Origin of the sequence: Pseudomonas sp. PDM25, from assembly GCF_019219045.1 — a bacterium.
In the GTDB taxonomy this organism is placed as follows: domain Bacteria; phylum Pseudomonadota; class Gammaproteobacteria; order Pseudomonadales; family Pseudomonadaceae; genus Aquipseudomonas.
This window is the reverse complement of record NZ_JAHUWL010000007.1, coordinates 230,686-288,356: the sequence shown is the minus strand read 5'-3', so window position 1 is coordinate 288,356 and position 57,671 is coordinate 230,686. Positions and strand designations below refer to the sequence as shown.

The window sequence follows — 57,671 nt, the reverse complement described above, 5'->3', positions numbered from 1 at the left end:
TGCTGCCAGCGGCCGAACGACCCTGGTCGTGAGCAGCACTGGCCAGGCTCGGCCAACCAATCACGTCACCGGCGCCGTAGATGTTCGGCTTGCAGGTACGGTAGGCCTCGTCCACTTCGATCTGGCCACGGCTGTTGACCTTCACGCCGATGTTTTCCAGGCCCAACTGATCGGTGTTGCCGGTACGGCCGTTGCACCAGAGCAAGGCATCGGCCTTGATCTTCTTGCCGGACTTGAGGTGCAGGATCACGCCGTTGTCCACGCCTTCGACGCGGTCGTAGTCTTCGTTGTGGCGAACCGTGATGTTGTTGTTGCTGAAGTGATAGCTCAGGGCCTGGGAAATTTCCGAGTCGAGGAAGCTCAGCAACTGACCGCGGTTGTCCACCAGCTCAACCAACACCCCCAGACCGCTGAAGATCGACGCGTACTCGCAACCGATCACGCCGGCGCCGTAAACGATGAGTTTGCGCGGGGTGTGGCCGAGGCTGAGGATGGTGTCGCTATCGTAGATACGCGGGTGGTGGAAATCGATGTCCGCCGGGCGATAAGGGCGCGAGCCGGTGGCGATGATGATGTGCTTGGCCACCAGTTTTTCGACCACGCCGTTGGCGCAGACCACTTCAATGGTTTGCTCGTCAGCGAAGCTGCCGGTGCCGAAGAACACGTCGACGCGGTTACGGGCGTAGTAGCCGGTGCGCGATGCGACTTGTTTGGAGATGACTTTTTCAGCGCTTTTCAACACGTCCGGGAACGAGAACCAGCGCGGCTCACCAATGGCCCGGAACATCGGGTTGGTGTTGAACTGCATGATCTGCCGGACCGAGTGACGCAGTGCCTTGGACGGGATGGTGCCCAGGTGGGTGCAGTTGCCGCCGACCTGGCGACGGCTATCGACCATCGCCACCTTGCGCCCTGCTTTGGCGGCGTTCATTGCCGCGCCTTCTCCCGCCGGGCCGGAACCCAGCACCACCACGTCGTAGTTGTAGACAGCCATGCATACTCCTCAGAACAGGCCGCGGCGCCCTCGGCACCTGCGGCTAAATCACGCCGATCTGCGGCGTGAAGGAACAATTTGGGGCCAGTGCAGAACCCGGACACAGTCTATATAAGCGTCAACGCCGCGCACATTAACCCTTGGTCGCGTCGTAGGCTAGTTTTGCCTGCACTACAACGCCAGTCTTTGCTGCTTGAATCGCCGCGATCACTCGGTTTTTCCGCCACTCAGGCGCTCAAAAGCCTGCGTGGTTCGTGTGACGAATCCTGTATCGGCACGAATGACAAAGAATGCACCGATGTCATGCGCTTCGGCATAGTCCCAGCCCCTTTCGGGACCCAGAATCAGCAACAGCGTCGATAAGCCATCGGCCATCAACGCTGAAGGATGAATCACCGTGACTGACGCCAGGGCATGTAGGACCGGCGCCCCGCTGCGGGCATCGAAGGTGTGGGAATAACGCCGACCGTCCTGCTCGAAATAGTTGCGGTAGTCGCCAGAAGTGGAAACGCCGTAGCCGTCGACGGCGATGATGCGCTCGGCCACTTGTTGGTCGTCGCGGGGTTCTTCCAGGGCGATGCGCCACGGTGAGCCGTCAAGTTTTTTGCCGGCAGCCTTGAGTTCGCCAGTGGCTTCGGCGAGGTAGTTGTGGATGCCCATTGCTTCGAGTTTTGCGGCAATTGTATCGACTGCGTAACCGGCGGCGATGCTGTTGAAGTCGACTTCGACCGCGGCATCCTTGCACAATTTATCGCCATCGATGCGCAGGTGCGCGTGACCGACACGCTGCCTGACTTCGGCGAGCGCTTCGGCAGTCGGGACTTTTTCCTTACGGCCCTGCGGGCCAAAGCCCCAGAGATTGAGCAGCGGTTCCACGGTCAGGTCGTAGGAGCCTTCGCTTTGCGAAGACAGTTGCTCGCCCACACGGATCAATTCGAGCACCGGGCCAGGCATGACCTGACAGCGGTCGGCCGGCAGTGCGTTGAAGCGTTCGATAACCGAGTCGCTGCGATAGGTCGAGAATAGTCGATCCACTTCAGCGAGGATATTTTCCACTTCGGTCTGCACCGCTTTCGGCCCGGGTGTGGAGGAATGCCTTACGTATTGAATGGAATAACGACTGCCCATGGTCGGGCCCTCGAAGCGCTCCAGGCTGTCGCCGCTGCCACAACCGGACAAAACACCGGCCAGCATCACGATCCAAGTCCACCGTCCAGTTAACAAATCTTCATCCCCCCTCAAAACCGCGCCCGCCATTATGGGCTTCAGAGCGCTCGAGAGCGAGGTCTGCCAGCGCCCGTCAGTCAAACGCAAAACCTGTGGGAACGAGCCTGCTCGCGATAGCGGTGTGTCAGCCAACATCAATGCCGATTGACCCCACGCCATCGCGAGCAGGCTCACTCCCACAGGTGCAGCGTTTCAAACAAGATTTACCAGCGTGAGTACCTACACATGTCCTCCAACACGAGCAAAGGCAAAGCGATTTTTCGCGTTGTCAGCGGTAACTTTCTCGAGATGTTCGACTTTATGGTCTACGGCTTTTACGCCACGGCCATTGCCAAGACCTTCTTCCCTGCCGATAGCGCTTTCGCCTCCCTGATGTTGTCCCTGGCCACCTTCGGGGCCGGCTTCCTGATGCGTCCATTGGGGGCGATTTTCCTCGGCGCCTATATCGACCGCCATGGTCGACGCAAAGGGCTGATCATCACCCTCGCGATGATGGCGGCCGGCACGGTACTGATTGCCTGTGTGCCGGGTTACGCCACTTTGGGCGTTGCGGCGCCGCTGATTGTGCTGTTCGGTCGTTTGCTGCAAGGGTTCTCGGCCGGGGTGGAACTGGGCGGTGTGTCGGTCTACCTCGCCGAGATTTCCACCCCGGGCCGCAAAGGCTTCTTTGTCAGTTGGCAGTCCGCCAGTCAGCAAGCGGCGGTGGTATTCGCCGGCCTGCTGGGTGTTGGCTTGAACCACTGGCTCAGCCCCGAACAAATGGGTGATTGGGGCTGGCGCGTGCCGTTCCTGATCGGCTGCATGATCGTGCCGGTGATCTTCGTGATTCGTCGTTCGCTGGAAGAAACGCCGGAATTCCAGGCGCGCAAACATCGCCCTACCCTGCGGGACATCGTTCGTTCGATTGGACAGAACTTTGGCATCGTCATCGCCGGCATGGCGTTGGTGGTGATGACCACGGTGTCGTTCTACCTGATCACCGCCTACACCCCGACCTTCGGTAAAGCCGAACTGCATCTGTCGGATCTGGATGCATTGCTGGTGACGGTGTGCATTGGCCTGTCGAACTTCTTCTGGCTGCCGGTCATGGGTTCTGTTTCCGACAGGATCGGACGCAAACCCTTACTGCTGGCGGCGACGATTCTGGCGATCCTCACCGCCTACCCTGCCCTGTCATGGCTGGTAGCAAACCCGAGCTTCAGCCACTTGCTGATCGTCGAATTGTGGCTGTCGTTCCTGTATGGCTCGTATAACGGCGCCATGGTGGTGGCGCTGACCGAGATCATGCCGGTGGAAGTTCGTACGACTGGATTCTCTTTGGCCTACAGCCTGGCGACTGCAACATTCGGGGGGTTTACGCCGGCGGCGTGTACGTACCTGATTCATGTGCTGGACAACAAGGCTGCGCCGGGGATCTGGCTCAGTGGCGCGGCGGTGTTGGGGCTGATTGCGACGCTGGTGTTGTTCCGGGGCAACAAGCATGAATTGCGTACTGCGCAGGCGGCTGTAGTAGGCGGCGCTCGATAGATCGCCTTCGCGAGCAAGCCCGCTCCCACAGTGGATCTGTGTACGCAGGACCAATGTGGGAGCGGGCTTGCTCGCGAAGAGGCCCATTCAGGCAACACACCTGTAACTGACAAACCACACAAACAAAAACGCCCCGACCAAAGTCGGGGCGTTTTCATGTGCAGCTAATGCTTAGCGCGGGAATGCAGGCGGGTTTACACCGGCCATGTCTTCCATCACGCGAACCACCTGGCAGCTGTAACCGAATTCGTTGTCGTACCAAACGTACAGAACAACGCGGTTGTCTTGGCTGATGGTTGCTTCAGCGTCCACTACGCCTGCGTGGCGCGAGCCAACGAAGTCGGTGGAAACCACTTCCTGCGAATTGACGTAGTCGATTTGCTTATGCAGATCGGAGTGCAGCGCCATGTAGCGCAGGTACTCGTTCATCTCTTCACGGGTGGCGGCTTTCTCAAGGTTCAGGTTGAGAATGGCCATCGACACGTTAGGCGTCGGAACGCGGATCGCGTTACCGGTCAGCTTGCCGGCCAGCTCAGGCAGCGCCTTGGCAGCAGCGGTGGCAGCACCGGTCTCGGTGATCACCATGTTCAACGCGGCGCTACGGCCACGGCGATCGCCTTTGTGGAAGTTGTCGATCAGGTTCTGGTCGTTGGTGTACGAGTGAACCGTTTCAACGTGACCGTTGATGATGCCGAACTTGTCGTTGACGGCTTTGAGCACCGGCACGATGGCGTTGGTGGTGCAGGAAGCCGCGGAAATGATCTTGTCATCAGCGGTGATTTCACCGTGGTTGATGCCGTGAACGATGTTCTTCAGCTTGCCTTTGCCAGGCGCGGTCAGAACAACGCGATCGATACCCGGGCAAGCCAGGTGCTGGCCCAGGCCGTCGGCGTCACGCCATACACCGGTGTTATCCACCAGCAGCGCGTCTTTGATGCCGTACTGGGTGTAGTCCACTTCAGTCGGGTTTTTCGCGTAGATAACCTGGATCAGGTTGCCGTTGGCGGTGATGGTGTTGTTGGCTTCATCAATGGTGATGGTGCCATCGAACGGACCATGAACCGAGTCACGACGCAGCAGGCTGGCACGTTTGACCAGATCGTTCTCGGCGCCCTTGCGGACAACGATGGCGCGCAGACGCAGGCCGTCGCCGCCACCGGTTTTCTCGATCAGGATGCGTGCCAGCAGACGGCCGATACGACCGAAGCCGTACAGAACAACGTCGGTGCCTTTGCGCGCGGAAACATTTTGCTGGCCAACGACGTCAGCCAGTTCTTCACGGACGAACTGCTCGGCAGTGCGGCCATTGCCTTCAGCCTTGAACTTGACTGCAAGCTTGCCCAGGTCTACCGAAGCAGCGCCGAGCTTGAGTTCGCTCATTGCCTTGAGCAGCGGGAATGTTTCGTGGACGGACAATTCGCTGTCATCGGATTGACGATGACGAGCAAAGCGGTGGGCTTTGAGAATCGCAATGACTGAACGATTGATCAGGCTGCGGCCATAGATCGAGCTCACCACGTTGTTATTGCGGTAGAGCTGACCGATAAGCGGAATCATCGCTTCTGCGAGTGCTTCACGGTCGATCCATTCACCAAGACACTGGTCGGGCTTCTGAGTCACGGGAACCTTCCACATGTAGGGGCAGAAAAAAGGGGCTACATTATGCCGCCGAGTGCCTCCCGTAGCAATGCGCGCTTGTCGCGCGGCCAGTAACAAAATCCTCTTCAAAAAAATGACGCACGGCTCAAGCCCAATAAAACCGGGGCCTGCAAAGCAGTCATTTTTTCGGAGACATCGCTGTCTTGTCTGTAACCCTCCGTAACACTCGACCGTTTTGCCACTACATATTCAGTCATTTTTACTAAAAAACGGGCCGATTTTGTCTTTACCACTACATTTCGCCCAACCTGTGTAATAGACACATCTGCAACTGACAGGCGGCACCCGGGACCGCTACAATTACCGACTTTGTCGCAACGCTTGGAGCTCAACCTTCCGTGCCCGTTCTGCGTCTACCGCTTCTCCCTGCCGCGGCAGGTAAACAGCACTGGGGCAACCTGCCCGGTGCCGCCCTGAGCCTGGCTATTGCCGAGGCCGCCAGCGCTGCCAAGCGCTTCACCCTGCTGCTGACCGCCGACAGCCAAAGTGCCGAACGGCTGGAACAGGAGCTGAGTTTCTTCGCCCCGGATTTGCCGGTGCTGCATTTCCCGGACTGGGAAACCCTGCCCTACGATCTGTTTTCACCGCACCAGGACATTATTTCCCAGCGAATCTCCGCCCTCTATCGGTTGCCGGAGCTGAGTCATGGCGTTCTGGTCGTGCCGATCACCACGGCCCTGCATCGTCTGGCGCCGACCAAATTCCTGCTCGGCAGCAGCCTGGTGCTGGACATCGGCCAGAAGCTCGATGTCGAGCAAATGCGCACCCGGCTCGAGGCCAGCGGCTATCGCTACGTCGATACCGTCTACGAGCATGGCGAATTCACCGTGCGCGGTTCGTTGATCGATCTGTTCCCGATGGGCAGCAAACTGCCTTTCCGCATCGACCTGTTCGACGACGAAATCGAGACCCTTCGTACCTTCGATCCGGAAAACCAGCGTTCCATCGACAAGGTTGAAACGGTTCGCCTCCTGCCAGCGAGAGAGTTCCCGCTGCAAAAGGATGCGGTCACCCGCTTCAAGGCGCGCTTCCGTGAACGTTTCGATGTCGACTTCCGTCGCTGCCCAATCTTTCAGGATTTGAGCAGCGGGATTACACCGGCCGGTATCGAGTACTACCTGCCGCTGTTTTTCGATGAGACTTCCACGCTGTTCGATTACCTGCCGCAGGAAACGCAAGTGTTTTCCTTGCCGGGCATCGAGCAAGCGGCGGAAAACTTCTGGAACGACGTGCGCAATCGCTATGAAGAGCGTCGCGTCGATCCGGCCCGTCCTTTATTGCCGCCGGCCGAGTTGTTCCTGCCGGTGGAAGATTGCTTTGCGCGCCTGAAAAACTGGCCGCGCGTGGTCACCAGTCAACAGGACGTGGAAGCCGGCGTCGGCCGCGAGCGCTTCCCCGCTCGGGAGCTGCCGAACCTGGCCATCGAAGCCAAGGCCACCCAACCGTTGGCGGCACTGGCGGGTTTCCTCGACGAGTTCCCCGGTCGCGTGCTGTTTACCGCCGAATCCGCGGGCCGTCGTGAAGTACTGCTGGAGTTGCTGGAACGCCTGAAGCTGCGACCGAAAACCGTCGACAGCTGGCCGGACTTCGTCGCAAGCAAAGAGCGGCTGGCGATCACCATCGCGCCGCTTGACGAAGGTCTGGTGCTCGACGACCCGGCGCTGGCCCTGGTCGCCGAAAGCCCGTTGTTCGGTCAGCGCGTGATGCAACGCCGTCGCCGCGAGAAACGCGCCGACGCCAACAACGATGCCGTGATCAAAAACCTTACCGAGCTGCGCGAAGGCGCACCGGTGGTGCATATCGATCACGGCGTCGGTCGCTATCTCGGGCTGACGATCCTGGAAATCGATAGTCAGGCCGCTGAATTCCTGACCCTCGAATACGCCGAAAACGCCAAGCTTTACGTGCCGGTGGCCAACCTGCATCTGATCGCCCGCTACACCGGCAGCGATGATGCCCTGGCCCCGCTGCACCGCCTCGGCTCCGAGACCTGGCAGAAAGCCAAACGCAAAGCTGCCGAACAGGTGCGCGATGTGGCGGCTGAATTACTCGACATCTATGCCCGCCGCGCCGCTCGCGAAGGTTATGCGTTCGCCGACCCGAAAGCCGACTACGCGACCTTCAGCGCCGGCTTCCCGTTCGAAGAAACACCGGACCAGCAAACCACCATCGAAGCCGTGCGCACCGACATGCTCGCACCGAAACCGATGGACCGGCTGGTCTGCGGCGACGTCGGTTTCGGCAAGACCGAAGTGGCGATGCGCGCCGCGTTCATCGCGGTACACGGCGGTCGCCAGGTAGCCATTCTGGTGCCGACCACCCTGCTCGCCCAACAGCATTACAACAGCTTCCGCGACCGCTTCGCCGACTGGCCGGTGAGCGTGGAAGTGATGAGCCGCTTCAAGTCGACCAAGGAAGTCAACGCTGCGGTTGCGGACCTGGCCGAAGGCAAGATCGACATCGTCATCGGCACGCACAAGCTGCTGCAGGACGATGTAAAAATCAAAAACCTGGGGCTGGTGATCATCGACGAAGAGCACCGTTTCGGTGTCCGTCAGAAGGAACAGCTCAAGGCCCTGCGCAGTGAAGTCGACATTCTCACCCTGACCGCCACGCCGATTCCGCGCACGCTGAACATGGCCGTGTCGGGCATGCGCGATCTGTCGATCATCGCCACGCCGCCGGCCCGTCGCCTGTCGGTACGGACGTTCGTCATGGAGCAGAACAAGAGCACGGTCAAAGAAGCCTTGCTCCGTGAGCTGCTGCGTGGCGGTCAGGTCTACTACCTGCACAACGATGTGAAGACCATCGAGAAATGCGCCGCCGACCTCGCTGAACTGGTGCCGGAAGCACGAATCGGCATCGGCCACGGGCAGATGCGCGAACGTGATCTCGAACAAGTGATGAGCGACTTCTACCACAAGCGCTTCAACGTGCTGATCGCCTCGACCATCATCGAGACCGGCATTGACGTGCCGAGCGCCAACACCATCATCATCGAGCGTGCCGACAAGTTCGGCCTGGCGCAGTTGCACCAGTTGCGCGGCCGGGTCGGTCGCAGCCACCACCAGGCTTACGCTTATTTGCTGACGCCGCCGCGCCAGCAAATCACGCCTGACGCCGAAAAACGTCTGGAAGCGATCGCCAATACCCAGGACCTCGGCGCGGGCTTCGTGCTCGCCACCAACGACCTGGAAATCCGTGGCGCCGGTGAATTGCTCGGCGACGGGCAGAGCGGACAGATCCAGGCTGTCGGTTTCACCCTGTACATGGAAATGCTCGAGCGCGCGGTGAAGTCGATCCGCAAGGGCGAACAACCGAACCTCGATCAGCCGCTCGGCGGTGGTCCGGAAGTCAATCTGAGGGTACCGGCGTTGATTCCCGAGGACTATCTGCCGGACGTACACGCCCGACTGATTCTCTACAAACGCATCGCCTCGGCCTCCGACGAGGAAGGCCTCAAGGATTTGCAGGTGGAGATGATCGATCGTTTCGGTCTGTTGCCGGAACCGACCAAGAACCTGATGCGCATTACCGCACTGAAATTGCAGGCCGAGCTACTGGGCATCAAGAAAGTCGACGGCGGCCCGCAAGGTGGCCGAATCGAGTTCGCGACGCAAACCCCGGTCGACCCGCTGACGCTGATCAAACTGATCCAGAGCCAGCCCAAACGCTACAAATTCGAAGGCGCCACGATGTTTAAATTCCAGGTGCCGATGGAGCGCCCGGAAGAGCGCTTTAATACTGTAGAGGCGCTGTTTGAGCACCTCATTCCGAAAACTGCTTGAAGGACGCCGCATGCGCCTGTTTCGCTCACTGATCCTGTTGATGACCCTGGTTGCGCCGACGACGTTTGCCGATGACCTCTATCAGATAGAAATGATTCTGGTCCGCCAAAACGCCGTGCCCGCTATCATCAGCCGCGCCGCACCGGAAGACTGGGCGGCCGGCGCCCAACACATCAGCCCTGACAGCCTGCGCACGCCAAGCCTTAATGACGAAGTGAAAAAACTCACCGCCAGCAGCGACTACACCGTGCTGCTGCACAAGGCATGGCAACAGATGCTCGGTGAAACAACCAGCAAAATCGCGATCAGCGACGGCGCGGAACAGTTCGGCCAGTTCCCGATCGAGGGCACCCTGAGCCTGAAACTGGGACGTTTCACTGATGTAGACGCGGATTTCTGGGTTAACCAGATCGACGCCAACGGCATGGTCACCGCCAGCGAACGCATGAACCAGGAAAGCCACACCAAGAACGGTCAGCTGAACTTCCTCGACAACGGCCACTTGGGCATGTTGATCAAGATCACCTCGCTCACCACCCCTGCGCCTCGGCCAGTCCCCGATGAAATTCCGGACTGATTGAGTCCTTATGTCAGCGACCCTGAGCAAACCCCTGGCACCTTCCTGGGTCAGCCGATTCAAGGAACAGAGCCTGGAGCGTGGCCGTCGCTACGCTTTGGAGAACCGCGTCAGGATCGTCGAGGCCGGCGACGCCACGATCATTGCCGCCTGCGAGGGCTCTGGCGGTAACGTTTACCGTCAGACCATTCGCCTGCGCGAGTCGGCCAAAGCCACTTTGCTGATGATCGATGCCTCGTGCACCTGTCCGGTCCACAGCAACTGCAAACATTGCGCAGCGGTGCTCCTGAAAGTGCAGGAAACCCTGGCTTACCCCGCCGCCGCGCAAGACGCCGAGCTACTCGAGAAACTTCAAGCCGTACTGGAAAACCGTAGCCCGAAGGCCCCGCAAGTGCTGGTGGATAACGTGCAACCGGTGCCGCGCTTGTGGCTGGCGAGCATCGAGTTCAGCGCCTTCGAACCACGCAATGGCAAGATGCAGCGTTACATTCAGCATCGCGCGGCGTTGTCATTCAGCTATCTGGATGAATACGTTTCCGGGCAGAAGAACGTCGACATTCTGATTCGTCAGGAGACGCAAACGTTACGGATAAAACGCCACCCGGAAGTCGAACAGACCTACAGGGAACAGCTGCGAATCCTCGGTTTCAAGGTTGCCACCCGGCAAAGCAAGGCCTTGCCGGAAAGCGCCGGCGAACTTTTCGAAATGGTCAACGACAGCGCCTGGCTGACCTTCACCCTCAATGAACTGCCGAAGCTGCGTACCCAGGGCTGGGAGTTGCAGATCGACGAAGACTTCGGTTTCGACCTGACTGCCGTGGACGATTGGTACGCCACCGTCGAACAAGCGCCGGAGCGCGACTGGTTCGATCTGGAGCTGGGAATCATCGTCAACGGCGAGCGGCTGAGCCTGCTGCCGATCCTGCTGAACCTGATGCGCTCTCACACCGAGATCCTCAATCCGGAACGCCTTGCACGACGTCGCGACGACGAGTTGATCCTGGTGAATATTCCCAATCGACCGAACTCCGAGCACGGGCCGTTGCAAGTCGCCCTGCCCTTTGGCCGATTGAAACCGGTACTGGCGACCCTCGGCGAGTTCTACCTGCAAGGGCCCGGCGAAACGACGCTGCGCCTGAGCAAGGCCGATGCCACGCGACTAAATCCGCTGGAAGACCTGCCGCTGCTTTGGGAGGGCGGCGAGCAAATTCGCACCTTTGCCCAGCGGCTGCGGGACATCAAGGACTTCACCGCGACCGCACCGGAAGGCTTGAACGCGACTTTGCGCCCCTATCAGCTGGAAGGCTTGAGCTGGATGCAGTCGTTGCGACAACTGGAAGTCGGCGGGATTCTCGCGGACGACATGGGTCTGGGCAAAACCCTACAGACCCTGGCGCACATTCTCAGCGAGAAGAACGCCGGACGCCTCGATCGGCCGTGCATGGTGGTGATGCCCACCAGCCTGATCCCCAACTGGCTGGATGAAGCGGCGCACTTCACACCGCAACTCAAAGTGCTGGCGCTGTACGGCGCCAGTCGCAAAAAGCATTTCGACACGCTGGCCGATTACGACCTGATCCTGACTACCTATGCACTGCTGCCCAAAGACGTCGAACGTCTCGCCGCGCAGCCTTTGCACGTGTTGGTTCTGGACGAGGCGCAATACATCAAGAACCCCAACAGCAAGGCCGCCCACGCTGCCCGCGAATTGAATGCCCGTCAGCGTCTGTGCCTGAGCGGCACGCCGCTGGAAAACCACCTGGGTGAGCTGTGGTCGCTGTTTCACTTCCTGCTGCCCGGCTGGCTGGGTGACGTAAAAAGCTTCAACCGCGATTACCGCGTGCCGATCGAAAAGCGCGCCAGTGAAGTGCGACTTCAGCACCTCAACGGTCGGATAAAACCGTTCCTGCTGCGTCGAACCAAGGAACAAGTGGCCACTGAGCTGCCGCCGAAAACTGAAATCATCCATTGGGTCGAGCTCAACGAAGCCCAGCGCGACGTGTACGAAACCATGCGCCTGGCGATGGACAAGAAAGTCCGCGACGAGATCACCCGCAAGGGTGTGGCGCGCAGCCAGATCATCATTCTTGAGGCGCTGCTGAAGCTGCGTCAGGTTTGCTGCGATTTGCGTCTGGTCAACGATGCCACCCTGCCCACTCGCGGCAGCACGTCGGGCAAGCTCGACAGCCTGATGGAAATGCTTGAGGAATTGTTCGATGAAGGTCGGCGGATTCTGCTGTTCTCGCAGTTCACTTCAATGCTGTCGTTGATTGAAGATGAGCTGAAAAAACGCGGAGTCGATTATGCGCTGTTGACCGGACAGACCCGCGACCGGCGCGCACCGGTCAAAGACTTCCAGAGCGGCAAGCGTCAGATCTTTCTGATCAGCTTGAAGGCCGGTGGCGTCGGCCTGAACCTGACCGAAGCCGACACGGTGATTCACTACGATCCGTGGTGGAACCCGGCGACAGAAAATCAGGCCACTGACCGGGCGTACCGCATTGGTCAGGAGAAACCGGTGTTCGTCTACAAGATGATTGCCAGGGGCACGGTGGAAGAGAAGATTCAGCATCTGCAGAAGGAAAAATCCGACTTGGCGGCTGGCGTGCTGGATGGACGCAAGACCGGGGACTGGAAGTTGCAGAGTGATGATATTGAAGCGTTGTTTGCGCCATTGCCGGACAAGCTGGAAAAGCGCTGAGAACCACGGCGCCAGGTAGATCGCTTTCGCGAGCAAGTCGGATCGCCGCACCGCCGCTCCCACAGGGTTAACATCAATCCTGTGGGAGCGTGGCTTGCCCGCGATGGGGTCACATCGTATTTGACTGAAGAAATCAGCTATCAGGACCTGGGTTCAGGCAACGGCGCAAACAGCGCTTCAATGTCACTCTGCTCAAGCTTCCAACCTCCGGTCGTCCCACCTTCAAGTACGGCCCCGGCCAGCGCCGCCTTCTCCTGTTGCAGTGCCTGTATTTTCTCTTCCACCGTGCCCTTGGCAATCATCTTGTAGACGAACACCGGCTTGTCCTGACCGATCCTGTAAGCACGATCGGTGGCCTGATTTTCAACAGCAGGGTTCCACCATGGATCAAAGTGAATCACCGTGTCGGCCGCTGTCAGATTAAGCCCCGTCCCACCCGCCTTCAGGCTGATCAGGAACAACGGCACCTTGCCGCTCTGGAAGTCTTTGACCGGCGTGCGCCGATCAGTCGTTTCGCCAGTCAATAACGCATAGCCAACACCACGATGCAGCAATTCTTCCTCAATCAATGCAAGCATCGAAGTGAACTGCGAAAACAATAAAATCTTGCGTCCTTCACTGAGTAACTCCTCGAGCATCTCCATCAAACCGATCAACTTGCCGCTGCCCGCACGAAGCGCTTTCGCCGTCAGGGACATTTTGACCAGCCGCAGATCGCAGCAAACCTGACGCAACTTCAGCAAAGCGTCGAGGATGATGATCTGGCTACGCGCAACACCGCTGCGGGCAATTTCGTCACGCACCTTCTTGTCCATCGCCACGCGCACGGTTTCATAAACATCCCGCTGCCCATCGCTGAGTTCGATCCAATGCACGATCTCGGTTTTTGGCGGCAACTCGGTGGCGACCTGTTCTTTCTTGCGGCGTAGCAGAAAAGGCTTTATGCGGGCTGTCAGGTGCTGCATCCGTTCGCTATTGCCGTGCTTCTCGATCGGGGTGCGGTAGTCACGATTGAAGGTTTTACTGTCGCCTAGCCAGCCGGGCAGCAGGAAGTGGAACAGTGACCAAAGCTCGCCGAGGTGATTTTCCAACGGCGTGCCGGACAGGCACAATCGCTGCCGGGCCTCCAGATCACGGGCAGCCTGAGCGGCTTTGCTGAGCGGATTTTTGATGTTCTGCGCTTCATCGAGAATCAGCACGCTCCAGACCTGTGGCTGCAAAACCTCAAGATCTCGCGGCAATAACGCATACGTGGTCAGCACCAGATCGTATTCGGCAAGGTTGATGAAGTCCTTTTGGCGAGTGGCGCCATGCAGCGCCAAGACTTTCAGCTGCGGGGTGAAGCGTGCCGCTTCGTCGAGCCAGTTGGGGATGAGGCTGGTCGGCATCACCGCAAGTGCCGGAACATCGAGTCGTCCTGCCTGTTTCTCCACGAGTAAATGAGCCAGTGTTTGCAGGGTCTTGCCCAGGCCCATGTCGTCGCCAAGAATACCGCCGACCTCAAGCTCACGAAGGGTCTGCATCCAGTTCAGACCTTCATGCTGATAAGGCCGCAATGTGGCGTTGAGGCCTTCTGGCACAGCAACGTTCGCCTGAGTCGATTCACGCAAGCGTTTGGCGAAACTGCGCAAGCGCTCACCGCCCTGCCAGACCAGAGGTAACCCCTCCAACTCACTCAATCGCGCCGCATCAGGGGCACTCAAGCGTAACGAGGCACTGCTGCTCACCCCCAAATACAACTCGCCGAGCGTTGCCATCAATGGCTTGATTCGCCCCAGGGACAGCGCAATTTTCATACCTGGCTTGGCACCCAACTGCCCACTGTTGAGATCGATCAGCACTTGATCGTCATCGTCACGCATGGCCAACTCAGTCGGGTTCAGCAGCTGCGGTTGTCTGCGCAACAGTTGCAGCAGGATGGGCAGCAAACTGTGGCGCTCGCCATTGACGACGACACCCAACTGCAGATCGAACCACTCGCGCCCCGGAGACTCCTCGACATCGGCATACCATTCATCTACGGGCTGCACATTGAAATGAAAGCCCTCATCGATACGGATCTGCCAATTTGCCTCTCTGAGCGCCGGGACTACGGACTGCACAAAAGCCAGCCAGGCCGAGTCGTCCGGCAAATCGAACATTTCGCCCGCACTGTCGGGTAGCGCATCACTTTTACGGGTGGCCTTTTTGAAGCCCTGTTTTTGCAAGGCTTGGCGCAAGGCTTTTTCAGCCGCGGGTTTGCGTTGAATGCGCAGGGTTTCGGTGCCGGACAGTATCAGTACTTCTGAGGATTTTTTATCCGCCGCCATGTGCCCGTTGTAGGTAAACGCCAATGCCGCGCGATGTTCAACTTCGTGCTTCCAGCTCCTGTAACGGTTGGTGCTTGCAAGCGTCAGGAAGGCTTTGGGTTCGACGTCATCGACGATCCGCTCGATCAATGCATGCGGTGGAGGCACGACTCGAGTCACTGCACTCATCCGATGGCTGAATTGCATGGCCTGACGTGCGGGAATGTCAGGGACCAATGACAGATGGCAGGCTAGCTTTTCGTCTAGCTCGCTAAGCAGCGGCCCAACTTCCATCCGTTCGCGATCCAGGTAGTACAGAGGTACCAGCGCCAGAATCGTTTCTTCAGGAGCATCGTCACTACACCACCGAGGACGGAAGCTGCCGCTGGCTTGCTCGATCCAGACAAACTGCGCAGACCTGCTCTTTCCAGGCACCAGCGGCTGCAATTGTTCGAAGTCGAGATACAGGCGTGAGGTTTTCAATGCCAATTGAAGAACTTCGGCACCACTGCTGCCTTGCAGGGGATAGCCGCTGTAAAACGAATGTTGGGAGTGGACGGCGACCAGCAATCTTGCGATTCGCAGATCAAGTTCCGACAGATAGCCGGGCTCTCGCATCAGTGCGTCTGACGGCGAGTACACCGATTTGATGTCCTGCAAGCGGCCATCCTTGAGCTGACGAGCCTTGTAGATTTCCAGCAACCACTTGCCTGTGGTGGACGTTGCTTTGAGTTTGTAAACCCAGCAAGTGCCAGCGCTCTGCGCAGCCCCATCGCGATCTGGAACGTCGCGGGGAATATCATTGAGCCAACGTTCCAACTCACGATTCAGGTGAACCGAGGCATTGCTTTTGAACGAGTCCACCGGAAGTTCTTGCAGGTTGTAAAGCACGGTTGCGCAGTGCTTGCAATTGATCACCACTGGACACGAACAAGAGCAAACCAGCTCAAAATCACCATTGGGGGCTTCAATGAGCTCAATGGCTTGTTCGTAGATATTCCCTTGAGAACCTTTGCAGATGGCGAGAACGAGAGCGTCCTCGATTTCGCGGATTTGTACCCGGCTTTCTACAGCGTATCTGCGAGCCTTATCCAGAGCACGATGACTGAACATCTGCGCCCACGGCAGCTCATGAAGTCGCTCAATAATTGCCAGCATCATATTTACACTTCTGAAAGTGACTGTAGTTCGCAGGTATCAAGACTCAGCCTTTAAGCACCCGGGCCAACGTCGACTTCACCTTCCCCATCCCGTCACGCAACGCTTGCTCGATCTCGACCATGGTAATCACTGCCGTCGACTTGCCCGCCGCCGGGTTTACGACCAGCGCCAGACAGGCGTAATCCAATTCCAGCTCACGAGCCAAGGCCGCTTCCGGCATCCCGGTCATGCCGACGATGTCGCATCCGTCGCGTTCCAGTCTGGCGATTTCAGCGACAGTTTCCAGCCGCGGCCCTTGAGTGCAGGCGTACACGCCATGACTGCTGTAGCCGACACCTTCGGCCGCCAGCGCCGCGATCAACTGCTGACGCAGTGGCTCGCTGTAGGGATAGCTGAAGTCGATGTGTGTGACCTGTTCGAGATCATCGGCGAAATAGGTGTGTTCGCGACCGCTGGTGTAGTCGATCAGCTGATGCGGCACGCAGAAATGTCCGGTACCCATCGCGCAATGAATCCCACCCACGGCGTTGACCGCGAGAATCGCTTCGGCGCCAGCCTGCTTCAGCGCCCAGAGGTTGGCGCGGTAGTTCACCTGATGCGGCGGGAAGCGGTGAGGATGACCGTGACGCGCGAGGAACAGCACTTCCTTGCCGGCGTACTCGCCGATCTGCACTTCAGCCGAAGGCGCGCCGTAAGGGGTGTCCACCACCAGTGACTGACGAATGCTCAGGCCTTCGAGCTGAGTCAGGCCGGTGCCGCCGATAATCGCGTAAACCGTCATCACGAAAAGTCCTCAATCTATCAGTTGAGCATCTTTGAGCGCGCCCACGGCTGTCAGCCAGCGCGGGTCTTGACGGTATTCAGTGCTGGCGTACGACTGGCCGCGCATCCGCGCGATGCGCTCGGACGGTTTGACCTTCAGGCGCTGGGCGGCACTCAGGGCCAGTTCAGCGGCCGCACGATCGTTGCACACCAGGCCCATGTCGCAACCGGCCGTCAGCGCCGCTTCGATACGGCTGGCAGCATCGCCGACCACGTGGGCACCGGCCATGGACAGGTCATCGCTGAAGATCACGCCATCGAATTGCAGCTCGCCACGCAGGATGTCCTGCAACCAGCGGCGGGAGAAGCCGGCAGGCTGGGAATCGACTTGTGGATAGATCACGTGGGCCGGCATGACCGCAGCCAGTTGCTTGCTCAGTCGGGTGAACGGCACCAGGTCATTGGCGCGAATTTCGTCGAGGCTGCGCTCATCAACAGGGATCGCAACATGGGAATCGGCCTCGGCCCAGCCGTGACCGGGAAAGTGTTTGCCGGTGGCGGCCATGCCGGCGCTGTTCATGCCGCGAATGAAGGCTCCCGCCAGCAATGCTGCACGCTCGGGATCACCTTCAAATGAACGGGTGCCAACTACGGCGCTGCGCTGGAAGTCGAGGTCCAGCACCGGAGCGAAGCTCAGATCGAGGCCGACGGCCAGCACTTCAGTCGCCATGATCCAGCCGCACTGCTCGGCGAGGTACTCGGCATTCGGATTGTCAGCAATGGCGCGCATGGCTGGCAGTCGTACAAAGCCCTGGCGCAAACGCTGAACCCGGCCGCCCTCCTGGTCGACGGCCAACAGCAGATCGGGGCGAATGGCGCGGATTGAGGCGCTCAACTCGCGCACCTGACGCGGGTGTTCGATGTTGCGGGCGAAAATGATCAGGCCGCCCACTTCGGGCTGGCGCAACAATTGGCGATCTTCAGCCGTCAGCCAGGTACCGGCGACGTCCACCATCAACGAGCCTTGCAGGCCAGCAGTCATAGAGATTCCTTGATAACGATAAACCCGGCTCGCACGCAATCGCCGCCATGGGCTATGCCCGGCAGGTCGGCGATATAAATAGGGAGCGGGTTCAGAACGAGAGTCGGCATGGGCGGCTAGCTTAGCGGATGTCAGCTGCCGCGCCCACCCGTGTGCGGTTAAACCTTGGCGGCAACCGGGGTTGATTTACTGCGCGGACGCAGCTGCGCAGTGGCCATGGCCGCGTCGGACACACCGGTTTCGGCGCGCATGCCCGCGGCCAGAAACGGCACCATCAGACGCATTACTTGCTCAATGGAGGTGTTGACGCCGAAGTCGGTCTCGGCAATTGCGCGCAGAGCCTTGATACCGGACATGCTGAACGCGGCGGCGCCGAGCATGAAGTGCACACGCCAGAACAGCTCAATCGGCGGAATACGCGGTGCAGCTTCGTTGACCAACATCATGTAGCGGCGGAACACCTTGCCGTACATGTCTTCCAGATAACGCCGCAAGTGCCCTTGGCTCTGACTGAAAGCCAGGCCCAGCAAACGCATGAAAATCGACAGATCGTTGCCGCTGCGTGGTTGCACCACCAGGGCTTGCTCGACGAGGATTTCCAGCAGCTCTTCAAGCGTCGGCTTGTTCTCCGGCTTGGCTTGACGCCGCTCGAGTTCTTTATCAAGGCTTAAGCAGAACGGCCCGAGAAAGCGCGAAAAAACTGCCTGGATCAGCGCCTTCTTAGAACCGAAGTGATAGTTCACCGCCGCCAGATTGACACCCGCCTTGCTGGTGATCAGACGCAATGAGGTTTCAGCAAAACCTTTTTCCGCGAACAATTGCTCGGCAGCATCAAGAATGCGTTCAACGGTTTCCGACTGGGCCATGGCTACTCCGCCTGACAAACACTTGTTTGAAACATACGTTTCAGCCCAGGCCTTGTCAAGCCTGACGGTTCGTTTTGGGAATGGTCGGTCAGCTATTTAACCATACAACTCGCAAGCGTGAATCAGCAGGCTCATCGACCGTCTGGCGGTCGGCAAAAAAAGGAGCATTGCCAAGATCGTTCCACTGTATATAATCCCAGTCACTGTATAAAAAGACAGAGCGATCAATATGCTAAAGCTGACGCCACGCCAAGCAGAGATTCTGGCCTTCATCAAACGCTGCCTCGAAGACAACGGCTACCCACCCACCCGCGCGGAAATCGCTCAGGAACTGGGTTTCAAGTCGCCCAATGCGGCGGAAGAACACCTCAAGGCGCTGGCCCGCAAGGGTGCGATCGAGATGACGCCCGGTGCTTCCCGTGGTATTCGCATCCCCGGCTTCGAAGCCAAGGCCGACGAGTCCACCCTGCCGATCATTGGCCGAGTGGCTGCCGGTGCCCCGATCCTCGCCCAGCAGCACATCGAAGAGTCCTGCAACATCAACCCGTCGTTCTTCCATCCTCGCGCCGACTATCTACTTCGGGTTCATGGCATGAGCATGAAGGATGTGGGGATTTTCGACGGTGACCTGCTGGCAGTGCACACCACCCGCGAAGCCCGCAACGGCCAGATCGTAGTGGCGCGGATCGGCGACGAAGTGACCGTCAAGCGTTTCAAGCGCGATGGCAGCAAGGTCTGGTTGATTGCCGAAAACCCTGAATTCGCCCCTATCGAAGTGAACCTGAAAGATCAGGAACTGGTGATCGAAGGCTTGAGTGTCGGCGTCATTCGCCGCTAAAGGAGGCTTTATGCAGTTCCCACACACATCACAGCAAGCCCAACTGCCGTTGTTCGAGGCTTTCATGGTGCAGCCATTGGCGCCGATCCTGAAAGACGTGGTCGAGTCACCCTGGAGCACCGAGCCCGAAGTCTTCAGTGAGCTGTCGCTGCGTGGTGCAGCCGGGAATTGCCTGAACCTTCTTGCACCGATTCTCAGGGAGCTGAGCCAGGACCAGGACGCGCGCTGGCTGACGCTGATCGCTCCGCCCGCCAGCCTGACCCAGGCCTGGTTGCGGGACGCCGGCCTTAACCGCGAACGCATCCTGCTTCTGCAACCGCGCGGCACTCAGAGCGCTCAGCAGTTGACCTGCGAGGCCTTGCGCCTGGGCCGTAGCCACACGGTGGTCAGCTGGCTCAACCCATTGAGCACAACTTCACGGCAACAGTTGATCAGCGCCGCCCGGATCGGGGACGCACAAAGCCTGAATATTCGACTGGGTTAACTGACAAATAGTGCGCGCGCTGAACAGCGCGGGGCTTCTCCAAGGATAGAGAAGCCAACCTGTAGCGAAATCACAAAAAACCGACGGACGGGATCAATGAAGAACCCGAGACGCCTCGTCCGTATTGAAATCGCCTTCAACCAAGCGTCCGGCCATCTGAACGCCGACGCTCAACATCGCCTTGGCGACTTCCACGTGCTGGCCCTGCAGGAACGCTTTGGCATCCTCGGAGAAATCCAAAGTAACCAGAGAACCCTCGTCCTCAGCCCTGCGCAGCTCGATACGGCCGTCTGGTAACTCGACAATTTCTAGAAAGGACGTTGGCATAAAGGTCTGTTCTCCACGAAAGGCGGGGATTATATAGGCATCGGCCAGGCTTCGCTCGGGATCTTGAGGAACGGTAATCAGCCAGCCGCTACAAAAAACCTTTTTGCGAACATTCCAGACTGACCGAGCCTGTCATCCTCCACCTTTAAAAATTCGGCTTGTACTCAAATGCTGCGGAAGCCTGGGAGTCGGAAAATGGAGTGATTATCGATTTTTTATTGAGGCAGCCATTCACAAAGGAGTTAGGAAACATCTGGATCGAGTTATTGAACACCTCTACCGCGCCATTGAAGATGGTAATGGCCGCACCGATGTTTTCTTGCTGCTCAGTGATTTCCCGCATGAAGTTGTTAACCAACTCATTGGACTTGAGCTCTGGATAAGCTTCAAATGCCACGGTCAATCCCGTCAGCAATTCCCGCGTTCCCTTTTGCACCGGCTGTAGAGCATCCCCGTTCGCCTCTTGTGGCAGTTTGCCGATGGCCGAGCGCAGACTCGTGATCTTTTCCAGCAGCGCACCTTCGTACTCCTTAAAACCTGCAACCTGCTGCTCAAGCAAATCGAGCACCCGGGTTTTCTGCCGCTCATAAACCAGGACATCGGCCCAGGCACGCTGAGCCCGATTATGTCGCCCAATGATTCGGTTGTAACAGGTCCAGAAGGTAATCCCGACTACCACCGCGATAATCAATAACAACCCCATCGTCTAATACTCCATGTTTTTTAAAGGTTTCGGGGAAAGCGCAAAGTTATCGTCATGCAATTCGGCCAATCGATGGACCCACGACAGCAAGAGGTCCAGACGAGGCAAGCGAATACCCGCCTCAACTAACTGCTCAAAGGCCTGCAGATTTTGGAGCCCTTCGGTTGCGCTGGGCGCAAGCAATCCAGGATCGCTGAAACTCAGACACAGCCGCCCATGTTCCGAGAACTCCAGATTGATGTCGCTCAATTGCTGATGGAGCTGCAGTAGGTGAAGCACCGTCACGGGCTTGGCAAAAACGGCACAGGCCATCTGGGTACTGCCTGTCAGGTGAAATGCGCTATTGAATTCGCTGGAAGCTGTATCCAGAGCCTCCTCAAGATCCACTTCCCAATGCCTGTCACCGCGCACGACCACATTCTCGACCCACGGAAAATCCAGTACCAGGCTGTACCGGTCAAACTCGCGGTCAACCGTCTTGGTTTCAACCTTGGTACCGCCTGCCCCATCTGGCACGGTGGTCTTGTAACTTTCGCGATCAACGTACTGCAAGTGCTGGCAAGTGAAAGGCAACTCATGAACCGCGCCAAGGTAAGTACCTTGAACCGATTTCAAAATCTGTCGGCTGTAGGAGCCTCGATGGAAGTCCTTGAACTCCCCACCCAAAGTCTTCAGCACTTGTACATCCGGGTTGAACGACTCCCTTAACCCATAGGTGAGCAATGAAGATTTATGGGTGATTTTTTTAGAAAGAGCGTCGATCACCCCGGACCTGTGGTCCATCACAAGCCAGCCGCCCAATAGAAAAGCGATGCCCAGCACGATAAAAGGCATGAAAAGAAGGGTGGCAGCGATCAATCCCAAACCGATATAACGGAACAGCTTGGGTGTGGCGTTATCGAACGCCAGCGGCGCACCAAAAGCCCTGAGCTGCTTTATCACCTCGAGCAGATCTGCGTTACTGGTTGCCGCTTCGACACGGGCGTCCGACTGCTCAAATAACTGACGCAGTTTTTTGTTGTGCAAAATGGAAGACATACTTCATCCCTGAAGAGACCAACGTAACGCAGTGTCCGATGCAATTATGCGCTCAGCACTCGTTCAGGCCTTCGCGAAACCGAATCGCCAGCCCCTTGAGGTTCTGACGCCAGCTCTCCAGCTCTTCCCGGCTCAGCTCTTGAGGAGCCTCTTCTTCATCCAGGTTAACGGCCAGGATCAGCGGCTGCGTCACGTCACCCTTAGGCTTGTGCGGCGCCCGTGGCGGCTGAAACAGCGCAGCGTGGGCTGCCAGCAGTTTGGCCAGCCAAGTTTCCGAATTATTGGCCAACTCGACCATCTCGGCCATTTCCGGAATCGCGATGGCTTCAAGCACTTCGCGAGTCAGCAGCAACTCGGCCCGAGGCGCATTGGCCTGAGGCAAGCGATAGAAACCGGCGATTTCATGGCACAGCCCCAGCAACGCACCGTACAGGTGAAACAAGGCCGACTCGCGTCCGGCCTGGATCAGCGCCAGGGAGTTCATCGCCCGCCCCTCTTCAGCTCTGGCGAGCGCTTCGAGCGACAGGCCGGCGAAGTAAATCTTCTGGTTGGTACGGGTATAGAGTTCGTGGGCCATGACGGCAGCCTCCACAACGAAATAATTGCTTAACGCAGGTCAGACAGTGTCGTGGATCAGCTCCGCTTCCCGCAAGCACAAAACAAAAAGGCCGCATGAAAACCCGAGGGTTGTCATGCGGCCTTTTGTGTACAGCGCCTTTTAAGCCTTGGCAGTCTTAGCCGGGCGCTTGTCTTCAACCGTCCACTTGCCGCCGTCGTAGTACGCTTTCCAACCAGTCGGCTTACCGTCGACTTCAGTCTGTACGTATTGCTCTTTGGTTTTACGGCTGTAACGGATCACAGCAGGCAGGCCGTCTGGATCTTTCTTCGGCGCTTCGCAGAGGAAGTGGTACTTCGGATCGATCTCATCCTTGTGCGGCACAATTTCCATGACCAGCGGAGCACGCGTCTCGCGGTTTTTCGGGAATTGACTGGCCGCCAGGAACAGGCCGGAAGCACCGTCGCGCAGGATGTAGGTGTCGTTGACCTTTTCGCATTTCAACTCAGGCATCTTCACCGGGTCCATCTTCGGCGGTGCGGCATCACCACTTTTCAGCAGTTTGCGGGTGTTCTTGCACGTCGCATTGGTGCAGCCGAAGAACTTACCGAAACGGCCGGTCTTGAGCTGCATCTCGCTGCCGCACTTGTCGCATTCCAGGCTCGGACCTTCGTAGCCTTTGATGCGATAAGTGCCCTCTTCGATTTCGTAGCCAGAGCAATCCGGGTTGTTACCGCAGATGTGCAGCTTGCGCTTCTCATCCAGCAGGTAAGCGTCCATCGCCGTGCTGCAGATCGGGCAGCGGTGCTTGCCACGCAGCACCAGCGATTCCGATTCACCCTCGTCGTCCGCCGCGATTTCGTCGCCCGGCACCAGGTTGACGGTGGCCTTGCAGCGCTCTTTCGGCGGCAGGCTGTAGCCCGAGCAACCAAGGAACACGCCAGTCGATGCCGTACGAATCTGCATCGGACGCCCGCACAATACGCACGGAATGTCAGTCATCACTGGTTGGTTGGCGCGCATGCCGCCTTCGGCGCTTTCGGCTACTTCGAGTTTCTTCTTGAAGTCGCCGTAGAACTCGTCGAGTACGTTTTTCCAGTCGCGCTCGCCCTGGGCCACGTCATCGAGGTTCTCTTCCATGCCGGCGGTGAAGCCGTAGTCCATGAGATTGGAGAAACTCTCGGCCAGACGTTCGGTAACGATGTCGCCCATCTTTTCCGAGTAGAAACGACGGTTGTGCAGCGCTACGTAGCCACGATCCTGGATGGTCGAAATGATCGCCGCGTAGGTCGAAGGACGACCAATGCCGCGTTTTTCCATTTCTTTAACCAGGCTCGCTTCCGAGTAGCGCGCCGGCGGCTTGGTGAAATGCTGGGTCGGATCAAGCTTGATCAGCTTCATCGCGTCGCCCTGAGCCATGTCCGGCAGCACGTCGTCATCGCCAGGCTTGGCGATTTGCGGCATGACGCGGGTATAACCGTCGAACTTCAGAATGCGGCCCTTGGCGCGCAACTCGAAGTCACCGGCACCGACGGTGACAGTGGTCGACAGGTACTGGGCCGGCAGCATCTGGCAAGCGAGGAACTGGCGCCAGATCAGCTCGTAGAGCCGCTCAGCATCGCGCTCCATGCCCGACAGTTTGCTTGGCTCGGTATTGGCGTCGGAGGGACGAATCGCTTCGTGAGCCTCTTGTGCGCCTTCCTTGCTGCTGTAGACATTCGGGTTTTCCGGCAGGTACTTCTTGCCGAACTCGCCTTCAATATAAGTACGCGCCATCGTCACGGCATCAACCGAAAGGTTGGTGGAGTCGGTACGCATGTAAGTGATGTAGCCGGCTTCATAAAGACGCTGGGCCATCATCATGGTTTTCTTCACGCCGAAGCCCAGGCGGTTACTCGCAGCCTGTTGCAGGGTGGACGTAATGAACGGTGCCGACGGCTTGCTGCTGGTCGGTTTGTCTTCGCGCTTGACGATGCTGTAGCTGGAAGCCTTGAGCTTCTCCAGCGCGGCCATGGCCTGAGCTTCGTTGAGCGGCTTGAAGGCTTCGCCTTTCTCGCGAGCCACGTCAAAGCGCACGGTTGCGCCCTTGGCGGTGCCGAGGTCGGCGTGAACTTCCCAGTACTCTTCCGGGTTGAACGCGCGGATTTCACGCTCACGCTCAACGACCAGCTTCACGGCAACCGATTGCACACGACCGGCGGACAGGCCACGGGCGACCTTGGCCCACAGCAACGGCGAAACCATGTAACCCACCACGCGGTCGAGGAAACGACGCGCCTGCTGGGCGTTTACACGGTCGATGTCCAGCTCGCCCGGCTTGGAGAAGGCTTCCTGAATCGCCTTCTTGGTGATTTCGTTGAACACCACACGCTTGTAGCGGCTGTCATCACCACCGATGGCTTCGCGCAGGTGCCAGGCAATGGCTTCCCCCTCGCGATCCAAGTCGGTTGCGAGATAGATGGTGTCAGCATCTTTGGCGAGCCGGCGCAGCTCTTCGATGACCTTTTCCTTGCCCGGGAGGATCTCGTACTTGGCTTTCCAGCCATGATCGGGATCGACACCCATGCGCGAGACCAGCTGCTTGCGCGCTTTCTCTTTCGGCGTGAGCACCGGACCTTCACCCGCGGCGGCCTTGCCGCGCTTGGCGGCTGGCTCTTTGCTGGCGCTAGCCGAACCGCTGGTGGGCAGGTCTCGGATATGGCCGATACTCGACTTCACCACGTATTGGTTACCCAGATACTTGTTGATGGTCTTGGCCTTAGCCGGGGATTCCACAATGACCAGCGATTTGCCCATGGATCAGAAAATTCCTGAATTCTAGAAGTGAAAGGCGGTTGGCGCCTGACGCGGCACCGCTATATATAGTGGCTACAAGGTGAGGTCAAGCGCAGGGTCTTGCGCGAACTCAGCTTATGGCTTGGAAAAAAGGCTCGGTTCGGCTTGCACCAAAGCAAAGCGTGGCACCTGTTCGCCGTCAACCTCGACCGACTCAAGGAACATGCTCAAGGGACGCACCCAAAAGCCGTAATCGCCATACAGGGCTTGGTAGAAGACCACTTCTTCTTCGGTTTCCGAATGCCGCGCAACACTGAATACGCGGTACTGCGGACCTTTGTAATGTTGGTAGAGCCCAGGTTGTATCGGCATGGTTTGGCCCTCGCTCAAATCTTTTCAAAATAAAAACAAAAATAAATTCAGAAAAACAAAAACCGGGGCACTTGGCCCCGGCTTCCTTCGACGAAACGCTTAAACGCGTTCGAAGACGGTGGAGATGCCTTGGCCGAGACCAATGCACATGGTGGCTACCCCGAAGGTGCCGCCATTTTGCTTCATCACGTTCAGCAGAGTGCCGGAGATACGCGCACCGGAGCAACCGAATGGGTGACCCAGGGCAATCGCACCGCCGTGCAGGTTAACCTTCTCGTTCATCTTGTCGAGTACTTTCAAATCTTTCAGCACTGGCAGGGCCTGTGCGGCGAAAGCTTCGTTGAGCTCGAAGAAGTCGATATCGTTAATGCCAAGACCCGCGCGCTTCAGTGCTTTTTGTGTCGCCGGTACTGGACCATAGCCCATGATTGCCGGGTCCACACCTGCCACCGCCATCGAACGAATCACCGCCATAGGCTGAATGCCCAGGTCTTGTGCACGCTGCGCCGACATCACGATCATGCACGAAGCACCATCAGTGATTTGCGACGAAGTACCGGCTGTCACGGTGCCGCCCTTAGGGTTGAACGCTGGCTTGAGAGCCGCCAGGCTTTCCAGGGTAGTTTCCGGACGAATGGTTTCGTCGTAGTCGAACAGCTTCAGGAAACCGTTCTCGTCATAGCCCTGCATCGGGATGATTTCGTCTTTGAACTTGCCTTCCAGTGTCGCCTTGTGAGCGAGCTGGTGGGAGCGCACGCCGAAAGCGTCCTGCTGTTCGCGACTAATGCCGTGCATTTTACCCAGCATTTCAGCGGTCAAACCCATCATGCCCGAGGCTTTCGCCGCATACAGGGACATGTGCGGGTTCGGATCGACACCATGCATCATGCTCACGTGACCCATATGCTCGACGCCGCCAACCACGAACACGTCACCGTTGCCGGTCATGATCGCTTGCGCGGCAGTGTGCAGAGCGCTCATCGACGAACCACACAGACGGCTGACGGTCTGGCCGGCAGCGGTGTGCGGGATCTGAGTCATCAGGGACGCCATGCGGGCGATGTTCCAGCCCTGCTCCAGGGTCTGGTTCACACAGCCCCAGATCACGTCTTCGACTTCGCTCGGATCAACCTTGACGTTGCGTTCCAGCAACTTGCTGATCAGGTGCGCCGACATGTCTTCAGCGCGGGTATTGCGGTGCATGCCGCCCTTGGAGCGGCCCATCGGAGTACGACCGAAGTCGACAATCACGACGTCTCTAGGATTCAAGCTCATATATTCACTCTCACTCTAGTTGGGGGCGCTTAACCGAAGAACCGCTGGCCGGTTTTGGCCATTTGGCGCAGTTTTGCGGTCGGGTGGTACAGCGCGCCCAAATCAGCGTACTGGTCAGCCAGGGCAACGAACTCTGCAACACCGATCGAATCGATGTAGCGCAGCGCACCGCCACGGAATGGAGGGAAACCAATACCGTAGACCAGACCCATGTCGGCTTCGGCAGCGGTTTCGACAATGCCGTCTTCCAGGCAACGCACGGTTTCCAGGCACAGCGGGATCATCATCCAGTTGATGATGTCTTCGTCGGTGACTTCAAGCTGTTCGAAGACAATCGGCTTGAGCACTTCCAGTACCGACGGATCGGCGACTTTCTTCTGCTTGCCGCGCTTGTCGGTCTCGTAGGCATAGAAGCCCTTGCCGTTCTTCTGGCCCAGGCGCTTGGCTTCGTAGAGCACGTCGATGGCCGAACGACGGTCGTCTTTCATGCGGTCCGGGAAGCCTTCAGCCATCACGTCGCGACCGTGGTGGCCGGTGTCGATGCCGACTACGTCCATCAGGTACGCCGGGCCCATTGGCCAGCCGAATTTTTCCATGATCTTGTCGATGCGGACGAAGTCCACACCGGCGCTGACCAGCTTGGCGAAACCGCCGAAGTACGGGAACAGCACGCGGTTGACCAGGAAGCCCGGGCAGTCGTTGACGACGATCGGGTTCTTGCCCATTTTCTTGGCGTAGGCAACGGTGGTGGCAACGGCCACTTCGCTGGACTTCTCGCCACGGATCACTTCAACCAGCGGCATCATGTGCACCGGGTTGAAGAAGTGCATGCCGACGAAGTTTTCCGGACGCTTGAGGGCTTTGGCCAGCAAGGTGATGGAAATGGTCGAGGTGTTGGACGCGAGGATGGTGTCCTCTTTGACCTTGCCTTCGACTTCGGCCAGAACGGCTTGCTTGACCTTTGGGTTCTCGACAACGGCTTCGACGACCAGGTCGACGTGCCCGAAATCACCGTAGGAAAGGGTCGGACGAATGCCATTGAGCACTTCGGCCATTTTCGCCGGGGTCATGCGACCTTTATCAACGCGGCCCACCAGCAATTTGGCAGCTTCGGCCAGACCTTGCTCGATGCCGTGCTCGTTGATGTCTTTCATCAGGATCGGCGTACCTTTGGAGGCCGACTGATAAGCGATACCGCCACCCATGATGCCAGCGCCCAATACGGCAGCCTGCTTCACGTCTTTGGCGATTTCGTCGTAGGCCTTGGCCTTTTTCTTCAGCTCCTGATCGTTCAGGAACAGACCGATCAAGCTCTGTGCGGCAGAGGTCTTGGCCAGTTTGACGAAACCATTGGCTTCGACTTCCAGCGCCTTGTCGCGACCGAAGTTCGCGGCTTTCTGGATCGTTTTGATCGCTTCGACCGGTGCTGGGTAGTTCGGGCCCGCTTGACCGGCCACGAAACCCTTGGCGGTTTCGAACGACATCATTTGCTCGATGGCGTTGAGCTTGAGCTTTTCGAGCTTCGGCTGACGCTTGGCCTTGTAGTCGAACTCGCCGGAGATGGCGCGCTTGATCAGCTCCAGAGCAGCTTCCTGCAGTTTCTCCGGGGCAACCACTGCGTCGACTGCGCCGACTTTCAGTGCGTCTTCAGGACGGTTTTCCTTGCCGGCGGCAATCCACTCGATGGCGTTGTCGGCACCGATGATGCGCGGCAGGCGCACGGTACCGCCGAAGCCCGGGTAGATGCCCAGTTTGACTTCCGGCAGACCGATCTTGGCCTTGGTGGACATGACGCGGTAGTCCGCCGCCAGGCACATTTCCAGACCGCCACCCAGGGCGATGCCGTTGATCGCGGCGACAGTCGGGACGTTGAGGTCTTCGAAATCGCTGAAAATCTTGTTGGCTTCCAGGTTGCCAGCAACAAGCTCTGCATCAGGCAGCTTGAAGTTCTCGACAAATTCGGTGATGTCGGCGCCGACGATGAACACGTCCTTGCCACTGCTGACGATCACACCCTTGATCGAAGCATCTGCCTTGATGGTGTCTACGGCCTGACGCAGTTCGTTCAGGGTTAGACGGTTGAACTTGTTGACGGACTCACCCTTGAGGTCGAATTTCAATTCGACGATGCCACTTTCAAGAGCCTTAACCGTGATGGCTTTACCTTCGTAAATCATCAACTGATCTCCACGATATGGAAGCTGAACAGTACACGTCGGACGCAAGTGAATGGTTCGGCAGGGACGTTTAACGTCAATGCTACGCCCATTCACCCGGCACACCCGCCAACGCGATAGTCGGGATTCTGTAGGAGCGGTCTGTAATACAAACGCTCAATTCATACGCCCGTTTGATTTGGGTACGTCACCTTCACGGAATTTCCGACAATTGTCAATCGCCCAAAATATGGGTTGAAACGCGACTTTCCGGTCATTTCCGTACCGCGAAGCCCTGCAACACGCGGCTGCATGTGAGGCCATTCATAGGATCAATAGTTAGAAAAGTCGCCCTAATTCGCTGCAGCCTTTGTTTAACAAGCTACGCTGGCGGGACCTTGAGGGAAAAAACATCAACGCTTTTGGCGAACGCCCAGCGTAATATCAGCGCCACACAGAATTACCGGCCTGCCTGGCCAACTCCAGCCCGATGATGATGTCGGGCTTTTTATTGCCTGTCTGCCAGACGTTTCGCGCCATTGCGGCGCGAAATTTCCGTGATTTATGCCAGAGCCTTCAGCACCGCATCAATATCCTGCAAAACCGTCGCCTCGCCCTTCTCGCCCCAATACAACGTGATCATCTGCTTGTCTGCTTCGACCTTGTAAACGTTGTCTGGCAACTTTTCGAAATGAATCAGCAACGCAGGTTCCTCGCAGACCTCCTGCCACTGATTGACCCAGACACCCGGCGTTTTTTGCCAGTAACACCAGCACGCCGGCCGATTGCCCCGCCGTGGTCGATGGTATTGGGCACAAGGGCTCGGCGGCTCCTTGCTCAGCCAGTGCGGCCAGTCCTGAGGCGCCAGCTGCATCGCCAACCCAATGCGTCGCGCCTCCATGCGCAGGGCCATGCGGCCGCTCTGGTGGCGCGACGGGCGCAACCATGCCAGCGGACTCAGTACCACCAACAGGATTGACACCACTATCCAGACCGTCATATCTGTACTCCCGATTCTTGATGAGCGCATTGGGTCACTTCGAAAACAATGCGCTTGAAACCAGCCATACTTACCAATATTGCAACCCTCAGGAGGAGCACCTCATGCCCTACAACCACATTCTGGTCGCTGTAGATCTAACCGAAGAGTGCGATCCTGTAATCCACCGCGCTCGCGAACTGTCGGTGAGCAACGGGGCAAAACTGTCCCTGGTGCACATTGTCGAGCCAATGGCCATGGCCTTTGGCGGCGACGTCCCCATGGACCTGTCACAACTGCAACAACAGCAGTTCGATCAGGCCAAGGAGCGCCTGGACCGGCTGATCGTGAAGTATCCGGAACTCTCCAAGGAATACAGCCACCTGACCTACGGCCAGCCACGCCAGGAGATCCACCACCTGGCCAAGGAACAAACCTGCGACCTGATCGTGGTGGGCAGCCATGGCCGACACGGCCTGGCATTGCTGCTGGGCTCGACTGCCAATGACGTCCTGCATGGTGCGCCCTGTGATGTGCTCGCGGTGCGCCTGATCAAAAGCTGATAACACGGAACGATGTGGGAGCGGGCTTGCTCGCGAAAGCGGCGTGACAGTCGACATCTTTATTGAATGTTAAGCAGCTTTCGCGAGCAAGCCCGCTCCCACAGTGAATCCATGTCGGCCAGTAGATCGCCTTCCATACGAAAAGCCCGGCGTTCATCACTGAACGCCGGGCTTTTTTATAGCAGGATCAATCAGGCATCCAGCTCGGCCCAGCGCTCGACCATTACGTCGTGCTCAGCCTGCAACTGCTCCAACTGAGCGATCACTGCAGTGGTCTCGGCAGCAGGACGCTGATAGAAACCGGCATCGGCCATTTGCGCCTCAACGGTAGCGATCTGCTGCTCCATGGCTTCGATCTGGCCCGGCAACATTTCCAGCTCACGCTGCAACTTGTAGCTGAGTTTCTTCTTTGCCACCGGCGCTTCGACGACAGCAGCAACTGGCGCAGCTTCAGCCGTCACGACAGCGGAGGTCAGGTCGGCTTTGCCGGACTTGCTCTCGGTCACGCCCAGCAGGCGCGGCGAGCCGCCCTGACGCAGCCAGTCCTGATAACCACCAACGTATTCGCGAACCTTGCCTTCACCTTCGAAGACCAGGGTGCTGGTGACCACGTTGTCGAGGAATGCCCGGTCGTGGCTGACCATCAGCACGGTGCCGTTGAAGGTCAGCAAGACCTCTTCCAGCAACTCGAGGGTTTCAACGTCGAGGTCGTTGGTCGGTTCATCGAGGACCAGCAGGTTCGCCGGCTTGCTGAACAGTTTCGCCAGCAACAGACGCGCGCGCTCACCACCTGACAGCGCCTTCACCGGCGTGCGGGCACGCTGCGGGCTGAACAGGAAGTCGCCGAGGTAGCTCAGCACGTGACGGCTCTGACCATCGATATCGATGAAGTCGCGACCTTCCGCAACGTTGTCAATTACGGTCTTTTCCAGGTCCAGCTGATGGCGCAACTGGTCGAAGTAGGCCACATCGATGCGCGTCCCCTCTTCCACGGTGCCGCTGGTTGGCTGCAGACCGTTGAGCATCAGCTTCAACAGTGTGGTTTTGCCGGTACCGTTGGCGCCCAGCAGACCGATACGGTCGCCGCGCGTCAGGACCATCGAGAAATCCTTGATCAGGAACGGGCCACCCGGGTGAGCGAAGCTCACGTTCTCGAGGACCATCACCTGCTTGCCGGACTTGTCTGCAGTGTCCAGCTGGATGTTGGCCTTGCCGGTGCGTTCACGACGCTCGCTACGCTCAACGCGCAGGGCTTTCAGGGCGCGGACGCGGCCTTCGTTACGGGTGCGACGTGCCTTGATGCCCTGGCGGATCCAGACTTCTTCCTGGGCCAGTTTCTTGTCGAACAGCGCATTGGCAGTTTCTTCAGCAGCCAGAGTCGCCTCTTTGTGCACGAGGAAACTGGCGTAGTCGCCGTTCCAGTCGATCAAGCCACCGCGATCCAGTTCGAGAATGCGGGTCGCGAGGTTCTGCAGGAATGAACGGTCGTGCGTAATGAACAGCACGGCGCCCTGGAAATCCTTCAGCGCTTCTTCGAGCCAGGCAATTGCACCGATGTCCAGGTGGTTGGTCGGTTCGTCGAGCAGCAGCAGATCGGGTTCGGAAACCAGAGCCTGAGCCAGCAGGACGCGACGACGCCAGCCGCCGGACAATTCGGCGAGGGTCTTGTCGGCTGGCAACTGCAGACGGCTCAACGTGCTGTCGACCAATTGCTGCAAACGCCAGCCGTCACGGGCTTCGAGGTCGTGCTGGACGTGCATCAGTTTGTCCAGGTCGGCGTCGGTGACGATGTTCTGGCTCAGGTGGTGATACTGCGCGAGCAGCTCGCCGACACCGTCCAGGCCTTCGGCCACCACGTCGAACACGGTCCGCTCGTCGGCTACCGGCAACTCTTGCGGCAATTCGCCAATCTTGAGGCCGGGTGCGCGCCAAACGGAGCCGTCATCGGGCTTCTGGTCGCCCTTGACGAGCTTCATCATGCTGGACTTGCCAGTGCCATTGCGGCCGATGATGCACACCCGCTCACCACGGGCGATCTGCCAGGACACCTTGTCCAACAACGGCGTAGAGCCGAAAGCAAGGGACACATCGCTGAATTTGAGCAGGGTCATGAGCTTCTCCAAAAACCGGGCGCGCATTCTACCTGACTTGAGGCTTCAGAAGGCCGGCAATTTCACCTTCGCGACACTCTGCATGACAAATGTTGCGAACTGATGCTGACAGGCCGGCAAAGCTTTCGCCCGCTGCTGGCAAAAGGCTAAGCTACAGTTAATTCAGTGTTGGCATCGTCAACGCTTGTCATGATTTCTCTGTTCGGACGTCTCATGCGCAGTCGCCTTTTTGGTCTTTTATCCTGTTTTCTTCTTTCTGCCACTGCCATCCAAACAGCACAGGCGGTGGACCTGTCTACCCAGCGTCAATACTACGATGAAGCCAAGCGTGCCCTGGCCAAGGGTGATACAGGTCCTTACTTCCGTTACAGCCAGGCTCTTAGGGATTACCCGTTGGAGCCTTATCTTGCGTACGACGAACTGACCGCACGTCTGAAAACCGCGAGCAATGCCGAAATCGAGAAATTTCTCGCCGAACACGGCGACCTGCCGCAAGCCAACTGGATGAAACTGCGCTGGTTGCGCTGGCTGGCCGATCGCGGCGACTGGGAAACCTTCGTCAAGTACTACGACCCCAAACTCAATTTCACCGAACTGGACTGCCTGAACGCGCAGAATCAGATCGCGCGCAAACAGAAGACCGAAGGTTATGCCAACGCCGAAAAACTCTGGCTGACCGGTAAATCGCTGCCTGGGGCGTGTGATGGCTTGTTCGGGATCTGGGCCGCAGAAGGTCAACTGACCGAACAGAAACGCTGGGAGCGCACCAAGCTTGCCGCCCAGGCGCGCAACTACCCGCTAGCCAACAGCCTGGTGAGCGGCCTGACCACCCTCGGCCCGCGCGGCCGCTTGCTGGTGGATGTGGCGCAGAAACCCGAGCTGCTCAATCAACCGTCGCGGTTTACCCCGGCCGACGAGCCGATGTCCGACATCGTCAGCCTCGGCCTGCGCCGCCTGGCCAAACAGGATCCGGACAAGGCCATGGCCTTGCTCGACGGCTATGCCAGCAGCATGCACTTCTCGCGCGACGAAAAAGTGGCCATTGCCCGGGAAATCGGCCTGACCCTCGCCCGACGTTTCGACCCGCGCGCACTGGACGTGATGACCAAGTACGACCCGGAACTGCGCGACAACACCGTGTCGGAATGGCGCCTGCGCCTACTGCTGCGCCTGGCTCGCTGGGACGATGCCTATCAACTGACTCGCCGTCTGCCGCAGGATCTGGCGACCACCAATCGCTGGCGCTATTGGCAGGCCCGCAGTCTGGAACTGGCGCAGCCGCAGAACCCGGAAGCGCAGACGCTGTATAAGGGCCTCGCCCGCGAGCGTGATTTTTACGGCTTCCTCGCAGCGGATCGCTCACAGTCGCCCTACTCGTTGAACAACAAACCGCTGGTGCTCAGTCAAGCGCTGATGAACAAGGTCCGCAATACCCCCGGCATACGACGCGCCCTGGAATTCCATGCTCGCGGACAGATCGTCGATGGTCGCCGCGAGTGGTACCACGTCAGCCGCCACTTCAGCCGCGACGAAATGGTCGCCCAGGCGAAACTGGCCTACGACCTGAAATGGTATTTCCCGGCGATCCGCACCATCAGTCAGGCGCAGTACTGGGACGACCTGGACATCCGTTTCCCGATGGCCCACCGCGAAACCCTGGTGCGCGAAGCCAAGGTTCGTGGCCTGCATTCGAGCTGGGTGTTCGCTATCACCCGCCAGGAAAGTGCTTTCATGGACGACGCCCGTTCCGGCGTCGGCGCCAGCGGCCTGATGCAACTGATGCCCGGCACCGCCAAGGAAACCGCGCGCAAGTTCAGCATTCCCCTGGCCTCGCCGCAGCAAGTGCTCGACCCGGACAAGAACATCCAGCTAGGCGCGGCTTACTTGAGCCAGGTCCACAGCCAGTTCAACGGTAACCGCGTCCTCGCTTCCGCCGCCTACAACGCCGGGCCCGGTCGCGTGCGCCAGTGGTTGCGCGGTGCGGACCACCTGAGCTTCGACGTCTGGGTGGAAAGCATCCCGTTCGACGAAACCCGTCAGTACGTGCAAAACGTGTTGTCGTACTCGGTGATCTACGGCCAGAAGCTCAACTCACCGCAACCATTGGTGGATTGGCATGAGCGCTACTTTGACGATCAATAATCCACGTCTGTAGGAGCCGAGCTTGCTCGCGATGGCGATCTCAAAAACGCCATCGCCGGCAAGCCGTGCTCCTACTGGAGTTAGCGCATCGTCCAAAAAGGGGCGCGGTAGTGCCTACGGGTGTATGTCGAGTTCAGCCCTGCCATCACTGAACTGCAACGACGCCAACCGCGCATACAGCGCGTTACTCGCAATCAATTCCTGATGCGTCCCCACCGCCACCAGTTTCCCTTGGTCCATCACCGCGATCCGGTCAGCGTTTTTCACGGTGGCCAGTCGGTGGGCGATGACCAGCGTGGTGCGATTTTTCATCAGGCTCGGCAGGGCTTGCTGGATCAGGTGTTCGCTCTGGGCGTCGAGGGCGCTGGTGGCTTCGTCCAGCAGCAGGATCGGCGCGTCCACCAGCAGCGCCCGGGCGATGGCCAGACGCTGGCGTTGACCGCCGGACAAACCGAGGCCACCGTCGCCAAGGTGGGTCTGGTAGCCGTTGGGCATTTGTTCGATGAAGTCGTGGGCGTAGGCGATTTTCGCCGCTTCCTGAACCTGGGCCAGGGTGGCCGTCGGGTTGCCGTAACGGAGGTTCTCTTCGATGCTGCCAAAGAACAGCGCCGGGGATTGCGAGACCAGGGCGAAGCAGCGACGCAGGTCCAACGGATCGAGTTGAGTCAGCGGCACGCCGTCGAGCAGGATGCGTCCTTCAGCCGGGTCGTAAAAGCGCAGCAGCAAGTCATACACCGTCGACTTGCCGGCACCGGACGGCCCAACCAACGCGAGGGTTTCGCCAGCATTGATCGTCAGATTCAAACCATCGACCGCATAGCTTTCGGGACGCGATGGGTAGGAAAAGCGCACGTCTTGCAGCACCAGGTCACCCCTTACCCGTTCAGGCAAAGTCACCAGGTTAGTGGTCGGTGGCCGAATGATATTTTCCGAGCGCAGCAACTCGCCAATCCGCTCGGCGGCGCCGGCGGCACGCTGCAGTTCGCCGATCACTTCGCTCAACGTGCCGAATGCGCTGCCGACAATCAGGCTGTAAAACACAAACGCCGCCAGCTCGCCCGCAGAAATCCTCCCGGCGATGACATCCATGCCGCCGACCCAGAGCATCACCCCGACTGCGCCAAGCACCAGCACGATCACCAGGGTAATCAGCCAGGCCCGCTGGAAGATCCGCTTGCGAGCGGTGTTGAAGGCCTCCTCCACCGTTGCGGCGAAGCGCTGCTCATCCTGGACCTGATGGTTGTAGGCCTGCACGGTTTTGATCTGGCCCAGGGTTTCGGAAACATAGCTGCCGATATCGGCAATCCGGTCCTGGCTCAGGCGCGACAGGCTACGCACCCGACGGCCGAAGATCAGGATCGGCGCGATCACCAACGGCAACGCGACGACCACGATGCTGGTGAGTTTGGGGTTGGTGATAAACAACAGGACGATCCCGCCGATCACCATCAACAGATTGCGCAAAAACAGCGACAGCGAAGAGCCGATCACCGATTGCAGCAGCGTGGTGTCAGCGGTCAACCGCGACTGGATCTCGGAGCTGCGGTTGTCTTCGTAGAATCCCGGGTGCAGATAAATCAGATGATTGAACACCTGACGACGGATGTCCGCGACAACACGTTCGCCGATCCATGAGACCAGGTAGAAACGCGCGAAGGTGCCAATCGCCAGCCCGACCACCAGCAACATAAACAAGCCGATGGACTGGTTGAGCAAATGCGGCGATTGGGTCATGAAGCCCTGATCCACCAGCAGGCGAATCCCCTGCCCCATGGATAAGGTGATGCCCGCCGTGACGATCAATGCGAGCAAGGCACCGACGGCCGGCCAGCGATAAGGCGCAATGAAACGCAGGGCCAGACGCATGGCGCGCCGTTGACGGGATGAGAGGATGGAGATCATTCGATGGCGCAACCAGTAGGCTTTGACGCGATCAAGCCTACACCGGTCGATGGGCTTGAACGCTGTAAATCATAATGAGTCAGGTTAAATATGACCGCAAAGACTAGGTCCTAGACGGTATTGGTCTAAAGTTCGGGTGGCAACGCAGCCATATTTCTGGTGGACTGATGTTTCAGCCGCAAAGATCGCAGGGAGTTGTCACAGCCCGGTCACGTGGCGGTTCTATAGTAAGCACACAACCTGATGAGGAGACAGGCCATGTCCTTGCAAAACAGCAGCGAAGACAAGATTGAAGTGATCCGTACACAGCCAGACCAGTCTCTGGGTTGCTCGATTATCGATAAGGATGGGCGCGAAGTACCGATCACTGAAGACATGATCCAGGACGCTTGCCGCGAACTGGAAAAGCGATTGGTCAAGCCTGCCGAACAAAAGTGATATAGCCACCGTCTTCTTGACCCGGCCTCTGATGGCCGGGTTTTTTATGGGTGCTGATCCAGAATTGAGGGGCAGCCTGCTCGCGAAGGGGCCAACTCGATGCTCAGACAGCCGAAGCGCCCAACGCCGCCACGATCTTCTGCAACGCAGGCGAATCCCCCTCGATCCGCACCTGCAACCCATCAATCTCACGCCGCAACGGATAATGTTTGCGCAGTGAATCGAACGCCGCACGCTGTTCGTTCACATTGCCTACAAGGCTGCGGCGGAAATCCGCATCGTCGCGACGCGGGTCGTACACGCCGCGGCACAACATCGCCAGCGACCAGGCCGGATCGCTGTTAGCGTTCAAGGTCACTTGCGACAACCAGGGCGCGGGCAGCAAATCGTTCAAGCTGATCTGGGCGGCTTGCCCGAGAAAATCGCAATACGCCTGATAGATCTGCGCGGTGCCACGCTGTCTGCCGTCGAGGCTGTAACCGGCAATGTGCGGCGTCGCCAGCACGCAGAGTTCGGCCAGGGCCACATCGACCTCAGGCTCACCTTCCCAGACATCCAGCACTGCTTGCAGGTCTTCGCGCTGCAGCAGCACCTGACGCAGCGCGGCGTTGTCGACCACCGGGCCACGACTGGCGTTGATCAGCCAGGAGCCGGATTTGAGCTGGTTCAATCGGTTTTTATCGAACAGATGCCAGGTCGACTGGGCGCCGTGTTTCTTCAATGGCGTGTGCAGACTGATGACATCGCACTGCTCGATGATCTGCTCGAGGCTGACGTAATCGCCACCTTCTGCAGCTTGTCTTGGCGGATCGCAGACCAGCACGTTCCAGCCCAGACCTTGCAGCACCTTGACCAACCGGCCGCCCACTTCACCGGCACCGACGATGCCGTAGGTGCGTTGAGCCAGGTCGACGCCTTCGATTTCGGCCAGGGTCAGCAGACTGCCGAGCACGTAGTCGACCACGCCGCGGGCGTTGCAGCCGGGTGCACTGGACCAGGTGATGCCGGCCCGCTCAAAGTAATCCAGATCCAGGTGATCCGTGCCGATGGTGCAGGTGCCGACAAAGCGTACCTTGCTGCCTTCGAGCAACCCGCGGTTAACGTTGGTCACCGAGCGCACCAGCAGTACATCGGCCTGTTCGACGGTGGCGCGGTCAATGGAACGTCCCGGCACCCGGCGGATTTCACCGAAACCTTCGAAGAAGGCATCGAGCAGCGGGATATTTTCGTCGGCAACAATCAGCATGGCAGGCTCCTTTGGCGGATCGGCAGTGTAGGCGCAGATGGCCGTAGTGGGCCAGCAGGCATTAAGTATCACCACGCCCCCTGTGGCGAGGGGACTTGTCCCCTCACCACAGGGGATCTCGAACAACGTCGATTACAAATCCCTAACACAGCACTTTTCCTGACCACTGCGTCAGGGCGTAGAATGCGCCGCCTTGCGCATCAACATCTCTGGACGTTTCGCCCTTGAATTCCGTGACTGACCCCCCCGCCGCTATTTCCCTCACCCGTCCGGCCCGGGTTCGCCTGGAGCTGAAAAACCTGCTCGGCCTGGCCTTGCCGATCATGATCGCGCAACTGGCGACCACCGCCATGGGCTTCGTCGATGCGGTGATGGCGGGCCGGGTCGGGCCACGGGATCTGGCGGCGGTCGCGCTGGGCAACTCGATCTGGGTGCCGGTATTTCTGTTAATGACCGGCACGCTGCTGGCGACTACCCCGAAAGTCGCCCAGCGTTTCGGCGCCGGCACCCACCGCGAGATCGGCCCGATCGTGCGCCAGGCACTGTGGCTGGCATTGGTCGTGGGCTTGATGGCGACCGGCATGTTGTTCAGCGCCGAACCGATTCTGCACATCATGAAGGTCGATCCCGAACTGATCGGCCCGTGCATGCAATACCTGCACGGCATCGCCAGCGGTTTGCCTGCCGTCGCGTTCTACCATGTGCTGCGCTGCTTCAGTGACGGCCTGGGGCGTACCCGTCCGGCCATGGTGTTGGGTCTGTGCGGGCTGGCGCTGAACATTCCGCTGAACTACGTCTTCATCTATGGCCACTTCGGTGTGCCGGCCATGGGCGGTGTCGGTTGCGGCTGGGCCACGGCGATCGTGATGTGGGTGATGGCCCTGGGCATGGCCGGGTGGGAACGCTGGGCTCCGGCGTATCTGTCGAGTGAGTTGTTCAGCCGTTTCGACTGGCCACAGTGGTCGGTGATCAAACGCCTGCTGGGCATCGGCCTGCCGATCGGCATCGCGGTGTTCGCCGAGTCGAGCATCTTCGCGGTGATTGCGCTGCTGATCGGCAGCCTCGGCGCGACGGTAGTGGCCGGGCATCAGATCGCGCTGAATTTCAGCTCCCTGGTGTTCATGATTCCTTACTCCCTTGGCATGGCCGTGACCGTACGGGTCGGCCAGGCGCTCGGCCGTCAGGAGCCGCGCGAGGCCCGCTTCGCCGCCGGTGTCGGCATGGGCACGGCGCTGGCCTATGCGTGCATTTCCGCGAGCATGATGCTGTTGCTGCGTGAACACATCGCAACGATCTACACCGCCGACCCGACGGTGATTCATGTTGCGGCCATGCTGATTGTGTATTCGGCGCTGTTCCAGTTTTCCGATGCGATCCAGGTGACGGCTGCCGGCGCGTTGCGCGGCTATCAGGACACTCGGGTGACGATGATACTGACGCTGTTCGCTTACTGGGGGATTGGTTTGCCGGTGGGTTACGCGCTGGGCCTGACTGATTGGTTCGGCACGCCGAGCGGCCCGAGCGGGCTGTGGCAGGGATTGATCGTGGGCTTGAGTTGCGCGGCGCTGATGCTGTCGATCCGCCTGACGCGCAGTGCACGCAAGCGGATCCGCATCAGCCATTCGGCGGGTTAAACGAGTTTCTTGCGGATCCAGTAGAGGTAGGTGCCTGCCTCTTCGTGCTGCGCCACCAGTTCGTGGTCGAGAAACACACAGAACTTGGGAATGTCGCGACGGGTCGACGGGTCGGTGGCGATCACCTTGAGCAGGCCGCCAGGCACCAGATCACGGATGTGCTGGTGCAGCATCATCACCGGTTCCGGGCAGTTGAGGCCGGTGGCGTCGAGGGTGCCGTCAACCGGCGTATCAATCATTTCACTCATGATTCACTCCTGAAACTTGCCGGCATTGTCGCGCATTGCCGGGTGTTCGGTCATCTGTGGCGTTGCACTGCACCTGTGGGAGCGGGCTTGCTCGCGAAGGCGGACTGACATTCAACATTGATGTCGACTGACCCACCGCATTCGCGAGCAAGCCCGCTCCCACATGGTCCGCGTCAATCAGCGGGATTTCGGTTTCTTTACGTCCAGCCGGCGCAAATGGCAGGTCACTTCTTCACGGTCGTGGTACAGCTGTTTGCAGCCGATCTCGACCCGAATCCCGCGTTCCTTGAACCCGTCAGCAATGCGCTCCAGCAAGCGCTTCACTTCGGCGTAACGCTGTTTCATCGGCAGCTTGAGGTTGACCACCGCTTCGCGGCAATGCCCCTCGCCAATCCATTCTTCCAGCATCGCGGCGTTGCGCGCCGGTTTCTCGACGATGTCGCAGACCATCCAGTCCACCGGTTGCTTGGGCTTGAAGGTGAAACCGTCGGCCATCAAGTGTTGCACTAAACCAGTGTCCATCAGGCTTTCGGCCATCGGGCCGTTGTCGATCGCAGTCACCAGCATGCCGCGATTGACCAGTTGCCAGGTCCAGCCGCCAGGAGCGGCGCCAAGGTCGACGCCGGTCATGTCGCTGTGCAGGCGCTCGTCCCATTGATCGCGCGGGATGAAATGGTGCCACGCCTCTTCCAGCTTCAGCGTCGAACGGCTCGGCGCTTCACGTGGAAACTTCAGCCGCGGAATGCCCATCGGCCACATCGCCGAGTTGTTCGACTCAGCCAGGCCCATGAACACTTCCCGGCCACTTTTGAAGGTCAGCAGCAGGCGCGGCTTGTGGGCGTCTTCCACCAGTTTGCCAGCGGCCATCAGCGCCTTGCGCAGGTGGCCTTCGAACTTCTTGCAGAAGTTCGACAGCTCCTTGCCATCATTGGTGTCGACCATTTCCAGCCACAGGCTGCCGCACAGCGGGAAGTCCGCCATGTGCGCGAGGATCACGCTGATGCGGTCGGTTTCCGGCAGATCGATGAAGATCCCGCGAGCCCACTGGCGCGGGAAGATCAGATCGGCGAAACGCTGGCCACGCATCAGGCGCTCGGCGCCGTCTTCTTCGGTGCAGATGAATTCGGCGCAGGCGCTGGCGGTCTTGGCCTTGGCATAACCGGCCACGTTCAGCCGCGCGGCGTGTTCGGAAATCTCGGAACAGACTTCGCCTTCGAAGCCCGGCCGGCAATGCATAAAGAGGGTGTTCATTCTTACTCCTGGGCAGATGGCGAGAAATTCAGCCACTGCGCGATGCCCAGACTTGCGTTGAAGCAAAGCCTGTCACGAAAACCGGCGCATGATAGCCGAGTTCGGAACCTTGGACTTATTCATAGAGTCCAGTTATTAGCTTTAGCGCAGGAACAGGGCTAGGTTAAAGGCTCTGTCTGTCCCGTCAGTCCGTAGCCGTGCGGACCCAAAGGAGTCATTTCAATGCCGTCCCTCGATAGCCTGAAAACCCTTAAAACCTTACAAGTCGACGACAAGACCTATCACTATTTCAGCTTGCCGGATGCTGCCAAAAGCCTGGGCGACCTGGACAAGCTGCCCATGTCGTTGAAAGTGCTGCTGGAAAACCTGCTGCGCTGGGAAGATGAAAAAACCGTCACCGGCGCCGACCTCAAGGCGATTGCCGCCTGGCTCAAGGAACGTCGCTCCGACCGCGAAATTCAATACCGGCCCGCGCGGGTATTGATGCAGGACTTTACCGGTGTTCCTGCCGTGGTCGACCTGGCCGCCATGCGCGCCGCGATGGCCAAGGCCGGCGGCGACCCGCAGCGTATCAATCCGCTCTCCCCCGTGGATCTGGTGATCGACCACTCGGTGATGGTCGATAAATTCGCCAGCGCCAGCGCCTTCGAACAAAACGTCGACATCGAAATGCAGCGCAATGGCGAACGTTATGCGTTCCTGCGCTGGGGCCAAAGCGCCTTCAACAATTTCAGCGTGGTGCCGCCGGGCACCGGGATCTGCCACCAGGTGAACCTGGAATACCTGGGGCGCACGGTCTGGACCAAGGACGAGGACGGCCGCACCTACGCCTTCCCCGACACGCTGGTCGGTACCGACTCCCACACCACCATGATCAATGGCCTCGGCGTGCTCGGCTGGGGCGTCGGCGGGATTGAAGCGGAAGCGGCGATGCTCGGCCAACCGGTGTCGATGCTGATCCCGGAAGTGATCGGCTTCAAACTCACCGGCAAACTCAAGGAAGGCATCACCGCCACCGACCTGGTGCTGACCGTCACCCAGATGCTGCGCAAGAAAGGCGTGGTCGGCAAATTCGTCGAATTCTACGGTGACGGCCTCGCCGACCTGCCGCTGGCCGACCGCGCGACCATCGCCAACATGGCCCCGGAATACGGTGCCACCTGCGGCTTTTTCCCGGTGGATGACATCACCCTGGAATACCTGCGTTTATCCGGTCGCACCAGCGAAACCGTGAAACTGGTCGAGGCCTACAGCAAAGTCCAGGGCCTGTGGCGCCTGCCGGGCCAGGAACCGGAGTTCACCGACACGCTGGCGCTGGACATGAGCCGCGTCGAAGCCAGCCTTGCCGGGCCGAAACGCCCACAAGACCGGGTATCGCTGCCGCATGTCGCGCAAGCATTCAGTGACTTCGTCGACCTGCAATTCAAACCCACCAGCAAGGAAATCGGCCGCCTCGAAAGTGAAGGCGGCGGTGGCGTCGCGGTGGGCAATGCCGACCTGGCCGGAGAAGCCGACTACGAATACGAAGGTCAGACCTATCGATTGAAAAACGGCGCGGTAGTGATCGCGGCGATTACCTCCTGTACCAACACCTCCAACCCGAGCGTGATGATGGCCGCCGGCCTGGTGGCGAAGAAAGCCGTGGAAAAAGGCCTCAAGCGCAAACCGTGGGTCAAGAGCTCGCTGGCCCCAGGCTCGAAAGTGGTCACTGACTACTACAAGGCTGCCGGCCTGACTCACTACCTTGATGAACTGGGTTTTGCCCTGGTCGGCTACGGCTGCACCACCTGCATCGGCAACTCCGGGCCATTGTCGGAGCCGATCGAAAAAGCCATTCAGGCCGCCGACCTGACCGTCGCCTCGGTGCTGTCGGGCAACCGCAACTTCGAAGGCCGCGTGCATCCGCTGGTGAAAACCAACTGGCTGGCCTCCCCACCGCTGGTCGTCGCCTATGCGCTGGCCGGGACGGTGCGCATCGACATCAGCAGCGAGCCTTTGGGGACCGACAAAGAGGGCAATCTGGTGTACCTGCGGGACATCTGGCCAAGCACCAAAGAGATCGCCGACGCGGTGAACCAGGTCAACACTGCAATGTTCCACAAGGAGTACGCCGAGGTGTTTGCCGGCGATGAGCAATGGCAGGCAATCGAAGTGCCGCAAGCGGCGACCTATGTCTGGCAGGACGATTCAACTTACATCCAGCATCCACCGTTCTTCGACGACATCGGCGGGCCGCCGCCGGTGGTCAAGGACGTCGCCGGTGCCAGAATCCTCGCGCTGCTGGGTGATTCGGTGACCACCGACCACATCTCTCCCGCCGGCAACATCAAGGCAGACAGCCCGGCAGGCCATTACTTGCGCGACAAAGGCGTAGAACCACGGGACTTCAACTCCTACGGCTCGCGACGCGGCAACCACGAAGTGATGATGCGCGGCACCTTTGCCAACATCCGCATCCGTAACGAGATGCTCGGCGGCGAAGAAGGCGGCAATACGATCTACATTCCCACCGGGGAGAGGATGCCGATCTACGATGCGGCGATGCGTTATCAAGCCTCGGGCACGCCGCTGGTGGTGATAGCCGGGCAAGAATACGGCACCGGTTCGAGTCGCGATTGGGCGGCCAAGGGCACCAATCTATTGGGGGTCAAAGCGGTCATTGCGGAAAGTTTCGAACGGATTCACCGCTCCAATCTGGTGGGCATGGGCGTGTTGCCGTTGCAGTTCAAGCTGGATCAAAACCGCAAGAGCCTGAACCTGACCGGCAAGGAGACACTGGATATTCTCGGTTTGACTGGCGTCGAACTGACGCCGCGGATGAACCTGACGCTGGTGATCACCCGTGAAGACGGCAGCCACGAGAAGGTCGAGGTGTTGTGCCGGATCGATACCTTGAATGAGGTGGAGTACTTCAAATCGGGGGGGATTTTGCATTACGTGTTGCGGCAGTTGATTGCCTCGTAACAGCCTGCTGACACAGACACCGCCTTCGGGCGGTGTTTTTGTTTGAGTTGCGTTCGTCCTTATAATCGCGCCTCAAAAAATATGAACAACACCGATCAAATGTGGGAGCGGGCTTGCTCGCGAAGAGGCCATAACATTTAGCATCATCGTCGACTGTTACACCGCTTTCGCGAGCAAGCCCGCTCCCACATTGACCGGGGCAACCCGCAGAATCCCGACACAAGGACTTCAAATGATCGCCCTGCCATGGAACTACCTGGCCCTCCTCTCCCTCGGCTATGGTCTGGCACTGATTTACGGTCACCTCGGCTGGCTGGCCGTAATCTCCTTCGCATTGTTGCTGTTCACAGGCTTCGCCGTCCGTCAGCAAAAGCTCCCCATCGCGCGCTACCTCGGTCATGGAGTGTTCTTCGTCCTGGTCCTGGCACTGGCGATGCACTGGCTTCCCGGTTTCTACAACGGTCGTGGTTTCGCCTCTCAACGATTCACCGACGATGCCGCGCCGTTTTTCATGTACCTGAATCAGGACAAACCGCTGATCGGATTCTGGCTTTTGCTGGCCTGCCCGTGGATTGTCGGCCGACATCCGCTGCGCGCTTCCATCTATGCCACCGCGCTGGCGCTGACGTTGAGTGCCGTGCTGGCCTTGGGTGGCGCGCTGTTGCTGGGCGTGATCAGTTGGGCACCGAAGTGGCCCGATCAAGCCTGGTTGTGGCTATTGAACAATCTGCTGCTGGTGACCTTGGTCGAGGAAGCACTCTTTCGCGGCTACATCCAGGGCGGTCTGACCCGGTGCTTCAAAAACCTGCCCCATGGTGAAAACCTCGCCCTGCTCCTCGCCACGCTGCTGTTCGGCCTGGTGCATGTGGGCTCCGGCTGGCAATGGGTGTTGCTGGCGAGCCTGGCAGGTGTCGGCTATGGTCTGGCCTACCGTTTTGGTGGCTTGGGTGCGGCCATCGCCACCCATTTCGGCCTGAACCTGCTGCATTTCGGACTGTTCACCTATCCGATGCTTGCCGGCTGACGCAAGGGTCGTTTTGCGACGCGCCACTGATTACTGAAAAATAATCTCAATAAATGGCTGACGATGCCGACAACCCGTCAAAGCCTTGCGGATTGAAAAAGCCATGCGTAACAACCAGCCTATTACACAACGCGAACGGACCTTCCCGGCTCAGCAACGGTTGATTTCCACCACCGATGCCAAGGGCGTGATCACCTACTGCAACGACGCTTTCGTCGAGATCAGTGGGTTTTCTCGTGAAGAGCTGATCCGTGCTCCGCATAACCTGGTCCGTCACCCTGACGTCCCGGCCGCTGTGTTCGCGCACATGTGGGGCACACTGAAACAAGGCTTGCCATGGATGGGCATTGTCAAGAATCGCTGCAAGACCGGTGATCACTACTGGGTTAACGCCTATGTCACGCCGGTTTTCGAAGGCAATCAGGTGGTCGGTTATGAATCGGTGCGGGTCAAGCCCACCGCCGAGCAGATCCGCCGTGCCGAAGCGCTCTACCAACGCATCAACCAGGGCAAGTCGGCGATTCCTTCAACGGACAAATGGCTGCCGGTGCTGCAGGACTGGCTGCCGTTCATTCTGGTCAGCCAGCTGAGCTTCATGATCGGTGCTTCGCTCAATTCCCAATGGGGTTTTGCGCTGGCCGCCGGCCTGTCGGTGCCATTGGGTCTGTTGGGGTTGAGCTGGCAACAGCGCGGTCTCAAGCGTCTGCTGCACCTGGCGGGGCAAACGACCTCCGACCCGCTGATCGCGCAAATGTACACCGACAGCCGCGGTGCCCAGGCGCGCCTGGAGATGTCGATCCTCAGCCAGGAAGCCCGCCTGAAAACCTGCCTGACCCGCCTGCAGGACACCGCCGAGCATCTGAGCGACCAAGCGAAACAGTCCGACACCCTGGCTCACAGCAGCTCCACCGGCCTGGAACGTCAGCGTGTCGAAACCGAGCAAGTGGCCACCGCTGTCAATCAGATGGCCGCCACCACGCAGGAAGTCGCCAGCCACGTGCAGCGCACGGCCGACGCGACTCAGGAAGCCAATCGCCTGACCGGTCGCGGTCGCGACATCGCCGGGGAAACCCGCGAAGCCATCCAGCGCCTGTCGGTGGTGGTGGGTGAAACCGGACTGACCGTGACTCAACTGGCCAAGGACAGCGACGAAATCGGTGGTGTGGTCGATGTGATCAAAGGCATCGCCGACCAGACCAACCTGCTGGCTTTGAACGCCGCCATCGAAGCGGCCCGTGCCGGCGAAATGGGTCGTGGCTTTGCGGTAGTTGCCGACGAAGTCCGTCAACTGGCGCAACGCACCAGTGAATCCACCGGGCAGATCCACGCCCTGATCGCCAAGCTCCAGCAAACCGCCAGCACCGCGGTGCAAACCATGGAGGCTGGTCATCGCCAGGCTGAAGAAGGTGTGGCGCGGGTACTGGAAGCGGATCAGGCACTGGTGGGGATCAGCGAAGCGGTGGCCAACATCACCGACATGACCACCCAGATCGCTGCGGCGACCGAAGAGCAAAGTGCAGTGGCCGAAGAAATCAGCCGTAACATCAGCAACATCTCGCACCTGGCTGATCAGACTTCGGAACAGGCGCAACACTCGGCGTTGTTGAGTGAAGAGCTGACGAAGACGGCGAATACCCAGTATTCGTTGGTGGAGCGGTTTAACCGCTGATTGATGCTGGAAACGAAGAACCCGGACGGCGAAAGCTTCCGGGTTTTTTATTGCCAATCTGAAAATGATGGCGCCTGGAAGGGCCTCTTCGCGGGCAAGCCCGCTCCCACAGTGATTGGTGGTGTTCCAAACCCTGTGGGAGCGGGCTTGCCCGCGAAGAGGCCCTGACAGGCACCACAAATATCAGAGAAGAAACTCAGCCACCTTGTTCGCCGCAGCCGCCAAATGCTGCTCATGGGTAAACCCCGAAGCCTTCAACGGCTTCAAATCATGATCCCCCGCCGCCAGCCAGAACACCTCGATACTCGGTGCCAACGTGTAAGCCTCGACGGCCTCGCGATTCCCCAATGCATCCCGCTCGCCCTGAACAATCAGCGTCGGTGTCTTGAGCGCAGCCAAATGCTCGACCCGCGGCTTCTCAGGTTTCCCCACCGCATAAAACGGATATCCGAGGCATACCAACGCATCGGCCTCTAGTTCATCCGCCAACAAACTCGCCATCCGCCCGCCCATGGATTTGCCACCAATGGCCAGACGACCAGCGACATGGCGTCGCACCAGGGCATAGACCTCACGCCAGCATTCCAGCAATTTGGGGGCCGGATTGGGTGGGCGTTTACCGCCATCAACACGCCGTTGCGCCATGTAGGGAAACTCGAAGCGCAGCACATTGATCCCAGATGCAGCAAGGCGCTCAGCCATGTCGCTCATCCAGCCACTGTCCATTGGCGCACCGGCACCGTGAGCGAGAATCAGCGTCGCCGATACCGACGTCGTGGCGGCATTCCACAACCATCCATGCTCCCGCACACACCGCGCCCATTGATCCCCGTCAATACTGGCCTTGTGCTCTTTGTCCATGCTTGCCTCGCTTTTAGTCTGCCTATAACTCCAGGCGAAGGGAGCGTCTGCCGTGCGGCTTACTCGCAAAGGCAGGCCTTCACTTCGGCTGAACCGTGGATGGGGAACCATGAACACTTCTATCAGTACCGCCTACAACTACAAGGTGGTCCGCCAATTCGCCATTATGACGGTGGTGTGGGGCATCGTCGGCATGGGGCTCGGGGTTTTTCTCGCGGCTCAATTGGTCTGGCCTGAACTCAACTTCAATCTGCCGTGGACCAGCTTCGGACGCCTGCGCCCGTTGCACACCAACGCAGTGATCTTCGCCTTCGGCGGTTGCGCCCTGTTCGCCAGTTCGTTCTATTCGGTGCAACGCACCTGCCAGACTCAACTGTTTGCGCCGAAAATCGCCGCGTTCTGCTTCTGGGGCTGGCAAGTCGTGATTCTGCTGGCCGCTATCAGCCTGCCGCTGGGTTACACCAGTTCCAAGGAATACGCCGAACTGGAATGGCCGATCGACATCCTGATCACCATCGTCTGGGTCGCCTACGCCGTGGTGTTCTTCGGCACGCTGGCCAAGCGCAAGACCAAGCACATCTACGTCGGCAACTGGTTCTTCGGTGCGTTCATCATCACCGTGGCGATTCTGCACATCGTCAACAACCTTGAACTGCCGGTGAGTTTCACCAAGTCCTACTCGGTGTACGCCGGTGCGACCGATGCCATGGTTCAGTGGTGGTACGGCCACAACGCCGTAGGCTTTTTCCTCACCGCCGGTTTCCTCGGGATGATGTACTACTTCGTGCCGAAACAGGCCGAGCGTCCGGTGTATTCCTATCGCTTGTCGATCGTGCACTTCTGGGCGCTGATCACTCTGTACATCTGGGCCGGCCCGCACCATTTGCACTACACCGCGCTGCCGGACTGGGCACAGTCGCTGGGCATGGTGATGTCGCTGATCCTGCTGGCGCCGAGCTGGGGCGGGATGATCAACGGGATGATGACGCTCTCGGGCGCCTGGCATAAGTTGCGCAGCGACCCGATCCTGCGCTTCCTCGTGGTCTCGCTGGCGTTCTACGGCATGTCGACCTTCGAAGGGCCGATGATGGCCATCAAGACGGTCAACGCCCTCTCCCACTACACCGACTGGACCATCGGCCACGTTCACGCCGGCGCCCTCGGTTGGGTCGCGATGATCTCCATCGGCGCGCTGTACCACATGATCCCGAAAATCTTCGGTCGCACGCAGATGCACAGCATCGGGCTGATCAACGCGCACTTCTGGCTCGCCACCATCGGCACCGTGCTGTACATCGCTTCGATGTGGGTCAACGGCATCGCCCAGGGCCTCATGTGGCGCGCTGTCAATGAAGACGGCACGCTGACCTACTCCTTCGTCGAAACCCTGGTGGCCAGCCACCCAGGCTTCGTCGTGCGCCTGGTAGGTGGTGCGATCTTCTTCAGCGGCATGTTGCTGATGGCCTACAACACCTGGCGCACCGTGCGGGCCTCGCAGCCTGCCGAAGCCGCCGCTGCCGCGCAGATCGCCTGAGGAGGCCGCCATGAAACACGAAACAATCGAGAAAAACGTCGGCCTGCTGATGTTGCTGATGGTGTTGGCCGTGAGCATCGGCGGTCTGACCCAGATCGTCCCGCTGTTCTTCCAGGACGTGACCAATAAACCGGTGGAAGGCATGAAGCCCTACACCGCGCTGCAACTGGAAGGTCGCGACATCTACATCCGCGAAGGCTGCGTCGGTTGCCATTCGCAGATGATCCGTCCGTTCCGCGCCGAGACCGAACGCTACGGCCACTACTCGGTGGCCGGTGAAAGCGTCTGGGATCACCCGTTCCTGTGGGGCTCGAAACGTACCGGTCCGGACCTGGCCCGGGTCGGCGGTCGCTACTCCGAAGACTGGCACCGCGCGCACTTGTACAACCCGCGCAACGTGGTGCCGGAATCGAAAATGCCCGGCTATCCGTGGCTGGTGGCCAATCAACTCGACAGCAGCCACACCGAAACCAAGATCAAGGCGATGCGCACCCTCGGCGTGCCGTATACCGATGACGACATCGCCGGCTCAGTGGCTTCGCTCAAGGGCAAGACCGAAATGGACGCGCTGGTCGCTTACCTGCAAGTGCTCGGCACATCCATCAAGAGCAAGAGGTGAGCCATGTCCATGCCCTTTGAAATCGTAAGCGTAATGAGCAGTGGAATGATCCGCGGCCTGGGCACGGTCGTGGTGTTCGTGGCCTTCGTCGGCCTGACGCTGTGGGTGTTCAACAGCAAGCGTAATTCGCAATTCGCCGAAGCGCGTTTGCTGCCGTTCGCCGATGAACCGCTGCCCGATGACGCCACCCAAGAACCTGAAACAAGGAGTACCCGGCCATGACCACCTTCTGGAGTACGTGGATCTGCGTACTGACCATCGGCAGCCTGATCGGCCTGACCTGGCTGCTGATCGGCACCCGCAAGGGCGAAACCAAGGGCAGCGTCGACCAGACCATGGGCCACAGCTTCGACGGCATCGAGGAGTACGACAACCCGCTGCCGCAGTGGTGGTTCATGCTGTTCGCCGGCACGCTGGTGTTCGCCGTGGGCTATCTGGTGCTTTACCCGGGCCTGGGCAACTGGAAAGGCATCCTGCCGGGTTACGAGGACGGCTGGACCGGCGTCCACGAGTGGGAAAAGGAGATGAACAAGGCCGATGCGAAGTTCGGGCCGATCTTCGCCAAATTCGCGGCGATGCCCGTGGAAGAAGTGGCCACGGACCCGCTAGCGTTGAAAATGGGCGGTCGCCTGTTTGCCTCCAATTGCGCGGTCTGCCACGGCTCGGATGCCAAGGGCGCCTTTGGCTTTCCGAACCTGGCGGACACCAGCTGGCGCTGGGGCGGCAACGCCGACACGATCAAAACCACGATCATGGGTGGTCGCATGGCCGCGATGCCGGCCTGGGGTGAAATCCTTGGTGATGCCGGCGTGAAGAACGTCGCGGCTTATGTGCGCCATGACCTGGCCGGTCTGCCAGTGCCTGACGACAGCGGTGCCGACCTGCACGCCGGACAGCAAGCGTTCAGCACGATGTGCGTAGCCTGTCATGGGGCAAACGGCCATGGGACTGAAGCCATGGGCGCGCCGAATCTGACGCAACCGGCCGGTTTTATCTACGGTACAAGCCTGGCGCAGCTGCAACAGACTATTCGTCATGGCCGCCAGGGCCATATGCCGGCGCAGAACGAAATGCTCGGCAACGATAAGGTGCAATTGCTGGCCGCTTATGTGTACAGCCTGTCACACGGCCTGAATACAGAGCGTTTGCAGGCTGAAGGCAAACACGAATAAATCTCGACCGCTCTGCTGCCGCATTCTCCCGGATGCGGCAGTTCCCTGCCCCTTTGCGACCAAGTGTCGCACCCCTCCGTTGGTCCTCCTTTCGGTTCATCAGATTCGGGTCTAAGCTTCCCCCGATGCGGACTGGCATGAGCCGGTTCCAGGTCGACCCGACCCGATGTGTTCGACGAATCTGCTCGATGACAGGCCGCAAAGGCTGGTAGATACCGGCTGTCGTGCCAATTGCCATCTGTCACCCGATCGTTGTGTTTGAACACACCCCGTTACATCCGACCTGACCCCCTCACCATTTTCGTCTGCTGCGACATTTTGCCCTTGGGCAATTTTGTCCTTACGCGGCGCATGGAAAGGCCGCAGAATCAGCTTTTGAAAGCATTGACCCAGGTCATGGCGCGTTGCAATGACCCCCCGCTTTCTCCATACTTGCGGCCGATTTTTACTCCTAATAAAACACCCAAACCGTGGAACCTTAGAATGAGCACAGCAATCAGTCCGACTGCTTATAACTATAAGGTAGTCCGCCAGTTCGCCATCATGACGGTGGTCTGGGGGATCCTTGGCATGGGGCTTGGTGTCTTCATCGCCTCACAGCTTGTATGGCCGGAATTGAACTTCGGTCTGCCGTGGACGACTTTTGGACGCTTACGCCCGTTGCACACCAACCTGGTGATTTTCGCCTTCGGTGGTTGTGCACTGTTTGCCACTTCTTATTACGTCGTGCAGCGAACCTGCCAAACGCGACTGATTTCCGACAGCCTCGCCGCCTTCACCTTCTGGGGTTGGCAAGCGGTGATCGTCGGCGCGATCGTTACCTTGCCGCTGGGTTACACCACGACCAAGGAATACGCGGAACTGGAATGGCCCCTGGCTATTCTGCTGGCCATCGTCTGGGTTACTTACGGTCTGGTGTTCTTCGGCACCATCACCAAGCGCAAAACCAAGCACATCTATGTGGGTAACTGGTTCTACGGTGCCTTCATCGTTGTGACGGCGATGCTGCACATCGTCAACCACGCTTCCCTGCCGGTCAGTTTCTTCAAGTCCTACTCGGCCTACGCCGGTGCGACTGATGCGATGATCCAGTGGTGGTACGGCCACAACGCGGTGGGTTTCTTCCTGACCACCGGCTTCCTGGGGATGATGTACTACTTCGTTCCGAAGCAGGCCGAGCGTCCGATCTACTCCTATCGTCTGTCGATCGTGCACTTCTGGGCGCTGATCACCCTGTACATCTGGGCCGGTCCGCACCACCTGCACTACACCGCGCTGCCGGACTGGGCTCAGTCCCTGGGCATGGCAATGTCGATCATCCTGCTGGCACCCAGCTGGGGCGGCATGATCAACGGCATGATGACCCTGTCGGGCGCCTGGCATAAGCTGCGCACCGACCCGATCCTGCGCTTCCTCGTTGTGTCGCTGGCCTTCTACGGCATGTCGACCTTCGAAGGCCCGATGATGGCCATCAAGACCGTCAACTCGCTGTCTCACTACACCGACTGGACCATCGGCCACGTACACGCCGGTGCCTTGGGCTGGGTAGCGATGATCTCGATCGGCGCCATCTACCACATGATCCCGAAACTGTTCGGTCGTGCGCAGATGCACAGCATCGGCCTGATCAACACGCACTTCTGGCTCGCGACCATCGGTACCGTTCTGTACATCGCTTCGATGTGGGTCAACGGCATCACCCAGGGTCTGATGTGGCGTGCAATCAACGACGACGGCACCCTCACCTATTCGTTCGTCGAAGCGCTGCAAGCCAGCCATCCTGGTTTCATCGTTCGCGCCCTGGGCGGTGCGTTCTTCGCCAGCGGCATGCTGTTCATGGCCTACAACGTATGGCGTACCGTACGTGCCTCGAACCCGGCTGAAGCCAAAGCTGCTGAACAGATTGCTGTAGTTGGAGCTCACTGATGAAGCATGAAGCAGTCGAGAAGAATATTGGCCTGCTGGCCTTCTTCATGGTTATCGCCGTCAGCATCGGCGGCCTGACCCAGATCGTTCCGCTGTTTTTCCAGGACGTCACCAACAAGCCGGTCGAAGGCATGAAGCCTCGCACCGCCCTTGAACTGGAAGGCCGCGACATCTACATCGCCAACGGTTGTGTCGGCTGCCACTCGCAGATGATCCGCCCGTTCCGTGCCGAAACCGAACGTTACGGCCACTACTCGGTCGCCGGTGAAAGCGTCTGGGACCACCCGTTCCTGTGGGGTTCCAAGCGTACCGGTCCGGACCTGGCCCGTGTTGGCGGTCGTTACTCCGATGACTGGCAGCGTGCGCATTTGTACAACCCGCGCAACGTCGTGCCTGAGTCGAAAATGCCGGCCTACCCGTTCCTCGTGGAAAACAAGCTCGACGGCAAAGACACCGCCAAGAAAATGGAAGTCTTGCGCACGCTCGGCGTCCCTTACACCGACGAAGACATCGCCGGCGCCAAGGATGCTGTGAAGGGCAAAACCGAAATGGACGCGCTGGTGGCCTATCTGCAAGGCCTGGGCACCATCATCAAAAGCAAACGGTGATTTAGATGGATATCGGGATGATTCGTGGCCTGGGCACCGTTGTTGTGATGGTGGCCTTCATCGGTCTGGCGTTGTGGGTATTCAGCCCCAAGCGCAAGTCGGAGTTTGAAGACGCGACCTTGCTGCCTTTCGCGGATGATCCCGAAGCCATCAAGCACGTCGAGCAAGCTTCTAGGAGTAACAAAGAATGACTACGTTCTGGAGTCTGTACGTCACAGTCCTCAGTCTCGGCACGATCTTCGCCCTGACCTGGCTGCTGCTGTCCACCCGCAAGGGCCAGCGCAGCGAAGCCACCGAAGAAACGGTTGGCCACTCCTTCGACGGGATCGAGGAGTATGACAACCCACTGCCAAAATGGTGGTTCATGCTGTTCGTGGGCACCATCATCTTCGCCCTGGGCTACCTGGTGCTGTACCCGGGCCTGGGTAACTGGAAAGGCCTGCTGCCGGGGTACAACTACCTCGATAACGAGAAGCAGACCGCGTTCGCCAACGGCCAGAGCGGCTGGACCGGCGTTCACGAGTGGGAAAAGGAAATGGCCAAGTCGGACGCCAAGTTCGGCCCGATCTTCGCCAAGTTCGCTTCCATGCCGATTGAGGAAGTCGCCAAGGACCCGCAAGCCCTGAAGATGGGTGGCCGCCTGTTCGCCTCCAACTGCTCGGTCTGCCACGGTTCCGATGCCAAGGGCGCCTACGGTTTTCCTAACCTGACCGACGCCGACTGGCGCTGGGGCGGCGAAGCGCAAACCATCAAGACCACCATCATGGGCGGTCGTCACGCGGTCATGCCGGCCTGGGCAGAAGTGATCGGCGAGCAAGGCGTTGCGAACGTTGCTGCGTTCGTACTGACCAACCTCGATGGCCGCAAACTGCCGGAAGGCACCAAGGCTGACCCGGTAGCCGGGCAGAAGCTGTTCGCTGCCAACTGCGTGGCGTGCCACGGTCCGGAAGGCAAAGGTACGCCAGCCATGGGCGCGCCTGACCTGACCCACCCGGCAGCGTTCATCTACGGTTCGAGCTTCGCTCAACTGCAGCAGACCATCCGTTACGGCCGTCAGGGCCAGATGCCTGCGCAAGAACAGCTGCAAGGCAACGACAAGGTTCACCTGCTGGCCGCTTACGTCTACAGCCTCTCTCACGGTGAGAAAGCGCCAGTGGCAGACGCCCAGTAAGGCAAACGCCTGACTGCAACACTAAACGGCCCCGCCAATGAGAATTGACGGGGCCGTTTTCATTTCACGACCGGTTCGACTTAACGCTTGACCGGAATAGTTGCCTCAAGCTTTCGGCTAGGCCAGTTGTTGCCCGTCACGCGGTAGACCATCAACTTGTCCCTTTCCTTGGTGAAGCTCGCAATCAGGTACGTCTGCTGCGAAGCCGCCCCGCTCAGAAACACTGGCACGTCGCCAAACTCGCTGGAGGCGCTTGTGTATTGGCCATGAAACCAGTGGTAGTGCCCGGCAAACACCGCGGTCACCTTGTAATCCTTGATCATCTTTCTGAAGCGACTCAATTGCTCGTCACTGCCACCCCACCTGGGTTTATGCATATTCAGGATTATGATCTGGCCTTTTTCACGTGCGCCCTTCAAATCCTTTTCCAACCAATCAAGTGCGTCCGTCAGGTAATAGCCCTTCGGCACAAGCCAGTCATAAGCGGTAAAACTGACCGAGTAAGTAGGCTCATTATTCAGCTGCACCAAATGAACATCTCCAAAGTTCTTGGAATAAGCCAGACTACCATCAACACGTTTCTTTACGGTGCCGTCCTCCACGAGTTGAATATCAATACTGTCAGCCCTGCCCTCTTGACCGGTATAGCGAGCCAAAAAGTCTTCAACACTCCCTGCGGCACAAGTGTTAAAAAGACAGTCATCAATATTATTTTCATAGTCGTGATTACCCAACCCATAGTCATACTGACCGAGCAACTTGCTGTCCAGAATCGGCTTGACCACTGAACGCTGCCAACCATGACCATAGGCAGTGATATCACCATTGATCATCACCGGCACTCGCGCGGCGCCGCCAAAGTTCTGCCTGAAATTGGCAATATCATTGTATTGAGTTTCAATCAGCCACTTGGAACGCGAATCCCGCTCCGAGTCGGTCTGGGCTTCACCGGCATCGGTTTTCTCAGTCCACGGATATTGCGGATCAGAGGTAAACACCATGTCATCTGGAGATACTGCTGTTGCATGTGTAAAAGGCGTCATAACCGCAAAGGCCAGGCACGCAAAAAGTCTACTTGAAGTTGATACGTTCATAGAATTCCATTTCCGATAATATTATTAATTTAGCGATAGACAAGCTATCCGACTGCAAACATATAGAAGACTTCAAACTCACACAAACATCCAGCACCCGACAATTAATTAACCATGTTTCAAACCAGCAACTAACACACCTACAAACCCTTTCAAGCTCGGCTATATAAGCGCTGCGGAAGATAATAATAAAAAGATTAAAACACCAGATTCCCAACAGCCATCGAATCACCAGCTTACCCTCAGGCAAGCCGAAACAGCCGGACAGTGTGTAGAAGGCAGGATGCGAAAAACCGTCCATACTTCACAAGTCAATTGACCTGCATCACGTTTTGTTACATCTGCTACACCATTCGTGATTTTTCCCCAACGCGACCAAAGGTCGCACCCTCGAGCTAGAGCTACAGGCGTATCATTGCGCCACTGCAACACCTCTTTTTGACCGCGGTCGGCATGTACTGACCGGGGCATTTTTCCACTGCCGTGGGATGCAATGATGAGCAATCAGATTCCGGTACACGACGTCACACCGCCTGCCAAGAACGCAAACAACAGCGTCGACCTTTACGCCTCTCGAGAAAAAATCTACACGCGCGCCTTCACCGGTCTGTTCCGCAACCTGCGGATGATGGGCGGTGCCGGGCTGTTTCTGCTGTATTTCGGTACGGTCTGGCTGAGCTGGGGCGGCCATCAGGCCGTCTGGTGGAACCTGCCGGAACGCAAATTCTTCATCTTTGGTGCAACCTTTTGGCCGCAGGACTTCATCCTGCTCTCGGGAATCCTGATCGTCAGCGCCTTCGGCCTGTTCTTCATTACCGTGTACGCCGGGCGGGTCTGGTGCGGCTATACCTGCCCGCAAAGTGTCTGGACGTGGATTTTCATGTGGTGCGAGAAGGTCACCGAAGGCGACCGCAACCAGCGCATCAAGCTCGACAAAGCGCCGATGAGCGCCAACAAATTCCTACGCAAATTCAGCAAACACACGATGTGGCTGTTGATCGGCTTTGTGACCGGCATGACCTTCGTCGGCTACTTCTCGCCGATCCGCGAGCTGACCATCGACTTCTTCACCGGCGAAGCCGACGGCTGGTCGTATTTCTGGGTCGGCTTTTTCACCCTCGCCACCTACGGCAATGCCGGCTGGTTGCGCGAGCAGGTGTGCATTTACATGTGTCCGTACGCACGCTTCCAGAGCGTGATGTTCGATAAAGACACCCTGATCGTTTCCTACGACCCGCGTCGTGGTGAAGGCCGTGGCCCGCGCAAGAAAGGCGCCGACTACAAGGCCATGGGCCTGGGTGACTGCATCGACTGCACCATGTGCGTCCAGGTCTGCCCGACCGGTATCGACATCCGCGACGGCCTGCAAATCGAATGCATCGGCTGTGCGGCCTGCATC

General features: G+C 58.8%; 45 protein-coding genes (2 of these 45 only partly in view). 22 read left to right on the top strand and 23 right to left on the bottom strand.

Going from position 1 to position 57,671, the window contains the following annotated elements:
• A protein-coding gene (gene sthA, locus KW848_RS15560) for a Si-specific NAD(P)(+) transhydrogenase (RefSeq protein WP_074875140.1) crosses the window boundary here: on the bottom strand, positions 1-994 show its 5' portion. 401 nt of this gene lie to the left of the window's left edge; only the first 994 of its 1,395 coding nucleotides appear in the window; it begins with the start codon at positions 992-994; its stop codon lies off the left edge, out of view.
• Between the two features lie 207 nt (positions 995-1,201).
• Complete coding sequence (locus KW848_RS15555) at positions 1,202-2,188, bottom strand: FAD:protein FMN transferase (RefSeq protein WP_218537373.1); 987 nt, start codon at positions 2,186-2,188, stop codon at positions 1,202-1,204.
• 258 nt (positions 2,189-2,446) lie between these two features.
• On the opposite strand from KW848_RS15555, the gene KW848_RS15550 reads away from it, so the two are divergent.
• A complete protein-coding gene (locus tag KW848_RS15550; RefSeq protein ID WP_218537372.1) occupies positions 2,447-3,748 on the top strand; it encodes an MFS transporter in 1,302 nt (433 codons plus the stop codon).
• A 171-nt stretch (positions 3,749-3,919) separates the two neighbouring features.
• Here the strand turns inward: KW848_RS15550 and KW848_RS15545 are convergent, their stop codons facing one another.
• Positions 3,920-5,383 carry a glyceraldehyde-3-phosphate dehydrogenase gene (locus KW848_RS15545; RefSeq protein ID WP_218537371.1) on the bottom strand — a complete coding sequence of 488 codons (1,464 nt, stop codon included), beginning with the start codon at positions 5,381-5,383 and terminating at the stop codon, positions 3,920-3,922.
• A 362-nt stretch (positions 5,384-5,745) separates the two neighbouring features.
• On the opposite strand from KW848_RS15545, the gene mfd reads away from it, so the two are divergent.
• Genes mfd through KW848_RS15530 form a run of 3 tightly spaced genes read left to right on the top strand, consistent with a single transcriptional unit; the run spans position 5,746 to position 12,473 of the window.
• Complete coding sequence (gene mfd, locus KW848_RS15540) at positions 5,746-9,195, top strand: transcription-repair coupling factor (protein ID WP_218537370.1); 3,450 nt, start codon at positions 5,746-5,748, stop codon at positions 9,193-9,195.
• A gap of 10 nt (positions 9,196-9,205) precedes the next feature.
• Positions 9,206-9,772 (top strand): CsiV family protein, encoded by a 567-nt coding sequence (locus KW848_RS15535; protein ID WP_218537369.1) that lies wholly within the window; start codon positions 9,206-9,208, stop codon positions 9,770-9,772.
• Positions 9,773-9,782: 10 nt separating this feature from the next.
• Positions 9,783-12,473 carry a DEAD/DEAH box helicase gene (locus KW848_RS15530; protein ID WP_218537368.1) on the top strand — a complete coding sequence of 897 codons (2,691 nt, stop codon included), beginning with the start codon at positions 9,783-9,785 and terminating at the stop codon, positions 12,471-12,473.
• Positions 12,474-12,613: 140 nt separating this feature from the next.
• Here KW848_RS15530 and KW848_RS15525 read toward each other — a convergent pair whose 3' ends face one another.
• From KW848_RS15525 to KW848_RS15510, 4 genes are all read right to left on the bottom strand, one after another.
• Entirely contained in the window at positions 12,614-15,919 is a 3,306-nt protein-coding gene (locus tag KW848_RS15525) for a DEAD/DEAH box helicase (RefSeq protein ID WP_218537467.1), read from the bottom strand.
• A gap of 46 nt (positions 15,920-15,965) precedes the next feature.
• Positions 15,966-16,703 (bottom strand): S-methyl-5'-thioinosine phosphorylase, encoded by a 738-nt coding sequence (locus KW848_RS15520; protein WP_218537367.1) that lies wholly within the window; start codon positions 16,701-16,703, stop codon positions 15,966-15,968.
• A 12-nt stretch (positions 16,704-16,715) separates the two neighbouring features.
• The gene (gene nagZ / locus KW848_RS15515; RefSeq protein WP_218537466.1) at positions 16,716-17,714 is read right to left on the bottom strand and encodes a beta-N-acetylhexosaminidase; all 999 of its coding nucleotides are present in this window, start codon (positions 17,712-17,714) and stop codon (positions 16,716-16,718) included.
• A 170-nt stretch (positions 17,715-17,884) separates the two neighbouring features.
• Positions 17,885-18,592, bottom strand: coding sequence for a TetR/AcrR family transcriptional regulator (locus KW848_RS15510; RefSeq protein WP_008151407.1), 708 nt, complete (start codon positions 18,590-18,592; stop codon positions 17,885-17,887).
• 229 nt (positions 18,593-18,821) lie between these two features.
• Between KW848_RS15510 and lexA the strand changes: the two genes are divergently transcribed.
• Positions 18,822-19,430: a transcriptional repressor LexA gene (gene lexA, locus KW848_RS15505; RefSeq protein WP_007933171.1), complete on the top strand. Its 609-nt coding sequence runs from the start codon at positions 18,822-18,824 to the stop codon at positions 19,428-19,430.
• Between the two features lie 10 nt (positions 19,431-19,440).
• On the top strand, positions 19,441-19,914 hold the full coding sequence (gene sulA / locus KW848_RS15500; protein ID WP_076030379.1) for an SOS-induced cell division inhibitor SulA: 474 nt from the start codon (positions 19,441-19,443) through the stop codon (positions 19,912-19,914).
• Positions 19,915-20,007: 93 nt separating this feature from the next.
• Here the strand turns inward: sulA and KW848_RS15495 are convergent, their stop codons facing one another.
• The 9 genes from KW848_RS15495 to KW848_RS15455 form a co-directional block, all read right to left on the bottom strand.
• On the bottom strand, positions 20,008-20,241 hold the full coding sequence (locus KW848_RS15495; RefSeq protein ID WP_008151412.1) for a hypothetical protein: 234 nt from the start codon (positions 20,239-20,241) through the stop codon (positions 20,008-20,010).
• 145 nt (positions 20,242-20,386) lie between these two features.
• On the bottom strand, positions 20,387-20,944 hold the full coding sequence (locus tag KW848_RS15490; protein WP_218537366.1) for a LemA family protein: 558 nt from the start codon (positions 20,942-20,944) through the stop codon (positions 20,387-20,389).
• 3 nt (positions 20,945-20,947) lie between these two features.
• Positions 20,948-21,982, bottom strand: a complete 1,035-nt coding sequence (locus tag KW848_RS15485; protein WP_218537365.1) for a hypothetical protein — start codon at positions 21,980-21,982, stop codon at positions 20,948-20,950.
• A gap of 52 nt (positions 21,983-22,034) precedes the next feature.
• Entirely contained in the window at positions 22,035-22,559 is a 525-nt protein-coding gene (locus KW848_RS15480) for a DUF6586 family protein (protein ID WP_046047843.1), read from the bottom strand.
• Positions 22,560-22,700: 141 nt separating this feature from the next.
• Positions 22,701-25,334 (bottom strand): type I DNA topoisomerase, encoded by a 2,634-nt coding sequence (gene topA, locus KW848_RS15475; protein WP_008151419.1) that lies wholly within the window; start codon positions 25,332-25,334, stop codon positions 22,701-22,703.
• Positions 25,335-25,448: 114 nt separating this feature from the next.
• Positions 25,449-25,685, bottom strand: a complete 237-nt coding sequence (locus tag KW848_RS15470; protein ID WP_007953059.1) for a DUF1653 domain-containing protein — start codon at positions 25,683-25,685, stop codon at positions 25,449-25,451.
• A gap of 99 nt (positions 25,686-25,784) precedes the next feature.
• The gene (fadA, locus tag KW848_RS15465) at positions 25,785-26,960 is read right to left on the bottom strand and encodes an acetyl-CoA C-acyltransferase FadA (protein WP_076030378.1); all 1,176 of its coding nucleotides are present in this window, start codon (positions 26,958-26,960) and stop codon (positions 25,785-25,787) included.
• Between the two features lie 29 nt (positions 26,961-26,989).
• The gene (gene fadB, locus KW848_RS15460) at positions 26,990-29,137 is read right to left on the bottom strand and encodes a fatty acid oxidation complex subunit alpha FadB (RefSeq protein WP_111450593.1); all 2,148 of its coding nucleotides are present in this window, start codon (positions 29,135-29,137) and stop codon (positions 26,990-26,992) included.
• A 541-nt stretch (positions 29,138-29,678) separates the two neighbouring features.
• Positions 29,679-30,116, bottom strand: a complete 438-nt coding sequence (locus tag KW848_RS15455) for a hypothetical protein (RefSeq protein ID WP_192407166.1) — start codon at positions 30,114-30,116, stop codon at positions 29,679-29,681.
• Between the two features lie 104 nt (positions 30,117-30,220).
• Between KW848_RS15455 and KW848_RS15450 the strand changes: the two genes are divergently transcribed.
• A complete protein-coding gene (locus tag KW848_RS15450) occupies positions 30,221-30,658 on the top strand; it encodes a universal stress protein (RefSeq protein ID WP_008151425.1) in 438 nt (145 codons plus the stop codon).
• Positions 30,659-30,849: 191 nt separating this feature from the next.
• On the opposite strand, the gene KW848_RS15445 is transcribed toward KW848_RS15450, so the two are convergent.
• Complete coding sequence (locus KW848_RS15445) at positions 30,850-32,769, bottom strand: ATP-binding cassette domain-containing protein (RefSeq protein WP_218537364.1); 1,920 nt, start codon at positions 32,767-32,769, stop codon at positions 30,850-30,852.
• Positions 32,770-32,982: 213 nt separating this feature from the next.
• Here KW848_RS15445 and KW848_RS15440 point away from each other — a divergent pair, with 213 nt between their 5' ends.
• Positions 32,983-34,911, top strand: a complete 1,929-nt coding sequence (locus KW848_RS15440; RefSeq protein ID WP_218537363.1) for a transglycosylase SLT domain-containing protein — start codon at positions 32,983-32,985, stop codon at positions 34,909-34,911.
• A 114-nt stretch (positions 34,912-35,025) separates the two neighbouring features.
• Here the strand turns inward: KW848_RS15440 and KW848_RS15435 are convergent, their stop codons facing one another.
• Positions 35,026-36,813, bottom strand: coding sequence for an ABC transporter transmembrane domain-containing protein (locus KW848_RS15435; RefSeq protein WP_218537362.1), 1,788 nt, complete (start codon positions 36,811-36,813; stop codon positions 35,026-35,028).
• Positions 36,814-37,071: 258 nt separating this feature from the next.
• On the opposite strand from KW848_RS15435, the gene KW848_RS15430 reads away from it, so the two are divergent.
• Positions 37,072-37,251 carry a PA1571 family protein gene (locus tag KW848_RS15430; RefSeq protein ID WP_008151434.1) on the top strand — a complete coding sequence of 60 codons (180 nt, stop codon included), beginning with the start codon at positions 37,072-37,074 and terminating at the stop codon, positions 37,249-37,251.
• Between the two features lie 103 nt (positions 37,252-37,354).
• Here KW848_RS15430 and pdxB read toward each other — a convergent pair whose 3' ends face one another.
• A complete protein-coding gene (gene pdxB, locus KW848_RS15425; protein ID WP_218537361.1) occupies positions 37,355-38,497 on the bottom strand; it encodes a 4-phosphoerythronate dehydrogenase PdxB in 1,143 nt (380 codons plus the stop codon).
• A 224-nt stretch (positions 38,498-38,721) separates the two neighbouring features.
• On the opposite strand from pdxB, the gene KW848_RS15420 reads away from it, so the two are divergent.
• Positions 38,722-40,131: an MATE family efflux transporter gene (locus KW848_RS15420; RefSeq protein WP_218537360.1), complete on the top strand. Its 1,410-nt coding sequence runs from the start codon at positions 38,722-38,724 to the stop codon at positions 40,129-40,131.
• On the opposite strand, the gene tusA is transcribed toward KW848_RS15420, so the two are convergent.
• The gene (tusA, locus tag KW848_RS15415; RefSeq protein WP_111450598.1) at positions 40,128-40,379 is read right to left on the bottom strand and encodes a sulfurtransferase TusA; all 252 of its coding nucleotides are present in this window, start codon (positions 40,377-40,379) and stop codon (positions 40,128-40,130) included. The genes KW848_RS15420 and tusA overlap by 4 nt on opposite strands.
• A gap of 177 nt (positions 40,380-40,556) precedes the next feature.
• A complete protein-coding gene (gene rlmM, locus KW848_RS15410; RefSeq protein WP_008157308.1) occupies positions 40,557-41,630 on the bottom strand; it encodes a 23S rRNA (cytidine(2498)-2'-O)-methyltransferase RlmM in 1,074 nt (357 codons plus the stop codon).
• Positions 41,631-41,852: 222 nt separating this feature from the next.
• On the opposite strand from rlmM, the gene acnA reads away from it, so the two are divergent.
• The 3 genes from acnA to KW848_RS15395 all read left to right on the top strand — a co-directional run bounded on the left by acnA (position 41,853) and on the right by KW848_RS15395 (position 47,287).
• Positions 41,853-44,594 carry an aconitate hydratase AcnA gene (acnA, locus tag KW848_RS15405; protein WP_218537359.1) on the top strand — a complete coding sequence of 914 codons (2,742 nt, stop codon included), beginning with the start codon at positions 41,853-41,855 and terminating at the stop codon, positions 44,592-44,594.
• A gap of 232 nt (positions 44,595-44,826) precedes the next feature.
• Positions 44,827-45,618, top strand: a complete 792-nt coding sequence (locus tag KW848_RS15400; protein WP_218537358.1) for a CPBP family intramembrane glutamic endopeptidase — start codon at positions 44,827-44,829, stop codon at positions 45,616-45,618.
• A gap of 103 nt (positions 45,619-45,721) precedes the next feature.
• Complete coding sequence (locus KW848_RS15395) at positions 45,722-47,287, top strand: PAS domain-containing methyl-accepting chemotaxis protein (RefSeq protein ID WP_008157303.1); 1,566 nt, start codon at positions 45,722-45,724, stop codon at positions 47,285-47,287.
• A gap of 183 nt (positions 47,288-47,470) precedes the next feature.
• Here KW848_RS15395 and KW848_RS15390 read toward each other — a convergent pair whose 3' ends face one another.
• On the bottom strand, positions 47,471-48,148 hold the full coding sequence (locus KW848_RS15390) for an alpha/beta family hydrolase (protein ID WP_256365178.1): 678 nt from the start codon (positions 48,146-48,148) through the stop codon (positions 47,471-47,473).
• A 109-nt stretch (positions 48,149-48,257) separates the two neighbouring features.
• Here KW848_RS15390 and ccoN (KW848_RS15385) point away from each other — a divergent pair, with 109 nt between their 5' ends.
• The 8 genes from ccoN (KW848_RS15385) to ccoP (KW848_RS15350) all read left to right on the top strand — a co-directional run bounded on the left by ccoN (KW848_RS15385) (position 48,258) and on the right by ccoP (KW848_RS15350) (position 55,178).
• On the top strand, positions 48,258-49,682 hold the full coding sequence (ccoN, locus tag KW848_RS15385) for a cytochrome-c oxidase, cbb3-type subunit I (protein ID WP_111450606.1): 1,425 nt from the start codon (positions 48,258-48,260) through the stop codon (positions 49,680-49,682).
• A gap of 10 nt (positions 49,683-49,692) precedes the next feature.
• Positions 49,693-50,301 carry a cytochrome-c oxidase, cbb3-type subunit II gene (gene ccoO / locus KW848_RS15380; RefSeq protein ID WP_008157297.1) on the top strand — a complete coding sequence of 203 codons (609 nt, stop codon included), beginning with the start codon at positions 49,693-49,695 and terminating at the stop codon, positions 50,299-50,301.
• Between the two features lie 21 nt (positions 50,302-50,322).
• Positions 50,323-50,523 (top strand): cbb3-type cytochrome c oxidase subunit 3, encoded by a 201-nt coding sequence (locus KW848_RS15375; RefSeq protein WP_165934007.1) that lies wholly within the window; start codon positions 50,323-50,325, stop codon positions 50,521-50,523.
• Positions 50,520-51,473, top strand: a complete 954-nt coding sequence (ccoP, locus tag KW848_RS15370) for a cytochrome-c oxidase, cbb3-type subunit III (RefSeq protein WP_111450608.1) — start codon at positions 50,520-50,522, stop codon at positions 51,471-51,473. Before KW848_RS15375 ends, ccoP (KW848_RS15370) begins: the two co-directional genes overlap by 4 nt.
• A gap of 483 nt (positions 51,474-51,956) precedes the next feature.
• Positions 51,957-53,399 carry a cytochrome-c oxidase, cbb3-type subunit I gene (ccoN, locus tag KW848_RS15365; RefSeq protein WP_123360008.1) on the top strand — a complete coding sequence of 481 codons (1,443 nt, stop codon included), beginning with the start codon at positions 51,957-51,959 and terminating at the stop codon, positions 53,397-53,399.
• Positions 53,399-54,007: a cytochrome-c oxidase, cbb3-type subunit II gene (ccoO, locus tag KW848_RS15360; RefSeq protein ID WP_018925301.1), complete on the top strand. Its 609-nt coding sequence runs from the start codon at positions 53,399-53,401 to the stop codon at positions 54,005-54,007. The genes ccoN (KW848_RS15365) and ccoO (KW848_RS15360) overlap by 1 nt, the downstream gene beginning before the upstream one ends.
• 5 nt (positions 54,008-54,012) lie before the next feature.
• Entirely contained in the window at positions 54,013-54,198 is a 186-nt protein-coding gene (locus KW848_RS15355) for a CcoQ/FixQ family Cbb3-type cytochrome c oxidase assembly chaperone (RefSeq protein ID WP_003175465.1), read from the top strand.
• On the top strand, positions 54,195-55,178 hold the full coding sequence (gene ccoP, locus KW848_RS15350) for a cytochrome-c oxidase, cbb3-type subunit III (RefSeq protein ID WP_218537357.1): 984 nt from the start codon (positions 54,195-54,197) through the stop codon (positions 55,176-55,178). The genes KW848_RS15355 and ccoP (KW848_RS15350) overlap by 4 nt, the downstream gene beginning before the upstream one ends.
• 80 nt (positions 55,179-55,258) lie before the next feature.
• On the opposite strand, the gene KW848_RS15345 is transcribed toward ccoP (KW848_RS15350), so the two are convergent.
• The gene (locus KW848_RS15345; RefSeq protein WP_218537356.1) at positions 55,259-56,272 is read right to left on the bottom strand and encodes a metallophosphoesterase; all 1,014 of its coding nucleotides are present in this window, start codon (positions 56,270-56,272) and stop codon (positions 55,259-55,261) included.
• 496 nt (positions 56,273-56,768) lie between these two features.
• On the opposite strand from KW848_RS15345, the gene ccoG reads away from it, so the two are divergent.
• On the top strand, positions 56,769-57,671 hold the 5' portion of the coding sequence (gene ccoG / locus KW848_RS15340) for a cytochrome c oxidase accessory protein CcoG (RefSeq protein ID WP_218537355.1). Its footprint extends 513 nt past the window's final position; the window shows 903 of its 1,416 coding nt (coding positions 1-903); it begins with the start codon at positions 56,769-56,771; the stop codon falls past the right edge of the window.

Coding starts and splice junctions, on each gene's coding strand:
- KW848_RS15550 (WP_218537372.1), top strand. CDS start 2,447: ATGTCCTCCAACACGAGCAAAGGCAAAGCGATTTTTCGCGTTGTCAGC.
- fadA (WP_076030378.1), bottom strand. CDS start 26,960: ATGAGCTTGAATCCTAGAGACGTCGTGATTGTCGACTTCGGTCGTACT.
- pdxB (WP_218537361.1), bottom strand. CDS start 38,497: ATGCTGATTGTTGCCGACGAAAATATCCCGCTGCTCGATGCCTTCTTC.
- KW848_RS15440 (WP_218537363.1), top strand. CDS start 32,983: ATGCGCAGTCGCCTTTTTGGTCTTTTATCCTGTTTTCTTCTTTCTGCC.
- fadB (WP_111450593.1), bottom strand. CDS start 29,137: ATGATTTACGAAGGTAAAGCCATCACGGTTAAGGCTCTTGAAAGTGGC.
- KW848_RS15520 (WP_218537367.1), bottom strand. CDS start 16,703: ATGACGGTTTACGCGATTATCGGCGGCACCGGCCTGACTCAGCTCGAA.
- acnA (WP_218537359.1), top strand. CDS start 41,853: ATGCCGTCCCTCGATAGCCTGAAAACCCTTAAAACCTTACAAGTCGAC.
- sulA (WP_076030379.1), top strand. CDS start 19,441: ATGCAGTTCCCACACACATCACAGCAAGCCCAACTGCCGTTGTTCGAG.
- KW848_RS15485 (WP_218537365.1), bottom strand. CDS start 21,982: ATGTCTTCCATTTTGCACAACAAAAAACTGCGTCAGTTATTTGAGCAG.
- KW848_RS15470 (WP_007953059.1), bottom strand. CDS start 25,685: ATGCCGATACAACCTGGGCTCTACCAACATTACAAAGGTCCGCAGTAC.
- ccoO (WP_018925301.1), top strand. CDS start 53,399: ATGAAGCATGAAGCAGTCGAGAAGAATATTGGCCTGCTGGCCTTCTTC.
- KW848_RS15445 (WP_218537364.1), bottom strand. CDS start 32,769: ATGACCCTGCTCAAATTCAGCGATGTGTCCCTTGCTTTCGGCTCTACG.
- ccoP (WP_218537357.1), top strand. CDS start 54,195: ATGACTACGTTCTGGAGTCTGTACGTCACAGTCCTCAGTCTCGGCACG.
- KW848_RS15355 (WP_003175465.1), top strand. CDS start 54,013: ATGGATATCGGGATGATTCGTGGCCTGGGCACCGTTGTTGTGATGGTG.
- KW848_RS15510 (WP_008151407.1), bottom strand. CDS start 18,592: ATGGCCCAGTCGGAAACCGTTGAACGCATTCTTGATGCTGCCGAGCAA.
- rlmM (WP_008157308.1), bottom strand. CDS start 41,630: ATGAACACCCTCTTTATGCATTGCCGGCCGGGCTTCGAAGGCGAAGTC.
- tusA (WP_111450598.1), bottom strand. CDS start 40,379: ATGAGTGAAATGATTGATACGCCGGTTGACGGCACCCTCGACGCCACC.
- ccoN (WP_123360008.1), top strand. CDS start 51,957: ATGAGCACAGCAATCAGTCCGACTGCTTATAACTATAAGGTAGTCCGC.
- KW848_RS15345 (WP_218537356.1), bottom strand. CDS start 56,272: ATGAACGTATCAACTTCAAGTAGACTTTTTGCGTGCCTGGCCTTTGCG.
- ccoO (WP_008157297.1), top strand. CDS start 49,693: ATGAAACACGAAACAATCGAGAAAAACGTCGGCCTGCTGATGTTGCTG.
- KW848_RS15525 (WP_218537467.1), bottom strand. CDS start 15,919: ATGCTGGCAATTATTGAGCGACTTCATGAGCTGCCGTGGGCGCAGATG.
- KW848_RS15530 (WP_218537368.1), top strand. CDS start 9,783: ATGTCAGCGACCCTGAGCAAACCCCTGGCACCTTCCTGGGTCAGCCGA.
- KW848_RS15395 (WP_008157303.1), top strand. CDS start 45,722: ATGCGTAACAACCAGCCTATTACACAACGCGAACGGACCTTCCCGGCT.
- KW848_RS15450 (WP_008151425.1), top strand. CDS start 30,221: ATGCCCTACAACCACATTCTGGTCGCTGTAGATCTAACCGAAGAGTGC.
- KW848_RS15390 (WP_256365178.1), bottom strand. CDS start 48,148: ATGGACAAAGAGCACAAGGCCAGTATTGACGGGGATCAATGGGCGCGG.
- KW848_RS15480 (WP_046047843.1), bottom strand. CDS start 22,559: ATGGCCCACGAACTCTATACCCGTACCAACCAGAAGATTTACTTCGCC.
- KW848_RS15555 (WP_218537373.1), bottom strand. CDS start 2,188: ATGCTGGCCGGTGTTTTGTCCGGTTGTGGCAGCGGCGACAGCCTGGAG.
- topA (WP_008151419.1), bottom strand. CDS start 25,334: ATGGGCAAATCGCTGGTCATTGTGGAATCCCCGGCTAAGGCCAAGACC.
- ccoP (WP_111450608.1), top strand. CDS start 50,520: ATGACCACCTTCTGGAGTACGTGGATCTGCGTACTGACCATCGGCAGC.
- KW848_RS15455 (WP_192407166.1), bottom strand. CDS start 30,116: ATGACGGTCTGGATAGTGGTGTCAATCCTGTTGGTGGTACTGAGTCCG.
- KW848_RS15535 (WP_218537369.1), top strand. CDS start 9,206: ATGCGCCTGTTTCGCTCACTGATCCTGTTGATGACCCTGGTTGCGCCG.
- KW848_RS15430 (WP_008151434.1), top strand. CDS start 37,072: ATGTCCTTGCAAAACAGCAGCGAAGACAAGATTGAAGTGATCCGTACA.
- ccoN (WP_111450606.1), top strand. CDS start 48,258: ATGAACACTTCTATCAGTACCGCCTACAACTACAAGGTGGTCCGCCAA.
- KW848_RS15400 (WP_218537358.1), top strand. CDS start 44,827: ATGATCGCCCTGCCATGGAACTACCTGGCCCTCCTCTCCCTCGGCTAT.
- lexA (WP_007933171.1), top strand. CDS start 18,822: ATGCTAAAGCTGACGCCACGCCAAGCAGAGATTCTGGCCTTCATCAAA.
- KW848_RS15495 (WP_008151412.1), bottom strand. CDS start 20,241: ATGCCAACGTCCTTTCTAGAAATTGTCGAGTTACCAGACGGCCGTATC.
- KW848_RS15545 (WP_218537371.1), bottom strand. CDS start 5,383: ATGTGGAAGGTTCCCGTGACTCAGAAGCCCGACCAGTGTCTTGGTGAA.
- KW848_RS15435 (WP_218537362.1), bottom strand. CDS start 36,813: ATGATCTCCATCCTCTCATCCCGTCAACGGCGCGCCATGCGTCTGGCC.
- KW848_RS15490 (WP_218537366.1), bottom strand. CDS start 20,944: ATGGGGTTGTTATTGATTATCGCGGTGGTAGTCGGGATTACCTTCTGG.